Annotated in this window: 46 protein-coding genes (1 of these 46 running past the window's edge); 17 read left to right on the top strand and 29 right to left on the bottom strand. The window is 66.5% G+C overall.

Annotated elements, in window-relative coordinates; all coding sequences use genetic code 11:
* From UU7_RS17400 to UU7_RS09140, 4 genes are all read right to left on the bottom strand, one after another.
* Window positions 1–1,623, bottom strand: the 5' portion of a protein-coding gene (locus UU7_RS17400) for a DUF4915 domain-containing protein (RefSeq protein WP_007807590.1). Its footprint begins 1,611 nt before the window's first position; the window shows 1,623 of its 3,234 coding nt (coding positions 1–1,623); the start codon lies at window positions 1,621–1,623; its stop codon lies beyond the left edge, outside the window.
* The gene (locus tag UU7_RS09150; protein ID WP_007807588.1) at window positions 1,616–2,983 is read right to left on the bottom strand and encodes an ABC transporter ATP-binding protein; all 1,368 of its coding nucleotides are present in this window, start codon (window positions 2,981–2,983) and stop codon (window positions 1,616–1,618) included. The genes UU7_RS17400 and UU7_RS09150 overlap by 8 nt, the downstream gene beginning before the upstream one ends.
* Window positions 2,973–3,803 (bottom strand): ABC transporter permease, encoded by an 831-nt coding sequence (locus tag UU7_RS09145; RefSeq protein WP_007807586.1) that lies wholly within the window; start codon window positions 3,801–3,803, stop codon window positions 2,973–2,975. The genes UU7_RS09150 and UU7_RS09145 overlap by 11 nt, the downstream gene beginning before the upstream one ends.
* A gap of 61 nt (window positions 3,804–3,864) precedes the next feature.
* Entirely contained in the window at window positions 3,865–5,031 is a 1,167-nt protein-coding gene (locus UU7_RS09140; RefSeq protein ID WP_007807584.1) for a trans-sulfuration enzyme family protein, read from the bottom strand.
* A 248-nt stretch (window positions 5,032–5,279) separates the two neighbouring features.
* Between UU7_RS09140 and UU7_RS17395 the strand changes: the two genes are divergently transcribed.
* Together UU7_RS17395 and UU7_RS09130 are read left to right on the top strand one after the other, a co-directional pair.
* Window positions 5,280–7,679, top strand: a complete 2,400-nt coding sequence (locus UU7_RS17395; RefSeq protein WP_007807582.1) for a CmcI family methyltransferase — start codon at window positions 5,280–5,282, stop codon at window positions 7,677–7,679.
* Window positions 7,676–8,560 carry a class I SAM-dependent methyltransferase gene (locus UU7_RS09130; protein WP_007807580.1) on the top strand — a complete coding sequence of 295 codons (885 nt, stop codon included), beginning with the start codon at window positions 7,676–7,678 and terminating at the stop codon, window positions 8,558–8,560. The genes UU7_RS17395 and UU7_RS09130 overlap by 4 nt, the downstream gene beginning before the upstream one ends.
* A gap of 28 nt (window positions 8,561–8,588) precedes the next feature.
* On the opposite strand, the gene UU7_RS17665 is transcribed toward UU7_RS09130, so the two are convergent.
* The 6 genes from UU7_RS17665 to UU7_RS09100 are packed head-to-tail and all read right to left on the bottom strand — an operon-like array spanning window position 8,589 to window position 17,638.
* On the bottom strand, window positions 8,589–10,679 hold the full coding sequence (locus tag UU7_RS17665; protein WP_157582078.1) for a GSCFA domain-containing protein: 2,091 nt from the start codon (window positions 10,677–10,679) through the stop codon (window positions 8,589–8,591).
* The gene (locus UU7_RS17390) at window positions 10,676–11,374 is read right to left on the bottom strand and encodes a hypothetical protein (protein WP_007807576.1); all 699 of its coding nucleotides are present in this window, start codon (window positions 11,372–11,374) and stop codon (window positions 10,676–10,678) included. Before UU7_RS17390 ends, UU7_RS17665 begins: the two co-directional genes overlap by 4 nt.
* A gap of 35 nt (window positions 11,375–11,409) precedes the next feature.
* Window positions 11,410–13,806, bottom strand: a complete 2,397-nt coding sequence (locus UU7_RS09115) for a glycosyltransferase family 2 protein (RefSeq protein WP_007807574.1) — start codon at window positions 13,804–13,806, stop codon at window positions 11,410–11,412.
* Complete coding sequence (locus UU7_RS18330) at window positions 13,803–15,434, bottom strand: class I SAM-dependent methyltransferase (protein ID WP_007807573.1); 1,632 nt, start codon at window positions 15,432–15,434, stop codon at window positions 13,803–13,805. The genes UU7_RS09115 and UU7_RS18330 overlap by 4 nt, the downstream gene beginning before the upstream one ends.
* The gene (locus tag UU7_RS09105) at window positions 15,424–16,752 is read right to left on the bottom strand and encodes an ABC transporter ATP-binding protein (RefSeq protein ID WP_238530916.1); all 1,329 of its coding nucleotides are present in this window, start codon (window positions 16,750–16,752) and stop codon (window positions 15,424–15,426) included. The genes UU7_RS18330 and UU7_RS09105 overlap by 11 nt, the downstream gene beginning before the upstream one ends.
* 31 nt (window positions 16,753–16,783) lie before the next feature.
* Window positions 16,784–17,638, bottom strand: a complete 855-nt coding sequence (locus UU7_RS09100; RefSeq protein ID WP_202946800.1) for an ABC transporter permease — start codon at window positions 17,636–17,638, stop codon at window positions 16,784–16,786.
* A gap of 173 nt (window positions 17,639–17,811) precedes the next feature.
* On the opposite strand from UU7_RS09100, the gene rfbB reads away from it, so the two are divergent.
* Genes rfbB through UU7_RS09075 form a run of 5 tightly spaced genes read left to right on the top strand, consistent with a single transcriptional unit; the run spans window position 17,812 to window position 22,684 of the window.
* The gene (gene rfbB / locus UU7_RS09095) at window positions 17,812–18,882 is read left to right on the top strand and encodes a dTDP-glucose 4,6-dehydratase (RefSeq protein WP_007807568.1); all 1,071 of its coding nucleotides are present in this window, start codon (window positions 17,812–17,814) and stop codon (window positions 18,880–18,882) included.
* Window positions 18,879–19,769: a glucose-1-phosphate thymidylyltransferase RfbA gene (gene rfbA, locus UU7_RS09090; RefSeq protein ID WP_007807565.1), complete on the top strand. Its 891-nt coding sequence runs from the start codon at window positions 18,879–18,881 to the stop codon at window positions 19,767–19,769. The genes rfbB and rfbA overlap by 4 nt, the downstream gene beginning before the upstream one ends.
* Window positions 19,766–20,323 carry a dTDP-4-dehydrorhamnose 3,5-epimerase gene (rfbC, locus tag UU7_RS09085; protein WP_007807564.1) on the top strand — a complete coding sequence of 186 codons (558 nt, stop codon included), beginning with the start codon at window positions 19,766–19,768 and terminating at the stop codon, window positions 20,321–20,323. The genes rfbA and rfbC overlap by 4 nt, the downstream gene beginning before the upstream one ends.
* Complete coding sequence (rfbD, locus tag UU7_RS09080) at window positions 20,320–21,255, top strand: dTDP-4-dehydrorhamnose reductase (protein WP_007807562.1); 936 nt, start codon at window positions 20,320–20,322, stop codon at window positions 21,253–21,255. Before rfbC ends, rfbD begins: the two co-directional genes overlap by 4 nt.
* Window positions 21,256–21,271: 16 nt before the next feature.
* Complete coding sequence (locus UU7_RS09075; protein WP_007807560.1) at window positions 21,272–22,684, top strand: mannose-1-phosphate guanylyltransferase/mannose-6-phosphate isomerase; 1,413 nt, start codon at window positions 21,272–21,274, stop codon at window positions 22,682–22,684.
* 238 nt (window positions 22,685–22,922) lie between these two features.
* Here the strand turns inward: UU7_RS09075 and UU7_RS09070 are convergent, their stop codons facing one another.
* From UU7_RS09070 to UU7_RS09055, 4 genes are all read right to left on the bottom strand, one after another.
* Entirely contained in the window at window positions 22,923–24,488 is a 1,566-nt protein-coding gene (locus tag UU7_RS09070) for a flavin monoamine oxidase family protein (RefSeq protein ID WP_238530915.1), read from the bottom strand.
* Between the two features lie 191 nt (window positions 24,489–24,679).
* Complete coding sequence (locus UU7_RS09065) at window positions 24,680–26,734, bottom strand: oxidoreductase (RefSeq protein ID WP_040673176.1); 2,055 nt, start codon at window positions 26,732–26,734, stop codon at window positions 24,680–24,682.
* Window positions 26,735–26,739: 5 nt separating this feature from the next.
* Window positions 26,740–28,053 (bottom strand): amino acid permease, encoded by a 1,314-nt coding sequence (locus UU7_RS09060; protein WP_007807555.1) that lies wholly within the window; start codon window positions 28,051–28,053, stop codon window positions 26,740–26,742.
* Window positions 28,054–28,101: 48 nt separating this feature from the next.
* Window positions 28,102–29,172: an aromatic ring-hydroxylating oxygenase subunit alpha gene (locus UU7_RS09055; protein WP_007807553.1), complete on the bottom strand. Its 1,071-nt coding sequence runs from the start codon at window positions 29,170–29,172 to the stop codon at window positions 28,102–28,104.
* A gap of 278 nt (window positions 29,173–29,450) precedes the next feature.
* On the opposite strand from UU7_RS09055, the gene UU7_RS09050 reads away from it, so the two are divergent.
* Window positions 29,451–31,469, top strand: coding sequence for a tetratricopeptide repeat-containing sulfotransferase family protein (locus UU7_RS09050; RefSeq protein WP_007807551.1), 2,019 nt, complete (start codon window positions 29,451–29,453; stop codon window positions 31,467–31,469).
* A 77-nt stretch (window positions 31,470–31,546) separates the two neighbouring features.
* Window positions 31,547–34,069 (top strand): TonB-dependent receptor, encoded by a 2,523-nt coding sequence (locus UU7_RS09045; RefSeq protein WP_007807550.1) that lies wholly within the window; start codon window positions 31,547–31,549, stop codon window positions 34,067–34,069.
* Between the two features lie 80 nt (window positions 34,070–34,149).
* Here the strand turns inward: UU7_RS09045 and glmS are convergent, their stop codons facing one another.
* The 5 genes from glmS to UU7_RS09020 form a co-directional block, all read right to left on the bottom strand.
* Window positions 34,150–35,979 carry a glutamine--fructose-6-phosphate transaminase (isomerizing) gene (gene glmS / locus UU7_RS09040; RefSeq protein WP_007807548.1) on the bottom strand — a complete coding sequence of 610 codons (1,830 nt, stop codon included), beginning with the start codon at window positions 35,977–35,979 and terminating at the stop codon, window positions 34,150–34,152.
* Between the two features lie 110 nt (window positions 35,980–36,089).
* The gene (locus tag UU7_RS09035) at window positions 36,090–37,460 is read right to left on the bottom strand and encodes a pyridoxal-phosphate dependent enzyme (protein WP_007807546.1); all 1,371 of its coding nucleotides are present in this window, start codon (window positions 37,458–37,460) and stop codon (window positions 36,090–36,092) included.
* 155 nt (window positions 37,461–37,615) lie between these two features.
* On the bottom strand, window positions 37,616–37,843 hold the full coding sequence (locus UU7_RS09030; RefSeq protein WP_007807544.1) for an HP1242/YdcH family protein: 228 nt from the start codon (window positions 37,841–37,843) through the stop codon (window positions 37,616–37,618).
* A gap of 325 nt (window positions 37,844–38,168) precedes the next feature.
* Window positions 38,169–38,810 carry a hypothetical protein gene (locus UU7_RS09025; RefSeq protein WP_007807543.1) on the bottom strand — a complete coding sequence of 214 codons (642 nt, stop codon included), beginning with the start codon at window positions 38,808–38,810 and terminating at the stop codon, window positions 38,169–38,171.
* On the bottom strand, window positions 38,807–39,367 hold the full coding sequence (locus UU7_RS09020) for a DUF4398 domain-containing protein (RefSeq protein WP_007807541.1): 561 nt from the start codon (window positions 39,365–39,367) through the stop codon (window positions 38,807–38,809). Before UU7_RS09020 ends, UU7_RS09025 begins: the two co-directional genes overlap by 4 nt.
* 85 nt (window positions 39,368–39,452) lie before the next feature.
* On the opposite strand from UU7_RS09020, the gene UU7_RS09015 reads away from it, so the two are divergent.
* Window positions 39,453–40,565, top strand: coding sequence for a PilT/PilU family type 4a pilus ATPase (locus tag UU7_RS09015; protein ID WP_007807540.1), 1,113 nt, complete (start codon window positions 39,453–39,455; stop codon window positions 40,563–40,565).
* Between the two features lie 213 nt (window positions 40,566–40,778).
* Here the strand turns inward: UU7_RS09015 and maiA are convergent, their stop codons facing one another.
* Window positions 40,779–41,441: a maleylacetoacetate isomerase gene (gene maiA, locus UU7_RS09010; protein ID WP_007807538.1), complete on the bottom strand. Its 663-nt coding sequence runs from the start codon at window positions 41,439–41,441 to the stop codon at window positions 40,779–40,781.
* A gap of 171 nt (window positions 41,442–41,612) precedes the next feature.
* Between maiA and UU7_RS09005 the strand changes: the two genes are divergently transcribed.
* The gene (locus tag UU7_RS09005; protein WP_007807536.1) at window positions 41,613–42,797 is read left to right on the top strand and encodes a phosphoglycerate kinase; all 1,185 of its coding nucleotides are present in this window, start codon (window positions 41,613–41,615) and stop codon (window positions 42,795–42,797) included.
* Entirely contained in the window at window positions 42,797–43,435 is a 639-nt protein-coding gene (locus UU7_RS09000) for an HAD hydrolase-like protein (RefSeq protein WP_007807535.1), read from the top strand. Before UU7_RS09005 ends, UU7_RS09000 begins: the two co-directional genes overlap by 1 nt.
* Before the next feature lie 62 nt (window positions 43,436–43,497).
* On the opposite strand, the gene tkt is transcribed toward UU7_RS09000, so the two are convergent.
* The gene (gene tkt, locus UU7_RS08995; protein ID WP_007807532.1) at window positions 43,498–45,507 is read right to left on the bottom strand and encodes a transketolase; all 2,010 of its coding nucleotides are present in this window, start codon (window positions 45,505–45,507) and stop codon (window positions 43,498–43,500) included.
* A gap of 222 nt (window positions 45,508–45,729) precedes the next feature.
* On the opposite strand from tkt, the gene UU7_RS08990 reads away from it, so the two are divergent.
* Complete coding sequence (locus UU7_RS08990; protein WP_007807530.1) at window positions 45,730–46,377, top strand: outer membrane beta-barrel protein; 648 nt, start codon at window positions 45,730–45,732, stop codon at window positions 46,375–46,377.
* A 176-nt stretch (window positions 46,378–46,553) separates the two neighbouring features.
* A complete protein-coding gene (locus UU7_RS08985) occupies window positions 46,554–47,153 on the top strand; it encodes a porin family protein (RefSeq protein WP_007807528.1) in 600 nt (199 codons plus the stop codon).
* Window positions 47,154–47,254: 101 nt separating this feature from the next.
* On the opposite strand, the gene UU7_RS08980 is transcribed toward UU7_RS08985, so the two are convergent.
* The 4 genes from UU7_RS08980 to UU7_RS08965 form a co-directional block, all read right to left on the bottom strand.
* Window positions 47,255–48,259, bottom strand: a complete 1,005-nt coding sequence (locus tag UU7_RS08980; protein ID WP_007807526.1) for a class I fructose-bisphosphate aldolase — start codon at window positions 48,257–48,259, stop codon at window positions 47,255–47,257.
* 143 nt (window positions 48,260–48,402) lie between these two features.
* Window positions 48,403–48,849 (bottom strand): energy transducer TonB, encoded by a 447-nt coding sequence (locus tag UU7_RS08975; protein ID WP_007807524.1) that lies wholly within the window; start codon window positions 48,847–48,849, stop codon window positions 48,403–48,405.
* A gap of 94 nt (window positions 48,850–48,943) precedes the next feature.
* A complete protein-coding gene (pyk, locus tag UU7_RS08970) occupies window positions 48,944–50,413 on the bottom strand; it encodes a pyruvate kinase (RefSeq protein ID WP_007807522.1) in 1,470 nt (489 codons plus the stop codon).
* Between the two features lie 79 nt (window positions 50,414–50,492).
* A complete protein-coding gene (locus tag UU7_RS08965; RefSeq protein ID WP_007807519.1) occupies window positions 50,493–51,305 on the bottom strand; it encodes a S1/P1 nuclease in 813 nt (270 codons plus the stop codon).
* Window positions 51,306–51,526: 221 nt separating this feature from the next.
* Between UU7_RS08965 and gap the strand changes: the two genes are divergently transcribed.
* Complete coding sequence (gene gap, locus UU7_RS08960; RefSeq protein WP_007807517.1) at window positions 51,527–52,528, top strand: type I glyceraldehyde-3-phosphate dehydrogenase; 1,002 nt, start codon at window positions 51,527–51,529, stop codon at window positions 52,526–52,528.
* A 72-nt stretch (window positions 52,529–52,600) separates the two neighbouring features.
* Here the strand turns inward: gap and UU7_RS08955 are convergent, their stop codons facing one another.
* Together UU7_RS08955 and fdxA are read right to left on the bottom strand one after the other, a co-directional pair.
* Window positions 52,601–54,910: a nitric-oxide reductase large subunit gene (locus UU7_RS08955; RefSeq protein ID WP_007807515.1), complete on the bottom strand. Its 2,310-nt coding sequence runs from the start codon at window positions 54,908–54,910 to the stop codon at window positions 52,601–52,603.
* A 195-nt stretch (window positions 54,911–55,105) separates the two neighbouring features.
* Window positions 55,106–55,429: a ferredoxin FdxA gene (gene fdxA, locus UU7_RS08950; protein WP_007807513.1), complete on the bottom strand. Its 324-nt coding sequence runs from the start codon at window positions 55,427–55,429 to the stop codon at window positions 55,106–55,108.
* A gap of 143 nt (window positions 55,430–55,572) precedes the next feature.
* Here fdxA and azu point away from each other — a divergent pair, with 143 nt between their 5' ends.
* Together azu and UU7_RS08940 are read left to right on the top strand one after the other, a co-directional pair.
* Window positions 55,573–56,019 carry an azurin gene (gene azu, locus UU7_RS08945; RefSeq protein WP_040673172.1) on the top strand — a complete coding sequence of 149 codons (447 nt, stop codon included), beginning with the start codon at window positions 55,573–55,575 and terminating at the stop codon, window positions 56,017–56,019.
* 101 nt (window positions 56,020–56,120) lie between these two features.
* Window positions 56,121–56,528 (top strand): group III truncated hemoglobin, encoded by a 408-nt coding sequence (locus tag UU7_RS08940; protein WP_007807510.1) that lies wholly within the window; start codon window positions 56,121–56,123, stop codon window positions 56,526–56,528.
* Between the two features lie 63 nt (window positions 56,529–56,591).
* Here the strand turns inward: UU7_RS08940 and tpx are convergent, their stop codons facing one another.
* Both tpx and UU7_RS08930 read right to left on the bottom strand, forming a co-directional pair.
* Window positions 56,592–57,092 (bottom strand): thiol peroxidase, encoded by a 501-nt coding sequence (tpx, locus tag UU7_RS08935; RefSeq protein ID WP_007807508.1) that lies wholly within the window; start codon window positions 57,090–57,092, stop codon window positions 56,592–56,594.
* A gap of 26 nt (window positions 57,093–57,118) precedes the next feature.
* The gene (locus tag UU7_RS08930; protein WP_007807505.1) at window positions 57,119–57,556 is read right to left on the bottom strand and encodes a CopD family copper resistance protein; all 438 of its coding nucleotides are present in this window, start codon (window positions 57,554–57,556) and stop codon (window positions 57,119–57,121) included.
* Window positions 57,557–57,671 lie beyond the last annotated feature (115 nt).

Here is a 57,671-nt window from a genome sequence, read left to right as displayed (position 1 = left end):
CGCCGCATCCGAATGCGCACCCGGATCCATGGCTTCGGGCACCCTTTTCAGCTTCCATCGACGTCCCGAAACCTCAGCATCCTTTCGAGCGACCGATGTTCGTTCGCCCTTGGCCGATTTGCGCGCGCTGCGCGCGTCGAACGCGAGCTTGATGGCCCGCGCCGGCCAGGTCAGCTTCCACGAACGGGAAGATTCCATGTCCGCCACGCGCGCCTGACTCCACTGCAGCTCGTTCTTCAACGTCAGCATCCTGGAATAGGCGGCATCCGCCTCTCGACCCATCTCGCTGATCCGCTGCGCCTGGGCGTCCACCTCTTCACGAAGCCGTTGAACGACTTCTGCCTGCAGACGCGCCTCCTCCATCAGGGTGGCGATTCGACTTTCATTGCGCTGGATCGTGTTCGACGAATCGAGCCTGAGCTCGACCAGCAGGCTCTCCAGCCGCCGGATTGCCTCGTCACGCGCCCGCACTTCCGCATCCCTGTTGCGAACTTCCTCGTCACGACGCTGGATCTCGATATCCCTGGCCTGAATCACATCTTCCCTGCTCTGGAGATGGAGATCCTTGCCATGCACGGTTTCGAGCAGACCGTAGATCTTTCGCTCGTTCTCGCGGATCGCCTCATCGCGACTGTCGAGCTGCCTGTCCTTGTCGCATATCAGCGCGTCCCGTGCAGCCAATTCCAGACGCAGCTCCTCGGCCCGTCGCTCGCCGACCTCAACCGATCTCCTGAGGTGCGCGCCTCCAGCTTCGAGCGCCGCCACCTGCTCGCCAAGGAAGCGGCTCGCGTGGGATGCAAGGCGGGCAAGGATCGCGGGCAAATCGACCGGGTCCACATGCTGGATGCTGAAAATTTCGTTGGCCGGCAGCGCATGGCGGGCCAGCTCCTCCCAGGTTCCGGCGTCAAGAGCGACAACGACGGCGTGGGCTATCGGACCCAGTTCCACATTCCTGGACCTGCTCAGCCCCACATAAAGGACGTTCCCGTGGAGAAGCATTCCACGCGTGTATCCATCGAATTTCTTCGAGCGCAGCAGATGGCCGCTGTCGTCGTATTCGCGGATTTCGAAATTCTCGGAGTTCGCCAACAGCAGCTTGTCTCCAGCGGCCAGCAGGCTGTGCGGTTGACTCAAGCCCGTGATCAGCTTTTCCCCGGTATCGAGATCCTGCACGAAACCACTTTCCCGGGACCGCTGCTTGTATTCCTTGTGCAATCGCAGGTCGCCGAAAGCGCTGAAGACAAGGCGGCTACCCCAGCGCGTCAAGCAGTTGACATGCCACGAGTCCCGCTCCCCAGGAAGCGTCCACCGCTGCCGTTCCTGCCCCCGTTCATCCAGTTTGACGATCTCGTTGTCGTCGGTTTTCACCACGTAATGAAACTGCTCTTCCAGCAGCACATCATGAATGTCACCGAAGTCTTCTCCGGACGTCACGCCGCATTCCTCACCGTCCGCGTATCGCACCAGTCGCGCGGGCTGGAGTCCCCGCAACATCTGCCTCCCACGAATCACGAAGCCGGTCGTGTCCAGGCCATCGAGCTTGTATGTCGTCCCTTGATGGAGGAGAAACAGGCCTCCGTCATTCGGGCAGGCGATCAGGAGATTGGTGAATGCGTCATGCATGGAACGTCACTCGCGGCTCGACATTGAAGTCAACCATCTCCGTCGACTTGTTGTCCTCTACGGGAAGAACCCGAAACGCGATGGCGTCCGCGATGCGGTGCAGCAGCGTCTCTGCCTCTTCTTCCACACCAAACACGCCCGCATTCATGAAATAGACACCGGGATTGAGCATGCAATCAAACAGGAATTCGACGACGGCATGCTCTCCCACGCGTTCAACCATCACCCCATCCTGGATGGTGGCCTCGGACAGGGTGCCGCATATGTGAAGGCCGGTGACGCTCTTGATCAGGCAGCCAAAACGGACCTTGAACAGCGCCTTGCTGAAGCTGACCTTGTAACAGAACCGATAGCGCCTGCCGCGCACCAGTCCGTTGACCTGGCGCCCCGCCTCCGTCAGCAGCATGGCATCGCTTATGTGAGCGCCGCGCGGCGCGAATTCCACCGTGCTCGAAGGTTTCAGGTCAGCGTCGAAGGTTTCCTGCGCACGCTCCGAAACGACAACTTCCGATGACCCGCCGCCAATCGCGCCACGTGACTCCGGCGCATGGCTGTTGCGACGGATTTCCTCGCGTATCGCTGCTGCCTGATCCGTCGGCGAATACAGGAGCTTGTGATAGCGATTGATGATCTCCTTGGGTCGGCCCTGCGCCAGCATTTCGCCGGCATCCATCAATACGGCGCGATCGCACAACTCGATGACCGCTCCCGCCGAATGGGAAACGAAGAGGATCGTGGCCCCCTTGTCGCGTATCGCTTCAATGCGGGAAAAGCACTTCCGCTGGAACAGCTCGTCACCGACCGAAAGAGCCTCGTCCACGACCAGTATCTCGGGCTCGACACTGACCGCTACCGCGAATGCCAGGCGGATGTACATGCCGCTGGAATAGGTCTTGACCGGCTGCTCAATGAACTCGCCGATGTCGGCAAACGCGGCGATATCGTCGAACCTGGCGTCAATCTCTTCTCGGCTCAGACCGAGCACCGTGGCATTTAGATAGGCGTTTTCGCGCCCCGTGAACTCCGGGTTGAAGCCCGAGCCGAGCTCGAGCAGCGCGGCAATCCGGCCACGCACGTCCACACTACCGGCTGTCGGCGTAACGGTCCCGCAGATGATCTGCAACAGCGTTGATTTGCCCGAACCATTGCGCCCGACGATGCCGACCGTCTCGCCACGACGCACGTCGAAATCGACGCCACGCAGTGCCCAGAACTCCTTGAAATAGGCGCGCTCGGGCCGGCGAAATTGCCGCTGCAATGTTGGCAGCGTCATCTGCTTCAGGCGATCGACCGGTTGGGCGTAGATCTCGTAGCGCTTTGTCAACCCTTCGACATGGATGCTCAATTCATCAGAGGACATCGGCGAACCCCTTGCGAGTACGCTGGAACCACACGAAGGAAGCCCAGGCGAACAGGCCTGATGCCAAGGCATACAGTGCGAGATAGCTCCACATCGGCGGCTTGCCCCAGATCAGGACATCCTGGGATGCCTCCACGATCACCGTCAGCGGGTTCAGATACAGCAGATCACGATATTGCGGCGGCACCAGTTCCTTCGGGTAGAGGATCGGGGCCAGGAACATCAGCGCCGTGGTGATGATCCCGATCGCCTGTTTCAGATCGCGCAGGAATACGCCGAACGACGCCAACAACCAGACGGTACCGGCAACAAACGGCAGGAAGACCGCGACGATGAGCGGCAGGAACACCACGGTCCAGGGAATGAATCCGTTCACGAAGATCGCGATGACCAACAGGGCGATCGTCGAAATGAGCAGGTGGAAAAGCGCCGCCCCGACAACGCTCCATGAAAGGATCTCCAGCGGAAAGACCACCTTCTTGACGAAGTTGGTGTTGCTGATGATCAGGGTCGGGGCACGGTTGGCGCATTCGGCGAACAGGGAGTTGATGTTCAGCCCGGAAAACAGCACCAACGCAAAGGCAAAGTGTCCGCCGAGCTGGGCGCTCCAGCGAGCCTTGAAAATCACCCCGAAAACAAAGGTGTAGATGAGCAGCATGACCAGCGGATTGACAAATGACCAGAACAATCCCATCAGCGACCCGCGATAGCGATCGGAAACATCGCGGCGCGCGAGTTGCATGATCAGGTTGAAATGGCGCACGAGCGCGCGGTACGGCGACAGCGGGTCTGCCAGCCGGTATCTGTTGATCATGATCATGCGGGGCGGGACTCTCCGGCCCGGTTACCAGGATTGCTGACGAAACCCCGCGCAGAAACCGTCAGGCAAGGCATCGCTGCAGTTCCTCGCGCAGATCCACCAGGTCCTCCACGCCCACCGACAGCCGGATCAGCCCGTCGCTGATGCCCAGCCGCTTGCGGTTGGCTGCCGGCACCGAGGCGTGGGTCATGATCGCCGGATGTTCGATCAGGCTTTCGACGCCGCCCAGCGACTCGGCCAGCGCGAACAGTTCGCAGCGCTCCAGCATGCGACGGGCCTTCTTCAGGCCACCCTTCACCTCGATCGTGATGATGCCGCCGAAACCGTGCATCTGGCGCTTCGCCAGCGCGTGCTGCGGATGGCTTTTCAGGCCCGGATAGATCACCCGCTCCACGGCGGGATGCTTTTCCAGCCACTTGGCCAGCTCCAGCGCGCTGTCGCAATGCGCCTTCATGCGCAGGTGCAGGGTCTTCAGCCCGCGCATGGCGAGGAACGCATCGAACGGGCCGGCCACCGCACCGACCGAGTTCTGCAGGAAGCCCATCTGCGTGGCCAGTTCCCTGTTGCCGGCGACCACGATGCCGCCGACCATGTCCGAATGGCCGTTGAGGTACTTGGTGGCCGAATGCAGCACCAGGTCGGCGCCGTATTCCAGCGGCCGCTGCACCATCGGCGAGCAGAACGTGTTGTCGACCACCAGGATCAGGCCGTGCTTCTTGGCGAATGCGGCAACCTTGCCCAGGTCGACCAGCTTCAGCATCGGGTTGGTCGGCGTTTCCGCCCAGATCATCCTGGTGTTCGGCTTCAGCGCCGCCTTCATCGCCGCGGTGTCATTCAGGTCGACGAAGCTGAAGTCCAGCCCCGCCGAGCGCCGGCGCACCTTCTCGAACAGGCGGTAGGTGCCGCCGTACAGGTCGTCCATCGCGATCACGTGGCTGCCCGAATCGAGCAGGTCCAGCACGGTCGCCGCGGCGGCCAGTCCCGACGCGAAGGCGAAGCCGGCGACGCCGCCTTCCAGATCCGCCACGCAGCGCTCATACGCCATCCGGGTCGGGTTCTGCGTGCGCGAATACTCGTAGCCCTGGTGCACGCCGGGACTCTTCTGCACGTAGGTCGAGGTCGCGTAGATCGGCGTCATGATCGCGCCGGTGCTGGGATCAGGATGCTGGCCGGCGTGGATGGCGCGGGTGCCGAGGCCGTGCGGGGCTTGCTTGCTGCGTTTGTTCATGATGATCCGTGATATCCCCGGGGCGGGATCTGCTGGCAAAGCCGCTATCTTACTCGTCGCGGCGCACCCTGCCGAACCTCGACGGGTGCATCCATTCATCGAAGCTTACGGATGGGAATGCGTGAATTTTGCGTCGAGCATGCGCTCGCGTATTGCACATCGCACCGGGACACGCGATCTTTGGCTTTCGCAGCCTTCCTCGTCGACCTGACTCGTCGAGGGGCTTTCGTTCCAGTCGAGACCCGTTGATGATGAACAGCCCAATCACTTTCCCGTCCGCATTGCTGCTGGAGGGGGTCGTGGACGGCGTCACCAATCACACCGTGCACGGCTGGGCCTGGTTCCCGGATGATCCGGTGCGAGCGGCCAGCATCGAAGTGCGCGCCCACGGCGCCGTGCTGTGCCGCGGCGAGGCCGACACCATGCGTGCCGATCTCGTCGCCGCCGGGAAGCGCAACGGCTATTGCGCCTTTGCGCTTCGTCTGGAGGCGACGCTGCCCGAACCCGGCACTGCGCTGGAAGTCGTTGCGGTGGAGGCATCCGGTGCCCAGCCACTGGTCGGCAGCCCGGTGGTGGTGCCTGCAGCCGCGCCTGCCGAAAACAGCGACATCCTGCCCATCCCGTTGCACCGACCGGGCCTGCACGGGTCGCTGGATCAGTGCGGGCCCGCGCGTATCCGCGGATGGCTGCGCTGGACAGACGGCACCCAGGCGTCGCCGAACCTGGTGCTTCGTGAAGGCAGCCGCGAATGGATGCGTTTTGCGGCCAATCAGTGGCGGCCGGACATTGCCGAACTGCATCAGGGCGACGGTTGCTGCGGCTTCGATCAAGCGCTTCCCGACGAACTTCGCGACGACCGCCTGCACGAGCTGCGGTTGTGCCTCGCCGACGAAGAGGCGTCGCCGTTGGCCATGCCGTTCCGGGCGATGACCTCGCCAGCTTCGCCGGAGAAACTCGCCACCCGCGCGAAATTGCCGCCTCCGCTGTCGCGCCAGGTGGTCGCGGAGCCGCTCACGCTGTCCGTCGTCGTCAACTTCTACAACATGCAGCGTGAAGCGGCGCGCACGCTCACCTCGCTGACCCGCGCCTATCAGGCCGATTCCGCGGATCTCGATTATGAAGTTCTGTGCATCGACAACGGTTCGCAACCGCCGCTCGACCCCGACTGGGTGGCCAGCTTTGGCCCGGAATTCCGGCTGGTGCGGCCAAGCCGCCAGCACGCCTCGCCTTGCGGTGCGCTCAACGAGGCCGCGTTGGCGGCGCGTGGCAAGTATCTGGCGGTGATGATCGATGGCGCCCACGTACTCAGCCCCGGCATATTTCGCGAGGCGCGCCAGGCCTGGCGCGAGCATGCCGGCGCGGTGGTCGCGGTGCGTCACTGGTTCATCGGCGGCGACCAGCGCTGGCTGACCCTGGTCGGCTACAGCCGTGAGCAGGAAGACAAGCTGTTCGAACGCATCCGCTGGCCTCTGAACGGCTATGACCTGTTCCGCATCGGCACGCCGATGAGCGAGAACCCCGAGCCCTGGTTCGACGGCCTCAGCGAGAGCAACTGCCTGATGCTGCCCACGGAGCTGTATGACCGCATCGGCGGCTTCGACGAGGCTTTCGATCAGCCTGGTGGCGGGTTCGCCAACCTCGACCTGTGGCGTCGGACCTGCACGGCTGCCTCCGCACCACTGGTCGCACCCATCGGCGAGGCCACCTTCCACCAGTTCCACGGCGGCACCACCACCAATGTGGATGACGTCGAAAAGGACTTGCGCGTGCGCGCCTATGCCACGGCCTACCGCACGCTGCGCGGCGAAGACTTCGCCATGATCGAGCGGGGCCAGCTCACCTTCCGTGGCCAGCTGCGTTCCGAGTTCGCCACCGGCATGCGCCAGCGCACGCTGATGCCGATGCGACTGGGCGTCACCGACGAAGTGCGCCCGGGCAAGCTGGCCGCCCACTTCGATGACGGCGCCCAATCGCACCTGCTGTCCGTGTATGCCGAATGCGGTCTGCAGCGCGATGTGCGCTGGCTGGGCCAGCCCACCGGCATGGCGCCGGCCGACCTGAACAGCTTGCAGGACATCATCCATCAGATCCGGCCCGACGCCGTGATCGGCGTGAGCGTGGAGCGAGGCCTGATCGCCTATCTCGACAGCGTGCTGCAGGCCGCCGGGATCGAGGGCGCGCGCATCCTGCACGTGGCGGACGACGCGGTGGCGACGTCCGCCCGGATCACCGGCATGGTCGGCACGCCTGCGGATGCCGCCGCCCCGACCGCGGCCCGGCTCTGGGCCGGCACGGCCGAGACCGTGCTGGTGCTGCACGCCGCCGGCGATGCGGGCCGCTTCAACGGCGACACCTTGGCAACGTGGGGGAAACTGGTTTCCCATCGCTCGTACATGATCTGCGTGGGCACGGTTTTCGGCCAGCCCTGGCTGGGCTACTCGACGCGGCAGCACTACAAGACCCTGCGCGAGTTCACCGAAGGCAACCCGATGTTCGTCATCGACCGCAGCTGGACGCGACAGCTGATCACCACCTGCCCCTATGGCTACCTGCGCAAGATCGGCGGCGGCGTCAACGCAGCCAGCTACGATGCCGCGCTGGACGAGCTCGGCACCGACACGCCCCTGGATCTGGAGAACATGCAATGAATCGTTTCTGGCAGCGCTACATCCGTCCGATCTTCGAGACGGTGCAGCCCCGGCAGATCATGGAGATCGGCGCCGAATACGGCTGGAACACCCGCCAGATCCTGGCGTTCTGCCGTGACAACGGCGCGCATGCCGACATCATCGATCCGGCGCCGCTGCCGAGCCTGCGCGAGGAACTGGCCAGGTTCGGTCCAGCGGAATACCGCTTTCTCGCGCTGAAGAGCCTGGCCGCCATTCCGCAACTGGAAGCACCCGACATCGCGCTGGTCGACGGGGATCACAACTGGGCTACGGTGTTCAGCGAACTCAACCTGCTGCAGGCGCGCGCCGAGCAATGCGGCAAGCTCCCGCCCATCGTGCTGTGCCACGACGCGGCCTGGCCGTATGCGCGACGCGACATGTATTACAGCCCGGACGACCTCGACGGCTGGCAGCGGCATCCCTACAGCTACAAGGGCATGCTCCCGGACCAGTCCGAACTGACCGAGCAGGGTGTCAATGGCTGGCTGGCGAATGCCACGCATGAGGGCGGGCCACGCAACGGCGTACTCACGGCCATCGAGGACTTCATCGCCAGTTCGCCCACCGAATGGAGCCTGCGCAAGCTGCCGTTCTTCAACGGCCTGGCCATCGTGGTGCCGGCGCCGCGCATGACGCCTGCGCTGCAATCACTGATCGACGGCTTCTTCGGCGGCGACGCCATGCTGGAAGCCAGCAAGGCGCTGGAATCGGACTGCATCCAGTTGCGCGCGATGCTGTGCCGGGCAGAGGCCTGCCTGACCCGCCGCACCGAGGCGCTGGAACGCGCCCGCGCGCTGATCGATGCGCAGCAACAGCGCATCGCCCAACTGGAGAACCGGGCGGTCGCCGGCATCGACTGAAGCGGCGACCGGTCAGGCCATGCCGCGCCTACAGCCGGAGCGGCACCTGGTTGGCGGGGTACGCCGTGGGCGCGAAGAACCATGACTCGATCGCGTAGCGATCCCGGCTGATCGCGGCCGGGATGCCGGTACGGTGCACGAAGAAGTGGTCGAACAACAGGGCGTCGCCGGGTTCGAATTGCGGACTCCTGGTGCCACCGGCCCCGGCAACCTGGCGGACCATTTCCGGCCCCACCGACCAGTCGAAGCTGGCGCCATGGCTGCCGGTCGGCAGGATGCGATCCACGCGCTGCGGGAGCACCTCCAGGCCGGAAGCCTCGACCCCACAGGGCGACAACGCCATCCAGATGTTGAGGCTCCTGATCTCGGTGCCCATGAACGCGCCGTCCTGGTGCCAGTCCGATGCCCGGATGGTGCTGGGCACGCAACGCAAGGTGGATTTGCCCACCGACATCATCGCGGGCTCGCCGAAATAGTCGGACACCACGCGGGTGATGCCCCGGCGCTCGAGCAGCTCGGTGAGTTCATAGAGCATGCGCGGGGAGTCTGCCAGCCAGACGCCGCCGTTGCCCTCGACCCAGGGACGGGCCACGCCGAGTTCGCAATCGGCGGGCAGCGCCAGGCGGGAGTACCAGGTGTCGGGAAACTCGCCCTGGCCTCCATCGTGCCAGGCCTGGCAGGCATCCAGTGACCGCTTGACGCCTTCAGCCAGCATCGCGGCTGTCGCCGTATCGAACAGGCCACGCACCAGCAATGCGCCGTGCTTGCGGACGCCGGCCGCCACCGTGCGGGCGTCGAGCTCGCCGGCCTGCACTTCGGGAATGCCCTCGACGTGCTCGAAGCGGTCCGCGGCATCTCCGGCCCAGCGATCGGGCACGGTGGAAACAGGCACCCCGGCCTGGTAGGCCTCGAAGCGGCAGGTCGCGAGGAGACGCTCCAGGCGTGCATCCTGATGCCGGCGACGGGCAGCGGTCAGACAGGCGATGGCCTCGTCGTGATGTCCCTGCGCCCGGCATGCATCGGCGAAGTTCAACGCCGCATCGGGCGAGTCAGGCGCGTTCATCGGGAGTTCTCCAGTGGACGGATCCAGTCGTTGTTCGTCGCAGAGGACATCGACTAACCGCCGGCTCTGCGACAGGAAGTCATCCTCTTCGGGCGGCACGGCGGGCGAACCGGTGCCGTCCAGCACATGTTGCGAGAAGAGTTCCATGACCCGCCGCACGCCCGGCTCAAGAATGGTGCGGCGGTCCGGCGCGAGGTATTCGCCGCCACCTGCAGTGATGATTTCGTAGGCAGGAAAGTAGTAGGCCCCGTCCTGCCGCGCCAGGGTCTCCGCCGCCACCCGCAGCACGGATTTGGAATACGTCGTCGCTGCCAGTACATGCTGCGACTCGGCGGTGGCCGCCAGCGGAACCGGCGAGACGGTCAGGATCAGGCGCAGGCGCGGATTGATCGCGCGCACCTCGCTGATGAAGGCGCGGAGATCCTCCACTACCTCCTGCACACCCAGATTGACCAGCACGTGCCGTTCGGCGTCAAAGCGCCCCGCGGCGACACCGGGGCACACCGGATAGGCCGCGCCATCGAGGCGGGAAACCCAGCACTCGGTGAGCCCCAGCGTGAACACGAAGACGTCCATTTCCGAGAAGGCGCGGCGAACCGCGGCAAAATGCTGCCGGCGATCCTCGGTGTACTCGCGCATCGAGCTGAACCCGCCCGGCTGGATCGTGGGCCGGAACGGATCGAACCAGCCACCGTCCTGCTGCCAGCAATCTTCGACCGGTTGCATCCGTCCGGTCGCCCGTCGCCACAACTGCAGCAACTGGCGCGAGGTGTAGATGTTTCCGTAACGCGCGGCGTAGACGCCATAGCCATACGCCTCGGCCAGCCTTGCCGGCATCAGCGGATGCGCCGGCTCCGTCTCGAACAGGGGGTAACCCTGGTCGCGCAGGTGACGCGCCACGTGCTGGGCGAAGCAACTGCCGGCCGTGACGATCTTCGCATCGCTGCCGATCCGCCAGGGCGGCGGCAAAACAGGATCGATGACGGCAAGCTCGCGGCCGGCCATCGCCCGACTCCATCGTTGCCGATCCGGTGCGGAAGCATAGGGATGGGTCACGCCCGTTGCCTCATCTGCGCCAGCACCAGTTCACCGTAAGCATCATTCGCATGTGCACCGTCGCCATAATAGCCGTCGAGCATGAAGCCGTCGGCGTCACTCGTCCCGGCCGGTGCCTCGACAAAAGTGACGCCGTTGCCGCTGCACCATGCGCGGAGAATCTGCGAGTGCAGCCGCCACAGCTTGTAGCGCAACGCCGCGGGTGAAATTTCCCTGCAGCGGTCCGGAAACATCACCCACGGCACGTCGGCATGCATGCGCAGGGCGTCGGCCGAGGGCGGTGGCGGCTCGATGTGGAACATCGCCCCGCTGGCCAGCCGGCGAACCTCGCCCATCAGGGTCAGATATTCGTCGGTCATGGATTGCAGAATCCGCCTGACCGCGGTGGCCGGCAACACTTCGGCCGCCGGGTCGAGGGCCAGGTCCGGCTCGTCGGGCAGCACGAAATCGAAACGCCGCGGATGCACCAGCATGCCAAGCACCACGTGCGCCCCGCCGCCCACGAAGGAGAACACGGGACCGGCGTGTCCGATCAGCGCCTCGCGGATGTCTTCGGCGAATCGCGGCTGGCCGCCATCGTTGACGATCGCTCCGGGCAAGTCCCAGAAGTTGAACGCGCGCAGCGGGACCCCCGCAGTGACGGCGGCGCGCGTCACGCACGCAAGATGGCTGTGGCCTATGCACAGCAGTGGCATGGACTCCTCCAATCGACAGGCTCCCGACCCGGCCATCAGTGCACCGGAGTACCGGCGTGCGCCCTGGGCTGGTGCGCGGCCTCGCCAGGAAGCTGCACCCCGGGCTTCGCCTGGCGCCAGTCCCGTGGCGGGAAGGCCAGCGTGAACGGTTCGCCGCGCAGGGTCAGGTTGGGGTTGTACGCCGGGTCCCGTTCAAGCTCGACACCCCAGCGCTGGCGCATGAAACCCACCTCGCGCTCGAAGCGTGCCTGCTTCTGCGGCGTGTCTTCGTGTCCCCGCGAGGCGGACTCGTGATGGTACAGCTCGGCATGAGGCGTCCACACGTTGCTGAAACCGGCCCGGCGCAGGCGCAGACAGAAATCCACGTCGTTGAAGGCCACTTGCAACGTGGCGTCCAGACCACCCACCTGCTGGTAGACCTCGCGTCGCACCATCAGGCAGGCGGCGGTCACGGCGCTCATCGTCTGGGTCAGTCGTGCACGCGCCATCTGCCCCGAATGCCCGCGCGGCATGCCGCAGTAAGGATGCGCCGCAACTCCATGCACCCCCGTCACGACCCCTGCGTGCTGGATCGTGTCGTCCGGGTAATACAGCATCGCGCCGACCGCGCCCACGTGGGGGCGCATGGCGTGGCTGGCCAGTTCCTCCAGCCAGTCCGGGGTGATCACCTCGATGTCATTGTTGAGCAGGCACACCAGCGTGGAAGCGCACTCGCGCACCGCCTCGTTGTTGATGACCGAATAGTTGAATGGCCGGTCATGCGCGCGCACGCTTACATTCGGCAGCGCCGCGAGCCGGGCAAAGTAGGCGATCGAGGCCGGCTCGACGGACTGGTTGTCTACCACCACGATTTCATAGTCCGGATAGGTCGTGCGCTGGAGAATCGATTCCACGCAGCGGCGCAGCAGGTCGATCCGGTCCCGCGTCGGCACGATGATGCTGATCCGCGGTGCCGGCTCGGGCAACGGATGGCGAACCCGGAAGGCGCCATGAATGCCTTCGATCTCGTGCACCTCGGCGGCCAGCCCCTGCCGCGCAAAGTGCTCCTGCACTGCGCGCAGCCCCGCCGTGTGCGCGTAGCCCTTCTGATCCACGCCCTGCGCCGTGGAGCCGTCGATGGCGCGCCAGTGATACAGCACCATCGGGATGTGCCCGATCTGGTCGGGCCGCAGTTGCTCGCTGCAACGCAGCGCAAGATCCCAGTCCTGACTGCCCTCCAGGCCCTCGCGGAACCCGCCCAGGTTGGTCAGCAGCTCGCGTGAATAGACGCCCAGATGGCTGACGCAGTTGTGCCCGCACAGCAGGTCGGGATTCCAGTCCGGCTTGAAATACGGATCGTAGCGCCGGCCCTCGGCGTCGATCTTGTCTTCGTCGGAGTAGGCCATCTGCCACTGCGGATGCTCGCGCAGCGCCTCGCTGACCGTGGCGATCGCCTGCGGGTGCAGTTCGTCGTCGTGATCGAGCAGGATGACATGGTCGCCGGTCGCCAGCGCCAGCGCGCTGTTCGAGGCCGCCGAGATATGCCCGTTGCATTCGCGCCAGTGGATCTGGATGCGCGGGTCGCGCGCGGCGTACTCCTCCAGCACGTTGCGAACCTGGGGCTCAGCGGAGGCATCGTCGGCCACGCACAGCTCCCAGTCGGGACTGGTCTGCGCCAGCACGCTGTCGAGGCAGCGGCGCAACCAGACTTCCGCCGTGTTGTAGGTCGGCAGCAGGATGGAGATCAGCGGATTGCCGGCTCGCGAAGCAGGCGCTGGCTGCCGGTCGTAGAGCCGAAGCCAGCGCTCGTAAGTCGGTGCCTTGCCGCCGCGCCGGGTATAGCGTCCATGCAGCCAGCTCGCGAAGGCGCGACGGCCACCGCGCTGGCGCAACTCGGCCCAGGCTTCGCGCCGGAGGGCACCAACCTGCCCGCCCTGCGCTTCGTGTGCTTCGGCCACCGAACGCCACATGTGCCAGCTGGCTGCAATTCGGCCCAGTCGCACCAGGCTCATGTTCCGCGCGCGCAGCCTGCATGGTTCACTGGCCGGATCGAGCCGCAGGCGATGGATGTCGTGCGTCAGCAACACCACGCCGCTGTGCCGCCTCCGGCCGGGGTCGAAGAAGCCCAGGCGCAGCGACCAGTCCTCATGCATGCCCCATCCATAGTCGAAGTACAGGGTCGGCTCCAGCCGGTCGCCATCCAGATCTTCCAGCTCGATGGACAGCAGGTACCAGCCCGCCCGGACCGGGAAGCGCTGACTCACGCACTCGAACTGGGGGTCGTTGCCGTCGGACTGCCAGCCGCCCTGCACCTCCTCGATCGGCTGCAGCTGATGCAGCGGGCGCAGCGCAACGGCTGGCCCGTGCAGATGCCGCGCCGCGCGGCGCAGGCGCCGCAAAAGCCTGCGCAGCAAGCCGCCGCGCTCGATCCGGGGTTCGCCGCCCGAAGTCATCGCGCGCGTCCCAGCAGCCTGCGCATCCGCGCAACGAAGCCCCGCGCGGCAAGCGCATCCACCCCCTGTTGCAGGCGTTCGAGCGCCGCTTGCGTGTCGAGCTGTTGCCGGGCCGACTGCTTCACCAGCACTTCGAGTTCGCTCCTGACCGCTGCTGCCTCGTCCATCCGGACCTGCTGCTGGGCCTGCTGCTGGGCCAGGCTGGAGGCAAGCCCCTGCAGCTGCTCGCGCTGGTGCGAGAACCCCAGCAGGAGGTGCTGCAACTGCTGCCGCCGTTCGGCCAGTTCGGCGGACTGCTCCCGCAGGGCCTGGCCTTGTTGTCCGAATTCGCCGCTCATGGCCAGCAACTGCTCCCGCTGGCCGGCAAACTCGCGCAACAGGTTCTGCACATCGATCCGCTCACGCGACAGATGCACCATTTCGACGATCGATTCCGACTGCCGCTCGAGCAGGCGATGAAGCGCCGGACGATCGATCACCACTTCGTACTCGACCCGGATCGCGACCTCCAGCCATTCGCCGGGAAGTCGCTGCGGCAGCGCGCTGCCGATCTCGAATTCAAGATGGGGATCGCTGTCAAAGCTGGCCAGACGCACGCCATGTGTCGCCTGCGATGGCAGCAACTCGCCGTGCACATGCCCCAGCCGGCCGGGCAAGCCGCTCAATTCATGCCACGCTTCGTCAGCTTGCGCGCGCCACGCGACACGACCCAATCCGTAGATGCCGGGATGGTCCGCCGGATCGATCCGCAGGTAGTCCGGCGTGGTGTCCGCGGGCAGCCGGAATTGCAGGTCCAGCACGCCCTCGAGCGCATCCGGTGCCATTGAGACCATGCGGCTTTCGTCGTAGCTCTCGTCACGCCGGCGGTAGTACAGATGCGTGCCGGGTGGCGGCGCCTCGACCGGCGTTCCCTCGACCGGATGGCCATCCGCGTCGACCAGTTTGCCGCCCAGCGCGGCAAAGAATCCCCGCACGGCCTGCGGTGCTTCCGCTGCCCTGCGCATGAACGCGGCGAATGACGGCGGGATCCGTGCACCCACCGCCACCACGCCGAGGCCATGGCTGTGTTCGAACGCGAAAGACGGGTAGCGCGCGGCCAGTTCGTCAAAGAAGCGCCACACGCCGAAGTCGCGCCCACGTTCCCCGGTATCGTGCAACAGCACCACCGCGCGTTCGCTCAGCCGGGGCAGCCAGGTCTCGAAATCGTGACGCACGGCATCGTAGGTATGGAGCCCATCGATGTGCAGCAGGTCGATGCTCCCCTCGGCAAACTGCCCGACCGCATCGTCGAAGCGTGCACGCAGCAACCGCGAAAAGTCGCCGTAGAGCGGATCATGCCGCGCGCGCAACGCCTGATAGACCTGTTCTCCATAGTGCAACGCATGGGCGTCGCCCTGCCAGGTATCGACGGCGCTGCAACGGCAGTCCAGCTCAAGCGCCCGCACGGCCTGGCAGAACGCCATGTAGGAGTTGCCCGAATGCGTGCCGAGTTCGACCAGGGTACGCGGGCGCAGCAGGTCGACCGCCAGGAAGGCGAACGGAATGTGGCCAGCCCATCCATACGGTGGCACCAGACGCGGGTTCAGCAGAAGCAGTGGATGCTCTTCGAGGAGAAAGTCAGGCGTCATCAGTCAACCGTTCAACACGAATGTCCAGCATCGGTATGCCGATCAGTCCGGCTACCATGGAACCACCCTCGGCGGTAAAACGCAGCGCTTCATGCAGCCAGTGCTGCACGACGTGCTGCTCCTGCGTTCCCTCGGAAACACCTGCGGCCACAAAATATTCCCCGGGTATCAGCCGCGGCATCACGAACTGGAAGTTGGCGCAAAACCGCTGCCCCGCGCTGACCGCGAAGTCGCCCCCGTGGCTGATGGCCGTATTGTCGCCGAACATCAGCTGCCCCAGACGGTTCTTCACGTAGAACCCGGTGATCGCATTGTCCAGGGCTTCATCGGCGATCAACTCGATCCGGAGCGTCACGCATTCACCGGCCAGTACCAGGGCGACATCGCGTCCCTGCTCGTTGCAGATCGAGACATGCACGATGCGGACCTTGCACTCGCCGAAGCCGTCCTCCTCCGGCTGGAAGGGGAATATTTTCATGTCGTTGCGCAACGCGGAGCGGTCGATCAGCTCCTGACGCGGATCGACCTGGCGTCGGGTCGAAGGCTGGGGGCGTTCCTGCAGCTTATGCCCCTGCGCCCCGATCCCGTGCTGCCGTTCGACCAGCGAGGCCTCGATGTAGGCTTCCATCACCTTGCGTGCCGTGCCGATCTGCTGCACCCGGCCGTGTTCGAGCCAGATCGCGCGGTCGCACAGGCTGGTCACCGCGCTGCCATCGTGGCTGACGAACAGCATGGTGCCCCGTTTGCGGAACTCACGCAGGTAACGCATGCACTTCTGCATGAAGAACGCATCGCCCACGGCCAGCGCTTCGTCGATGATGAGGATGTCCGCGTCCACGTGCGTCACCACCGAGAACGCCAGCCGCATCACCATGCCGGTGGAGTAGCTGCGCACCGGCTGGTCGACGAAGTCGCCGATCTCCGCATAGGCGAGGATGTGCTCGATGCGGGCATCGATCTCGTCGCGGCTCAGGCCCAGGATGGCGGCGTTCAGATAGACATTCTGGCGACCGGTGAAGTCGGGATTGAATCCGCTGCCCAGTTCCAACAGCGCCGCCACCCGGCCATGGATGCCGGCGCGCCCCTCGGTCGGCTTGAGCGTCCCGGCGATCAGCTGCAGCAAGGTGGATTTGCCGGCGCCGTTGCGACCGACGATGCCAAGGGTCTCCCCGCGATGAACCTCGAAGTCCACCTCGCGCAGGGCCCAGAACTCACGGTAGAAGCGTCGATTGCCACCCAGCAGGCTCTGCCACATCCGGTGCACCGGCTTGTCGTAGAGCTGGTAACACTTGCCCAGCCCACGCACCTCGATCGCCACGTCGACGGCGGTACCCGGCATGGGGACGGTTTCAGAGGACATCGGCGAATCCATCGCGCGTGCGCTGAAACCAGGCAAAGCCGAACAGCGCCACGGCGATCGCCACCAGGGTGTAGGTGCCCAGTGCTGCCCAGTCCGGCGGCTGACCGAACAGGACGATCTGGCGCGTCTGTTCGATCATCAGGGTCAACGGATTGAACGCGAGCCAGTCACGATACGGCTCATGCAGGGTCGAGGCAGGATAGAAGACCGGGCTGAGAAACATCAGCATCGCCGAAAGCACGCCGGCCACCTGGGCGATATCGCGGATGAACACGCCGAGCGAAGCCATCAACCAGCTCACGCCGCAAAGCAGGAGGACGTACGGCGCGTACACCAGTGGCAGATACAGCACCACGACAGGAATCGCATGCTGCGAGAGCAGCACGAACAACAGCAGGACCAGCAGGCTCAGCGCCGCGTTGAAAAGGGACGATGCGACCATCACGCACGGCAGGATGGACAGCGGGAAAACCACCCGCTTCACCAGGTTGCTCTGCGAAACGATCACCGACGGCGCTCGCATCAGGCACTCGGCCAGCAGCGAGTGGATGATCATGCCGCAGAAGATCATCAGCGAAAAGTCGACTCCGGACTTCATGCCGGGCCAGCGCATGCCGAGGAAAACACGGAAGGCCAGGGTATAGACGGCCAGCATCAGCAACGGATTGATGAAGGACCAGAGCAGCCCCAGGAAGGATCCGCTGTAACGCCCTTCCACGTCGCGTCGGGCCAGTTCCCAGAACACGTCTCGCCGCGCCCAGAGGCGGCGCGGCAGGGACAGATTTGCCAATTCCATCGTCTCTCCAGATGCTGCTTCGGACACCACGCCATGCACGCGCGACATCAACCCTCAATGAACCCGTCCCGCCGGCAGCGTCCTTACTTGCCTCCATCAATGGCAAACTATCGGGGCAAACGCCTCATGCTGGCGGAGCCAGCCACGGGTTCGCGCATGACGTTTCGCCGATCCACCATTCGCTCGCGGATGTATGCCCATATGACACCAAAGAAGGCCCGATGAACAGCCCATCCAGTCACGTCCCCCTGCTCATGGTCACCGGCGGAGCCGGTTTCATCGGTGCCAACTTCGTGCTGCAGGCCATCGCCGATGGTCTGCGCGTGGTGAACCTGGACAAGCTCACCTACGCCGGCAACCCCGACACGCTTGCCTCGCTGGACGGGAACGAGCGGCACGTGTTCGTGCAGGGCGACATCGGCGATCGTGAACTGGTGGCGAAACTGCTGGCCGAGCACCGGCCCGACGCCATCGTCAATTTCGCCGCCGAGTCGCACGTGGACCGCTCGATCGACGGCCCGGCCGAGTTCGTGCAGACCAATGTGGTGGGCACGCTGGGCCTGCTCGAATGCGCCCGCGACTACTGGCGCGGCCTCGAGGGCGCTGCCCGCGACGGCTTCCGCTTCCTGCACGTGTCGACCGACGAGGTCTACGGCTCGCTGGGCGCCGAAGGCAAGTTCACCGAGACCACGCCGTACGCGCCGAACTCCCCGTACTCCGCGTCCAAGGCCGCCTCCGACCACCTGGTGCGGGCGTTCCACCACACCTACGGGCTGCCGGTGCTGACCACCAACTGCTCGAACAATTACGGGCCGTACCAGTTCCCCGAGAAGCTGATCCCGCTGGTGATCCAGAAGGCGCTGGCCGGCGAGCCGCTGCCGGTCTACGGCGACGGGAAGAACATCCGCGACTGGCTGTTCGTGGGCGATCACTGCAGCGCGATCCGCCGCGTGCTGGACGCCGGCCGCCTGGGCGAGACCTACAACGTGGGTGGCAATGCCGAGCGCGAGAACATCACCGTGGTGAAGACCATCTGCGCCCTGCTCGATGCTCGCCAGCCCCTGGCGGACGGGCGCCCGCGCGAATCGCTGATCACCTACGTCAGGGATCGCCCCGGCCACGATCGCCGCTATGCGATCGATTCGAGCAAGCTGCAGGACGAACTGGGCTGGCGACCGACCCACACCTTCGAGACCGGCATCGCGCAGACGGTGGACTGGTATCTCGCCAACCAGTCGTGGAGCCAGCGCGTGCTCGACGGCAGCTATCGCATGGAGCGCCTCGGCTCATGAGCAGCACCCGGAAGGGCATCATCCTCGCCGGAGGTTCCGGCACCCGGCTGCACCCGATCACCCGCGCGATCAGCAAGCAGCTGCTGCCGGTGTACGACAAGCCGATGATCTACTACCCGCTGGCCACGCTGATGCTGGCCGGCATCCGCGAGATCCTGATCATCAACACGCCGCACGAGCAGGCGATGTTCCAGCGCCTGCTGGGCGACGGCTCGCAGTGGGGCCTGGACATCCGCTACGCGGTGCAGCCGTCGCCGGACGGGCTGGCCCAGGCGTTCACCATCGGCCGTGATTTCGTCGACGGCAAGCCGAGCTGCCTGGTGCTGGGCGACAACATCTTCTACGGCCACGGTTTCACCGAGCGCCTCAAGCGTGCCGCGGCGCGCGAACACGGCGCCACCGTGTTCGGCTACTGGGTGAAGGACCCGCAGCGTTACGGCGTGGCGGAATTCGACGCCGACGGAAAAGTGGTCGGGCTGGAGGAAAAGCCCGCCGCACCGAAATCGCACTACGCCGTCACCGGACTGTATTTCTACGACGCCCGCGTCTGCGACTACGCCGCGGCGTTGCAGCCGTCGCCGCGCGGCGAACTGGAAATCACCGACCTCAACCGCTGCTACCTCGACGACGGTTCGCTGCACCTGGAGCAGCTCGGCCGCGGCTTCGCCTGGCTCGACACCGGCACCCACGAATCGCTGATGGAAGCGGGCAACTACATCGAGACGATCGAGAACCGGCAAGGCCTGAAGGTCTGCTGCCCGGAGGAGATCGCCCACCTCAACGGCTGGATCGACGACGAGCAGCTGCTGGGCCTGGCCGCGCCGCTGGCCAAGACCGGCTACGGCCAGTACCTGCAGGGCCTGGTGCGCGAGGGACACGCCCGATGAAGGTGATCCAGACCAGCCTGCCCGGCGCACTGATCCTCGAACCGCAGGTGTTCGGCGATGCCCGCGGGTTCTTCTACGAAAGCTACAACGAGGCGAAGTACCAGGAGGCCGGCGTCGATCACCGCTTCGTGCAGTCCAACGTGTCGCGCTCGGCGCGCGGCGTGTTGCGCGGCCTGCATTACCAGTGGCCGAATCCGCAGGGCAAGCTGGTCAGCGTGCTCGAAGGCGAGGTCTATGACGTGGCGGTGGACATCCGCCGCGGCTCGCCCACTTTCGGTCAGTCGATCGGCGTGATGCTGACGGCCGACAACCATCGCCATTTCTGGGTGCCTGAAGGCTTCGCGCACGGCTTCTGCGTGTTGTCCGAGTTCGCCACCTTCAGCTACCAGTGCACCGCGCTGTATGACCCCAGGGCCGACGCGGGCATCCGCTGGAACGACGCCGCGCTCGGCATCGACTGGCCGATCAGCTCGCCGCTGCTGTCGGACAAGGACGGCAAGACGCCCCTGCTCGCCGACGTGCCAGCGGAGCGCCTGCCGGTCTACGTGGCATGAAGTTCCTGCTGCTCGGGGCCAACGGCCAGCTCGGCCGCAGCCTGCTCGATCACGGCGGCCTCGCCGCGCGTGGCGAGCTGGTCGCCGCCAGTCGTGATGGCGTGCTGGCCGGCGGCGGGCACGGCGAGTTCGCCGACCTGTCGAGCCCCGCATCCCTGCCCGCCCTGCTCGACCGCGTGCAGCCCGACGTGATCGTCAACGCCGCCGCCTACACCGCGGTCGATCGCGCCGAGCAGGAGGAGGCCCTGGCCACCCGCGTCAACGGCGAGGCGGTGGGCGTGCTCGGCCAGTGGGCCGCGGCCCGTGGCGCGCTGGTGATCCACTACTCCACCGACTACGTGTTCGACGGTCGGCAGTCGCAGCCGTACGCGGTCGATGCAGCCACCGGCCCGCTCGGCGCCTATGGCCGCAGCAAGCTGGCCGGCGAGCTCGCGCTGCGCGACAGCGGCGCCGACCACTTCATCTTCCGCACCGCCTGGGTCTACGCGGCGCACGGCCACAACTTCCTGCGCACCATGCTGCGCCTGGGCGCCGAACGCGACGAGCTGCGCGTGGTGGCCGACCAGCACGGCGCACCCACCGACACCGGCTTGATCGTGGACGGAACACTCGCCGCACTCGATCGCTGGTTGTCGTCGGATCGTGTGCAACGCGATGCACTGGCCGGCACCCATCATCTTGTCGCCAGCGGCGCGACGACCTGGCACGGTTTTGCCAGCGCGATTTTCGCCGAGGCCACCACCCACGGCCTGCTGGCACGCGCGCCTCGCGTGCTCGCGATCGACAGCAGCGAATTCCCCACGCCGGCCGTGCGTCCGGCCTGGTCGCTGCTGGACAATGGCGGTTTCCAGCGGCATTTTGGCCTTGCCCTGCCGGGCTGGACGCAGGGCTTGCGCGATGTCGTGCGCCAGCTTGCCTCATCCATGCACTGAACGAGATCCTGCCACCATGTTGATTCCCCTCATCCTCAGCGGTGGCAGCGGCACCCGGCTCTGGCCCGTCTCGCGCAAGAACCTGCCCAAGCAATTCCTCGCGCTCGCCGGCAAGGGCACGCTGTTCCAGCAGACCATCGCGCGCACCCGCCAGCTGCCCGACGTCGCCGCGCCGATCGTGGTGGCCAGCGAGGATCACCGCTTCCTCGCCGCCGACCAGTTGCTGGAGGCCGGCATCAGGGATGCCAGCATCGTGCTGGAACCGCTGGCCCGCAACACCGCGCCGGCGATCGCGCTGGGTGCCTTGCAGGCCTTGCAACGCGACCCCGAGGCCATGCTGCTGGTGCTGCCGGCCGATCACCTGATCGGCGACACCGACGCCTTCGTCGAGGCCGTAAGACAGGCGCAGCCACTGGCGGCGCAGGACTGGCTGGTGACGTTCGGCATTCGCCCGGACCGGCCGGAAACCGGCTTTGGCTACATCCGCCGCGCCGACGCGATCGACCGCCACGGCTATCGCGTCGGGCAGTTCGTCGAGAAGCCCGACCTGGCCACCGCCCAGTCCTACCTGGCCGATGGCGGCTACGACTGGAACTCCGGCATGTTCCTGTTCAAGGCCGCGCGCTACCTGGAAGAGCTGGCCACGCACGCGCCGGCGATGCTGGAAGCGGTGCGCATGGCGCACGCGAAAGCCACGGTCGATCTGGACTTCGTGCGCATCGACCGCGATGCGTTCGCCCGGGTGCCCGACGACTCGATCGACTACGCCGTGATGGAGAAGACCCGCCGCGCTGCGGTGATCCCGGTCAGCTGCGCTTGGAGCGACATTGGTTCGTGGTCGGCGCTGTGGCTGACCGGCGACAAGGATGCCGATGGCAACCTGCGCGAAGGCGACACCCTGGCGGTGGACACGCATCGTTCGCTGCTGCGCTCGCACGAGCGCCACCTGCTGGCCACCGTGGGCGTCGACGACCTGATCGTGGTGACCACGCCGGACGCGACCCTGGTGGCCCACCGCGACGCCGCGCAGGACGTGAAGAAGATCGTCGAACAACTGAAGGCCGCCGGCCGCAGCGAACACTCGCTGCATCGCGTGGTGCACCGCCCCTGGGGCAATTACGATTCGCTGGAGGAAGGCGAGCGCTTCCAGGTCAAGCGGATCCAGGTCAAGCCGGGCGCTTCGCTCAGCCTGCAGAAGCATCATCATCGCGCCGAGCACTGGATCGTGGTCTCCGGCACCGCCGAGGTCACCTGCGACGACAAGGTGTTCCTGCTCGGCGAGAACCAGAGCACGTATATCCCGCTGGGCAGCAAGCACCGCCTGCGCAACCCCGGCAAGGTCGTGCTGGAACTGATCGAGGTGCAGTCCGGCAGCTATCTGGGTGAGGACGACATCGTGCGTTTCGACGACGTCTACGGGCGGGTCTGAAAGGTTGTGATTTTTTCAACCTCGAAGCCCGGCCATGGATGGCCGGACGCGGATCGGTCGCGCAAGTGACTGACTCGCGTGAGCACGTCCGGGCACGTACCGGACGTGCGATGGAAGAAAACCACAGGAAGTGGTTTTCTTCCCAGGCTCTGAGCGCGACGGCCGCCGCGGCAGCGGGCCACGGATTCGCTGAAACGGCAAGCTCGAATTGCCCCATGGCTGCCGACCGCCACCTCGTTCAGGCCGTCTGCGCGCACGTCGCCGACGCGGGCCAGGAGCCCGTCCCGGCGGTGCGCAGCACGGCTTGGGCCGCCCATTCGCCGGTCTCGCAGCCACCTTCCATGAAGCCCTGGTTGTCGAACGCGCAATGCTCGCCGGCGAAGTGCAGGTTGCCCACGCGCTCGCCGATGGCGCCACGGATGCCGGTCCACTGGCCTGGCAGGAAGCACGCGTAGCTGCCCAGGGTCCAAGGGAACGTGGGCCAGTGCATGCGCGCCTCGCGCGCCCCGTCCCTCGCCGCGGACAGCCCCGGGAACACCGCTTCCAGTTGTTGCACGGCGGCGGCAGCCTGCTGCTTCGCGCTGCCGCTTCCCAGCTCGACGCCATGCCGCCCGCCGGTGAAGTTGGTCAGGATGCCGGCCGTACCAGGCTGCATGCGGCTGGTTTCCCAGGTGGTCTGCAGCGGCAGGTCGGCATAGATGGCGCCACCGCTCTGGTGGCGCGTGTGCCAGACCCGCTCGTTGAAGCCGATCATCAGCTTGGCGTTGGTGCCATAACCGAGTTCGGCGATCGCACGGCGTTTCACCGCCGGCAACGCCGCGTCGATGCGTACGCGGCGCAACGTGGTGAAGGGCAAGGCCAACACCACCCGTTGCGCGCGCACCTCGAATGCGCCGGCATCGCGCTTGAAGCCCAGCACGTAGCGGCCATCGGCGCCCTGGCCGAGCGATTCCAGCACGCTGCCAGTGTGGATGGCGTCGGCCAGTCCGGCGCCCAAGCGCTGCACGATCAGGTCGTTGCCGCCGCGCGCGTGGAAGCGCTCGTCGCTTTCGCCGAAAATGCGGAAGTGGTCCCGACCCGGATCAATGAAGGTGAGGAAATTCAGCGCGGACTGTTCGTCGCAGTCCAGTCCCATCTCCGTCGTGTAGGCCACCTCGATCAGGGTGCGCAGCCAGCCGCTGGCGCCCTGGCGATCCAGCCATTGCGCGATCGTTTCGCGATCCAGTCGCTGCGCGCCGCCGGGCGTGGCCGCGGTGATTTCTTGCTCCGGCAAGGTCGCCGCGTCGCGGGCGATCGCCGCGGCCAGCGGTGCGAATTCGCGCAGGATGTCGTCCTCGCCGTAACGCCGACCATGGCAGAACCAGATGTCGCCGAACGCAGCCGTGGGATCGCGCGACAGGTCGTCCAGTTCGATGCCCAGCTCACAGGCCAGCGCGCGGACATGTACGTGGCCGGTGTCGATCAGCTCGCCGCCCAGTTCGCACACCTGGTTGTCGGCGAAGTGGCCGCGCAGGCTGAGCATGCGCCCGCCGATGCGCTCCTGTGCCTCGTACACGCGCACCGGCACGCCGGCCTGGCGCAGCCGGTGCGCGCAGGTCAACCCGGCCACGCCGGCGCCGACCACCACCACTTCATCCGTGCCGGTGGCGCGAAGGGGCATCGGCACGCGTGCGCAGGCGCCCAGCATCAGCGCCGCGGAAGCCACCGCCGATTGCCGCAGGAATCGGCGCCGCGCATGATCCACCCGCAAGCTGCGTTCGCGCGCAATTGCCTCGTCCAGCGGCTCGCCCGTACTCCGGGACACGGCCGCAATCGCCGCGGCCCGCCGCAACACATCGACCAGCGCCGTCCGAGCCATCGTCTTACCCCCAGTCGGTACACCCCCGCGCACGGGCGCAGCCTACGCCGAATCTGCCACCGCATCGATTGCAACGACAGGTATCCCGGGGCCACTCCCGCCGGCAACCGCGATGCGCCCGTGCGCCTGCGCGATCGTCACTCGATGTGGAAATGGCGTTTGAACGGGACGCCGACCGCGGCCGGCTCTTCCAGCTCACGGGCGTAGCGATGTCCGGCATAGACCGCGTGGGCGATCAGGCCCGGCGCCTCGGCGTCGCCGATGCAGCGCAGCGATTGCAGGGCGGCGGCAGGCCAATCGGACTCGCGCCGCAACAGCTCCTGGTACAGCGCATCGTCGGGCAGGCGGGCGGTGACCGTGACGACGGCGTCGCAGGCCAGCGCGCGGCGCTGGTGGTCCCACACGTTTTCGAGGACGAGCGTGCTGCCGGCATAGCCGACGATGTCGTGCGACACGATCGCCTCGATGCCGAGCTTGGCCATCCGCTTGCGGATGTGCCGGTAGTCCAGCGTGTGCTGGCTCCATGGCGCGACGCTGTCCTCCGGCGTCAGATACGCCACTTCGCAACCTCGCAGGCGCAAGGCTTCGGCCGCGATGCCCGCGTGGTAGAAACCGTCATCGTCGAACACCACCACGCGGCCCTCGGGCAGATGGCCGTCCATCAGGTCGTCGGGGGTGTAGATGCGCGCACCGTCGACGAAGCCGTCGATGGCTGCGCCGTGGCTGCGGCCGTAGCCGTCGCGGCGCCAGTGGCAGCCGGTGGCGATCACCACGTGCTCGGCGCCGAAATCGAGCACGTCCTGCGCCGTGAGCACGGAATCGAGATAGACGGCTATATTCGCCAGCTTGCGGATCTGGCCGACGCGCCAGTCGCGCACGCGCGCCCATTCGGCCAGCCCCGGCAGGCGCGCTTCGCGGGTGACGCGACCGCCGAGTTCCTTGCGCGCCTCGGCCAGGCTCACTTCGTAGCCGCGCTGGCCAAGCGCGCGCGCCGCTTCCAGTCCGGCGGGCCCGCCACCGACCACCAGCACGCGCGCCGCCGAGCGTTTCGGTGCGATACGTTCGGGATGCCAGCCCTTGCGCCACTCCTCGCCCATGGTCGGGTTCTGCGTGCAGCGGATCGGCGAGATGGTCATGTCGCCGGAAACGCAGATATTGCAGCCGATGCATTCGCGGATGTCGTCGACGCGGCCTTGCTCGACCTTGCGCGGCAGGAACGGGTCGGCGATCGACGGGCGCGCGCAGCCGATCATGTCGAGCACGCCGCGCTTCAGTTGCGAGACCATGGTGTCGGGCGAGGTGAAGCGGCCCACGCCCACCACCGGCTTGCTGGTGGTCTGCTTGACGAAGTCGATGAACGGCTCCTGCGCACCTTCCGCGGCAAACCGCGAGGGCACCGAATCGTTGTACCAGGCGGCCACGTTCACGTCCCACAGGTCGGGCAGCTCGGCCAGCATGGCCACGATCTCCCTGGCCTCGGCCCGTTCGACGCCGCCCGGGCCCAGCAGCTCCTCGGTGGCAAAGCGCAGCGCGACGGCGCAGGTGTCGCCCACCGCGTCCTTGGTGTCCTCGAGCACCTCGCGCAGCAGCCGCACGCGATTCTCCAGCGAGCCGCCGTATTCGTCGCTGCGCTGGTTGCGCCGGCGCTGCAGGAAGTGCATCGCCAGCGACAGGTCGTGCGCCGCATAGACGTAGATGATGTCCATGCCCGCGCGCCTGCCGCGGATCGCCGCCTCGCGATGCCAACGGCGGTACTCGCGGATGTCGTGCTTCGTCATCGCCCGCGCCTGGTGCGGGTAGCCGTACTTGGTCGGCTGGTGCGACGGCGCGATCAGCACTTCGCGCGAATACAGGTTCGACGCCGTCGGCCCGTTGTGGGTGAGTTCCAGCGCAGCCAGCGCGCCGTGCGCATGCACCTTGTCGCACATCAGTGCCAGCGCGGGGATGTCGCGGTCATCCCACAGCCGCGCTTCCACGTACGGCGTGAGATCGCCGCTGGGGTGGATCTCGCACTCCTCGGTGGAGACCACCGCCCAGCCGCCCTCGGCCTTCATCTCGCGCATCGCCGCATGGGCCAGCGGCATCGCGTGGCCCATGCCGTTGCAGTGCGGCACCTGGAAGAAGCGGTTCTTCGCGGTGACCGGGCCGATCTTCACCGGTTCGAACAGGATGTCGTAGCGGGGGTCGCGCATGGTGCTCAGGCCTCGGTGGCGGCGACCGGCTTGCGCCGCCACCGCATGAAGACATACAGCGGCAGGCCCGCGGCGATCAGGCCCAGCGCATACACGAACGGTCCGCCGCCGATGCCGACGAAGGCGAATACCACATACGCCAAGCCGATGCCCGCCACCAGCAGCACGCGGCGCCCGCTGCAGCCCGGCACGCCCCGCCGCCACAGTACCGCCAGCGCCAGCGCACAGGCCAGGTACAAGGGCAGGTTCGCCGCCGTCACCATCAGGGTGATGAAGGTGAATGCCGCCACCAGCGAACTGCTGTAGCTCATCCACACCATCACCGAGGCCAGCGTCGCGGTGATCAGCAAGGCGGCAACCGGCGCGCCATGGCGATTGCTGCGCGCAAGCAACGGTGGCAGCACGCCGTTGTCCGCCATGGTGCGGGTCAGTTGTCCGGCCAGCAGGGTCCAGCCGTTGAGGGCGCCGAGTCCGCTGATCACCACGAACAGCGCCAGCCAGCGACCCGACCCGGCGTGGCCGAACGTGTCCATCAGCAGCGCGAATGGCGCGCTGGCGTTGGCCAGCACGTCCTGCCGCAGCAACAGCAGCGGCACCGTCGACACCACGACGTAGATCAGCGCGACCACCACCGCGCCCGTCATCGTGGCGCGCGGAATGGTACGGCCGGGGTTGTCCACGCGGCTGGCCGGAATGCTGGCCGATTCGATGCCCAGCATCGCGAACAACGCGATGGTGGAAGCCGCCATCACGCCACCAAGCGTCACCGGGGTAGTCGGCGGATGGGCCGCATAGCTGCCCGGCGAGTTCAGCAACACCCAGCCGCCAAGCACGGCGATTGCCAGCATCGGCAGCAGCTTCAGCGTGGTGGTGACGATCTGCACGATGCCGCCGGTGCGCACGCCGAGCAGGTTGACCAGGGTGAACAGCCACACCAGCACCAGCGCGAACCATACCGGCGGAATGACGCCGAGTGCCGGCATCACCACGGTGACGTAGCCCACCACGCCGGTGGCCAGCGCCGCGTTGGTCAGCCACAGCGACACCCAGTACGCCCACATCGACATGTAGGCCGGCAGCTCGCCCAGCGTGTCGCGGACATAGCCGTAGGGGCCATCGGCAGCAGGCAGCGCCGCGGACAGATGCGCGAATACCCGCGCCAGGGTGAGGCAGCCGAACAGGGTGATGCCCCAGCCGATCAGCGCGTTGAAACCGAACGGCGCCAGCGACGAGGGCAGCAGGAAGATGCCCATGCCGATCACGTTGCCGACCACCAGCGCGGAGCAGGTCCAGAAGCCGATCCGGCTGCGGTCACGCATCCCGACGTGCGCCTGTCCGCTTCGGTGGCAGCGCATGCGGCGACGGACTCATGCAGATTCGCCGGCCGGCCCCGCATAGGCCGCGCGCAACAGGTTCTGGAAATGCCACACGCCGCTTTCGCGCTTCGGGTTGAGCCGGCCCGGCGTGTACGCGCCGGAGGCCAGTCCCCGCTGCACCGCCTCGCAGATGCCGATGTCCTCGTTCTGCACCTCGTCGCTGAAGCTGCGGTCGGCCTCCATGCGCGCCTGCGCCGCGGCGTCCTGCGCGTAGTAGTAGTCGAACACGATGCGGCAGCGCCCCGGGCCCAGCGGCAGGATGCGGTTGGTCTGCAGGCGGCCGGGCATGATGTTGAGCATCATGTTGGGGTAGACGAAGTAATAGAACGCCTCGCCGTCCCCGTAGATGTCGGTGCTGTTGCGCAATGGCGAAGACTGCAGCGAATACCAGGCGAACAGCTCGGTGTCGTAGGCGCGGTAGTCGAGCACCTTCGACAGGCCCGGATGCACGTGCGGCAGGTGGTAGCCCTCGAGGTAATTGTCGACGTAGACCTTCCAGTTGCAGTCGATGTCGTAGGTGTCGCGGCGCAGGTAGCGCATCGCCGCCAGGTCGATCGGCGCGATGCGTTCGGCGATGCCGCCATGGACTTCCTCGAACGGCGGCACGGCGGCGTCCAGCGCCACGAACACCAGCCCCTGCCACTCGTGCACGCGCAACGGCGGCAGGCGGATGTCCTCCACGCGGAAGTCGGCGGCGTCCTGCATTTCCGGCGCGCTGCGCAGCTGGCCTTCCAGCGTGTAGGTCCAGCCGTGGTACTTGCAGTGCAGCGCCCGCGCGCCCTTGCCGTCGCACAGCGCCAGCGGACCGGCGCGGTGGCGACAGACATTGGGAAAGGCCCGCAGCACGCCGTCCTGGCCGCGCACCAGCAGCAGCGGCACGCCACCGACCTGGTCGACCACGTGGTCGCCCGGCTCGGCCAGCTGTTCCTGCCGGGCCACCAGTTGCCAGCTGCGGCCGAACACCGCGCGCTGCTCCATCGCCAGCATCGCCTCCCCCGCGTAGTAGCGCGCCGGCAAGGCGTGCGCCCGTTCGAGCGGTTCGACGACGGTGTCGGTGTGCATGGATTGCTTTCCCCCGGTTGGATGGCCGCGAACAACCGGCCGATGCGACCCGCCCGGCCCGGCGGAAGCGTCCGGCTGAGCCTAGCGCTTGTGTCGAACCGGCGGCAACCGCAGCTGCGCCGTGCCCGCCGGTGCCACTATCTACCAGCCGGATTCGGTTGTAGATTGCGGCGAACCCCGCGAGAGGCCGCTACCTCCATGCCAGGCGCCGTACCGCTGTCGTCACTCCGGACCGTCGCCCCGCGTGGGCCGTTTCCGTCGCCGCCACGAGGCGACGCATGACCGCGGCGTCGGCCAGCGGCACGCTGGAGCAGGCGCTGGCACACGCGGAGCGGCTGCTGCAACGCGACCCCGCACTGGCGGTGGAACAACTCGAAGAAATCCTGCACGCAGTCGGCGCCCATCCGCTGGCGCTGCAACTGCTGGCCGCCGCGCGCCTGCGCCAGGGCGATGCCCGGGCCGCGCTCGACATCCTGCTTCCGCTGGTGCCTGCGCAACCGACATGGGCGGCGCTGCAGCTCGACCTGGGCGTGGTGCTGGGTCGGCTCGGCCGCGGCGAGGAGGCGATCGCCGCGCTGCGCCGCGCGGTCGCGTTGCAACCCGATTTGCCGCAAGCCTGGCGCGAACTCGGCGACCACCTGATGGCCGCCGGCGAGCAGGATGCGGCGGACGCCGCCTATGCCAGGCACGTGCTGCATTCCACCCACGACCCGCGCCTGATGGGTGCCGCCGTGGCGCTCGCCGGAGGCCGCGTCCCGCAGGCCGAGGCGCTGCTGCGCGAGCATCTGAAGCAGGCGCCCACCGACGTGGCGGCGATCCGCATGTTCGCCGAGGTCGCCGCCCGCGTGGGCCGCAACGAGGATGCGCTGAACCTGCTCGCGCGCTGCCTCGAGCTGGCCCCCGGCTTCGACGCCGCACGCCAGCACTACGCCATGGTCCTGCATCGCAGCAACCAGCCCGAACAGGCGCTCGCGCAGATCGAACACCTGCTGGCCAACGAGCCGCAACACCCGGCCTACCGCAACCTCAAGGCGGTGGTGTTGTGCCGCATCGGCGACTACGAGCCGGCCATCGCGATCTACGCCGACCTGGTGCAGAACTACCCGGACAACCCGCGGGTGTGGATGAGCTACGGCCACGCGCTGAAGACTGCCGGCTTCGGCGAACGCGCGATCGCCGCCTACCGGCACAGCCTGCAGCACCTGCCTTCGTTCGGCGAAGTCTGGTGGAGCCTGGCCAACCTGAAGACCTTCCGCTTTAGCGCGGCCGACCTCGCCACCATGAGCGACCAGCTGGCGCGCAGCGACCTGTCGGACGAAGACCGCCTGCACCTGGAGTTCGCCATGGGCAAGGCGCGCGAGGATGCCGACGCCTGCGCGGATTCGTTCGCCCACTACGCGCGCGGCAACGCGATCCGTCGCGCGCAGCTGCACTACAGCGCGGACGAGACCAGCGCGCGGGTGGCCCGCACCTGCGCCCACTACACCGGCGAGTTCTTTGCCGCGCGCGCGGGCATGGGCTGCCCGGCGCGCGATCCGATCTTCGTCGTCGGGCTGCCGCGCGCCGGCTCCACCCTGATCGAGCAGATCCTGTCCAGCCACAGCCAGGTCGAGGGCACGATGGAGCTGCCCGAAGTCGCCTCGATCACCCGCGGCCTGCGCCGGCAGGGCCAGGGCGACGGCGTGATGCCCTACCACGATGCGCTGGCCGCGCTCGACGCCGACGCGCTGCGCGCGCTCGGCGAGCGCTACCTCGCGCGCACCCGCATCCAGCGCAAGACCTCGGCGCCGCTGTTCATCGACAAGATGCCGAACAACTTCATGCACCTCGGCCTGATCCAGCTGATGCTGCCGAACGCCCGAATCATCGACGCGCGCCGGCATCCGCTGGCGTGCTGCTTCTCGGCGTTCAAGCAGCACTTCGCGCGCGGGCAGAGTTTCAGCTACGACCTCGAGGACGTCGGTCGCTATTACCACGACTACGTCCGCCTGATGGCGCACTTCGACACGGTGCTGCCCGGGCGCATCCACCGCGTGTTCTACGAGCGCATGGTGGCGGACACCGAGGGCGAGGTGCGTCGCCTGCTGGATTATTGCGGCCTGCCGTTCGAGGACGCCTGCCTGCGCTTCTTCGAGAATCCGCGGCCGGTGCACACCGCGAGTTCCGAGCAGGTGCGCCGCCCGATCTATCGCGAGGGCGTGGACCACTGGCGCCGCTTTGCGCCGTGGCTGGGGCCGCTGGAACAGGCGCTCGGGCCGGTGCTGGACAGCTATCCAGAGGTGCCGGGCTTCACCTGAGAAGTTGGGGGTTGGGTTGGTTTGCCGTTCACCGGATGAGGGGAAATCGCATGCATGCAAGCAGTTCCAGACAGGCCATGAACGCCCGACGGGCGACGTTGATCCGGTTGCCGCTGGCGGCCGCCATCTGCCTCGCCATGGCGGCGCCCGCCATGGCGCAGGACACCGGGCAGCCCACGCCGCCCGACACCACGTCATCGACAAAGCAGAAAGCCACCACGCTCAGCGTGGTCACGGTGACCGCGCAGAAGCGCACGGAGAACCTGCAGAAGGTGCCGATCAGCATGGACGTGCTGGCCACCGACCAGCTCGAAGCGCTGCACGTGAAGAGTTTCGACGACTACGTGAAGTACCTGCCCAGCGTGACCTTCCAGCAAGGCGGTGGCGGCATCGCCACCGGGCCCGGCTTCGTCTCGATCTACATGCGCGGCGTGACCAGCGGCGGCAACACCAACCACTCCGGCTCGCAGCCGAGCGTGGGCGTCTACCTCGACGACCAGCCGGTGACGACGATCCAGGGCCCGCTCGACATCCACATGTACGACATCGCCCGCATCGAGGTCCTGGCCGGCCCGCAGGGCACGCTGTACGGCGCCAGCGCCGAGGCCGGCGCCCTGCGCATCATCACCAACAAGCCCGACCCCAGCGGTTACGCGGCCAGCTACAGCCTCGGCGTGGACACGCTCGCGCACGGCGGCATCGGCTACACGGGCGAGGGCATGCTCAACCTGCCGATCAATTCGACGGCCGCGATCCGCCTGGTCGGCTGGCGCGAGCACGATGCCGGCTACATCGACAACAAGGCCGGCTCGCGTACCTTCCCCACCTCGGGCATCACCATCAGCAACGCGCCGGGCTGCACGGCGAGCGGAAGCTCGCCGTCATCGGCATCCCAGTGCGTCGGCCATGCAAAAGACAACTACAACGACGCCAACATCACCGGCGCGCGCGCCGCGCTGAAGGTCGACCTCGACGACAACTGGTCGATCACGCCGATGCTGATGGGGCAGCAGACCATCTCGCACGGCAACTTCGCCAGCGACCCGGCGGTGGGCGACCTGGCTGTCACGCACTTCTATCCCGAGCGCGTCAACGATCGCTGGTGGCAGGGCGCGCTGACCGTGCAGGGCAAGATCGGCAACTTCGACCTGACCTATGCCTACGCGCACCTCAAGCGCAACCAGGAAGAGCAGACCGACTACAGCGACTACGGCTTCTGGTACGACGCGCTGTACGGCTCCGGTGCATCGTTCTATGACAACAACGGCGCGCTGGTGAATCCGTCGCAGCACATCAGCGATCGCGACGGCTACACCAACAGCAGCCACGAGCTGCGCCTGGTGTCACCGGCGGACGATCGCCTGCGCCTGGTCGCCGGTGCGTTCTGGCAGAAGCAGAAGCACGACATCATGCAGAACTACCAGGTCGACGGCCTGGCCGACGCGCTCTCCGTCAGCGGCTGGAACGACACCATCTGGCTGACCCGGCAGATGCGCTACGACCGCGACGAGGCGCTGTTCGGCGAACTGTCTTGGGACTTCATCCCCGACGTGCTCACCGGCACCATCGGCGAGCGCTATTACCGCACCAGCAACCAGCTGTACGGCTATTTCGGCTACGGCGCGGGCTTCTCCTCCAGCCAGGGCGAGGCCGCCTGCGTGTCGCCCGATCCGTTCATGGGCGCACCGTGCCTGGACTTCAACAAGAAGGTGAAGGAAAGCGGCAACCTCACCAAGTTCAACCTGACCTGGAACATCAGCGACACCAAGATGATCTACGCCACCCGCTCCGAGGGCTTCCGCCCCGGCGGCGTCAACCGGCGCGGCACCTTGCTGCCATACCACGCCGACTTCCTGATCAACCAGGAGCTGGGCTGGAAGACTTCGTGGCTGGACAACCGGGTGTCCTTCAACGGCGCGGTGTTCCGCGAAACCTGGAACGACTTCCAGTTCCCGATCCTCGGCGCAAACGGCCTCACCGAAATCAAGAACGCCAACTCCGCCCGCATCGAAGGTCTCGAATCGCAACTGAACTGGCAGGCCTCCTACAACCTGCAACTGACCGCCGGCTGGGCGATGTACCGGGCGCGGCTGACCGCCAACTACTGCGGCTTCACCGACGCCAGCGGGCGCCCGATCACCGACTGCCCGCCCGGCTCGCTCAACCCGCAGGACGGCAGCGTAGTGTCGGGACCGCTGGCGCCCAAGGGCACCCAGCTGCCGATCACGCCGAAGTTCAAGGGCAACCTGATCGCGCATTACAGCTTCAACATCGGTGACAGCGACGCGTTCGTGCAGGCGGCACTGGTCCACGTCGGCAAGCGCACCACCGACCTGCGCCTGAGCGAGCGGGCGCTGCTCGGCGACCTGCCCGCCTACACCACGCTGGATCTGTCGGCCGGCGTGCAGAAAGGCAGCTGGTCGGCCGACGTCTACATCAACAACGCGTTCGACAAGCGCTCGGCGCAATACAAGTACACCGAGTGCGGCGTCGACGTCTGCGGCGCGCACGGGGTGGTGACGTCATACCCGAACGGTCAGGTCTACACCGGCTACAGCCTGCCGCGCACGATCGGCATCCGCTTCAAGCAGGAGTTCTAGCTGCCAGACGGCGAAGGCCCCGGCGTGGACCGGGGCCTTCACATGCGACGGCACATCCCGTGCCGGGGTGAAGCGCGGAATTACTCGACGGTGACCGACTTGGCCAGGTTGCGTGGCTGGTCGACGTCGGTGCCGCGCAGCACGGCCACGTGGTAGGCCAGCAGCTGCAGCGGCACGGTGAACACCGCCGGGGCAATGAAGCTGCCGCCGGATTCCACGCGCAGCATCGTGCCGTGGGCGGCCATGTCGTCCATGCCGGCGGCACCGTCGGCGAACACGATCAGGCGACCGCCGCGGGCACGCACCTCCTGCAGGTTGGACTTCAGCTTGTCCAGCAGCGGGCCGTTCGGCGCCACCGCCACGATCGGCATGTTCTCGTCGACCAGGGCCAGCGGACCGTGCTTGAGCTCGCCCGCGGGATAGGCTTCGGCGTGGATGTAGGAGATTTCCTTGAGCTTCAGCGCGCCTTCCAGCGCGACCGGATATTGCGCGCCGCGACCCAGGAACAGGGCGTGCTGGCGGTGGATGAATTCGGCCGACAGCTCGATGATCGCCGGCTCCAGCTGCAGCGCGTCCTCGATCGCCCGGGGCAGATGCTGCAGCTCGGCGCACAGCGCGGCGTAGCGCGCATCATCGAGCCCGTTGCGGCGAGCCAGCTCCAGCGCCAGCAGGGCGAGGCCGGCCAGCTGGGTGGTGAAGGCCTTGGTCGAGGCCACGCCGATCTCGGGGCCGGCACGGGTCATCAGCTTCAGGTCGGCCTCGCGCACCAGCGAGGATTCGGGCGAATTGCAGATGACCAGGGTGCCCAGATAACCGCGGCGACCCGACTCGCGCATCGCGGCCAGCGTGTCGGCGGTTTCGCCGGATTGGGAGATGGCGACGAACAGCGTGCCGCTCGGCACCACCGCCTCGCGATAACGAAATTCGCTGGCCACTTCCACGCTGACCGGCAGGCGCGCGAATTCCTCGATCCAGTACTTGGCGACGAGGCCGGCGTGGTAGCTGGTGCCGCAGGCGATGATGTGCAGGCCGCGGGTGGCTTGCAGCAGCGCGTCGCTGTCGATGCCGAAGATGTTCGGCAGCACGCCATGCGGGCCAATGCGCGCCTCCAGCGTGTCGGCCACCGCACGCGGCTGCTCGAAGATCTCCTTCTGCATGTAGTGGCGGTATTCACCCCGCTCGACCGCATCCTTCGACAGCTCGCTCTCGTGCACCTCACGCTCCACCGGCGTGCCGTCCAGGCCGAATACCTGCACGTGGTCGCGGGTGATCTCGACCACGTCGTCCTCGTCGAGATAGAGCATCTTGTTGGTGACCTGGATCAGCGCCTGCGCATCGGAGCCCAGGAAGTTCTCGCCGATGCCGAGGCCGACCAGCAGCGGCGCGCCGCGACGTGCACCGACCACACGGTCGGGTTCTTCACTGCTGAGCACGGCAATCGCGTAGGCACCTTCCAGTTCGCGCACGGTGGCCAGCACTGCCTCGCGCAGACTCACGCCCGCCGCGTAGCGCCGGTCGATCAGCGCCGCCATCACTTCGGTGTCGGTGTCCGAGGTAAACACGTGGCCACCCGCCTGCAGTTCGGCGCGCAGGCTGGCGTAGTTCTCGATGATGCCGTTGTGCACGATGGAGATGCGTCCGGCCATGTGCGGATGCGCGTTCGCCTCGCTGGGCACGCCGTGGGTGGCCCAGCGCGTATGCGCGATGCCGGTGCCGCCGGGCAGCGGATCGGCCAGGTACAGCGCCTCCATTTCGCGCACCTTGCCCTTGGCGCGCGCCCGCCGGATCTCGCCGCGATCGATCACGGCCACGCCGGACGAGTCGTAACCCCGGTATTCGAGCGCCTTCAGGCCTGCGATCAGCAGCGGCGCGACATCACGCTGGGCAACGGCAGCAACAATTCCACACATCGAGCAGGTTTCCTTGGGTGAAAGACGGGACCTCCGGCCCCGTCGGGGGATGAGTGATTATGCGTGTGCGACCTGACTGCAGCCTTTCGGGCATGTGGCGGGCCGGGTCATCAGTTCACCTTGCGACGCAACCAGTTCAGCAGGTCGATGCGGGTGATCAGGCCGAGGAAGTCGTCGCCGTCGACCACGATGGCCACATGGCCGCGCTCGAACACCGGCAGCAGCGACTCGACCGGCGAGCGCACGTCGAGTTTCTGCAGGCTGGTGATCATGGCGCTCGACACCGAATCGCGGAAACGCGACTCGTCGGCGTGCACGTGCATCAGCACGTCCGACTCGTCGACGATGCCCACCAGCTTGCGGCCGTCCATCACCGGCAGCTGCGACACGTCGTACAGCTTCATGCGGTTGTAGGCGGTGATCAGCAATTCATTGGGGCCGACCACCACGGTGTCGCGCTGGGCGAACGGGCGCAGCAGCAGGTCGCGCAAGTCGCCGTGCTGCTCGCGCTCGATGAAGCCGTTGTCGAGCATCCAGTAGTCGTTGTACAGCTTGGACAGATACTTGTTGCCGGTGTCGCAGACCAGGGTCACCACGCGCTTCGACGTGGTCTGCTCGCGGCAGTAGCGCAGCGCCGCGGCCAGCAGGGTGCCGGTGGACGAGCCGCCCAGCACGCCTTCCTTCGCCAGCAGCTCGCGGGCGGTGAGGAAGCTTTCCTTGTCGGGGATCGCGTAGGCCTTCTTCACCCGGGTGAAGTCGCTGATGCCCGGCAGGAAGTCCTCGCCGATGCCTTCGACCATCCAGCTGGCCGACTTGGTCGAGAGCGTGCCCTCGTTGATGTATTCGGCAAGGATGGAACCGACCGGGTCGGCCAGCACCAGTTCGGTCTGCGGCGAGTGCTCGGCGAAGAATTTCGACAGGCCGCTCAGCGTGCCGGACGAACCGCAGCCGAGCACGATCGCGTCGACTTGGCCGTCCATCTGCTCGAGGATTTCGGGCCCGGTGGTGGCGATGTGCGCGGCCGGGTTGTCGGGGTTGCCGAACTGGTTGATGAAGTACGCGCCGGGCGTCTCGCGGGCGATCCGCTCGGCCATGTCCTGGTAATACTCGGGGTGACCCTTGGCCACGTCGGAACGGGTCAGCACCACCTCGGCGCCCATCGCCTTCAGGTTGAAGATCTTCTCGCGGCTCATCTTGTCCGGCACCACCAGGATCAGGCGGTAGCCCTTGGCCTGCGCCACCAGGGCCAGGCCAAGGCCGGTGTTGCCGGCGGTGCCTTCGACCAGGATGTCGCCCGGGCGGATGCGGCCGTCCTTCTCGGCACCCTCGATCATCGACAGGCCGATGCGATCCTTGATCGAGCCGCCGGGGTTGGCGCTCTCCAGCTTGAGGAACAGCTGGCACAGGCCGGTGTCCAGGCGCTGGGTGCGGACCATCGGGGTGCGGCCGATCAATTCAAGAACGCTCTGGTGAACCGTCATGGGGGCTCCGTGATGTGGTTGCGACGGGATGAAGACCGTCGCGACAAGAGGGCCATGATACCCGAGCGCCCGCAGCGGACAGTGCAAACGCGGCGGCCCCGGCACCCTTTCCGTCTGGCGGAAGGGCCCGGGGCCGCGTTCGCGAACAACCGAGTTCAGTGGACGAGATGCGCCCGGTCTGCCCACATGCGTTCGAGTCGGGCCTTGGCCAGCAGTTTTTCCTTCTTCATGCTGGCCAGGGTCATGTCGTCGATGGGCAGCACGCCGATGTCGGCGTCGTGCACCTTGCTGTCGAGTTCCCTGTGATGCTGGTAAAGCCGCCGGAATTCCGCATCGGCCTTCATCAATGCCTCGACATCATCACGCTGCTGGTTTTCAAACATGGTCCGACCTCCTCGCGAGTTGACGTGCGGACGCTACCGGCCGTCCGCAGACGGTGAACCGGGGCGCGCACCCTCGATCCGCGCCGGAATCCCGGATGCGGAGGAAGCTTTCGAAGCGAGGAATGCGTGCATGGTTCGGTCAATGACCCACGGGGTCGGGATGCCCCGTGGGACTTTGACCCTACTCCCCCGCCAGAGGGGGTGCAAGCGTTTCGAGGGCACTTTCGAGAAGCGTGGAAAGTTCCGTAAAAAACTGCCAAAACAGTCTTTTACATCCACTCAACGACTTTCTTCCGCGACCCTAACGGGGTTCGGAAACGACCGCTCAGCGATGCTGGCCGGACGGCTTGGCATCGGTCGCGGAAGGCTTGTCCGCGCTTTCCATCTGCGAGCGCAACGCCTTGGCGGCCTGGGCCGCCAGCTCGGCCTGCCGCTTGGCGGCGCGTGCCACCTTGCTCTGCGCCGCAGCCAGCTTCTTCGCCCGATCCGCTTCGGCCCGGGCCTGGTCGGCCGCCTGCGAATACTCCAGCCCTTGCGCCTGCAGCCGGGCCGCCTCCTCCTGCGCCAGCTGGTATTGCAGGCGCTGCCGCTCCAGCTCGCGCCGGGCCAGCTCCGCATCACGGCGACTGTTGTCCAGCAGGATCTGGTCGTGTTCGCGGTCGAGCTGGGTCAGCTTGACCTGGGCGTCCTGCACCTGGGCGGCAGTCTTGGCCAGGTCGACGCGACGCTCGGCCAGATAGAGCGCATGCGGCCGTTCGCGCGAGCCGGCCTGGGCCAGCCGGTTGATGGCGTCGCGGGCACGGGCCTGTTCGGCCTGGGCGTAGGCGCCAAGGCTGGGATCGCTGGCGAGCTGGTTGAGGCTGCCGGTCAGGCGGTTGATGTCGATGTCGTCCTGGCGGGCATGGGCCGAACCCAGCGTAGCCAACGCCAGCGCGAGGGTGGCGAGGATGATGGCGGAATGCCTCATGGCTGACCTCCCGCGGGGTCCACCGCAGGCTGTTGTGCGTTGTCCGGCACGGTCTGGAAACCGTCACCGGCCGGCGCGGACAGCGCCGAGGACGGCGGTGCCGGCATGTCTTCGGTGGGCTGGGCGTTGCTGGCCGGTGGCGCCGGCGCAGGCGCCTGCGCCGCGGCGGCCGCAGCCTCGCCCTGGGCCCGCAGGCGGCTGTTTTCCTGCATCTTGCTCTGGATCTGGGCGCGCGCTGCGCCCAGGCGGGCCTTGGCCTGGGCCAGTTCCGCGTCGGCGCGGGATTCCTCTGCCAGGTTCGCCGCGTCGGCGTACTTGCGTTCGGCCATGGCCGACTGCGCCAGCTGGAACTTGTCCTGGGCAAACCCGAGGTCCACCGGCGCATAATCGGCCGCGCCGGCGTCGCGAGCCATCTGCAGCTGGGTCTGGGCCATGTTCATCGAGTCATTGGGCGGCGGCACCGAGGCGCAGCCAGCCACGAACAGGGCCAGGACCAGGGCGATCAGGACGGTGCGGCCGGGCCGGAAATGTCCGGCCGGCAGGGAAAAGATGTGCATCACATTCCTCATGGTGTGTCGCAGCGTATTGTGGGCGGGCATAATCCATCATTGCAACGCGCATTTCGCAAACTAGGGGTTTTTCGTGGACATCGGTTACTTCCTCAAGCTTATGGTAGACAAGGGCGCGTCGGACATGTTCCTGTCCACGGGGGCCCCGGTGAATATCAAGGTCGAGGGCAAACTGTATCCGCTGGGCAATACCGGCCTTCCCAGCGGCATGGTCAAGAAGATCGCCTACTCGCTGATGGACGAAGGCCAGGTGCCCCAGTTCGAGCGCGACCTTGAATTGAACATGGCGCTGGCGGTGAAGGAAGCCGGGCGCTTCCGCATCAACGTGTTCAAGCAGCGCGGCGAAGTGGGCATGGTGATCCGCGCGATCAAGAGCGAGATTCCCAGCATCGAGCAGCTGCAGCTGCCGAAGATCTTCCGCGACCTGATCATGGAGCCGCGCGGCCTGATCCTGGTGGTCGGCGCCACCGGCTCGGGCAAGTCGACCACGCTGGCGGCGATGCTCGACCACCGCAACACGAATTCCTCCGGCCACATCCTCACCATCGAGGATCCGATCGAGTACCTGCACCGGCACAAGAAGTCGATCGTCAACCAGCGCGAGGTGGGCCTGGACACCCACACCTATCACGAGGCCCTGAAGAACGCGATGCGCGAGGCGCCGGACGTGATCATGATCGGCGAGATCCGCGACACCGACACCATGGAAGCGGCGATCGCCTTCTCCGAGACCGGCCACCTGTGCCTGGCCACGCTGCACTCGAACAACGCCGACCAGACGCTGGAACGCATCCTCAACTTCTTCCCCGAATCGGCGCACAAGAACGTGCTGATGAACCTGGCGCTGAACCTGCGCGCGGTGATCAGCCAGCGCCTGGTGATCGGCAAGGACGGCCGGCGCATTCCCGCCGCCGAGGTGCTGCTGAACACCCCGCTGATCCGCGACATGATCCGCCGCGGCCAGACCCACGAGATCAAGGAGGCGATGGACCGCAGCCTGCAGGAAGGCATGCAGACCTTCGACCAGTCGCTCTACCGCCTGTACAAGGAAGGCCGCGTGGACCTGGACGAAGCGCTCAACAAGTCCGACTCGCGCGACGGCCTGGCCCTGAAGATCCGCCTGGCCGAAGGCGGCACCAGCGACGAGGAACTGGCCGGCAACGACCCGTACGGGATGGGCTTCTAGAAAAGCGCCCCATGGCCGCCGCAAAACCCCTTCTCCCCGCCGGGGAGACAAATCGGCAGGATTGCCGATTTGCACGGCGACAGCCGCCCGAAGGGTGAGGGCCAAGGATGGCCCGAATGCAGGTGGCCCGAAGGGTCGGATGAGGGGTCACGGTTGCGGCAGATCCCCACCCCCGACAAAGCGATCGCGCACAAGGTGCGCTCCTGCACGTTCTCAAGGCGCGTCCGGCTGAGCCTCCGGCGCAGCCCGCTGGAAGGCTTCCAGCTCGTTGCAGGCGCGGTGGATGCGCGCGATGGTGGGGTAGTCGTCCATCGGCAGTTTCCAGCGCAGCGCGTTGTATACCTGCGGAATCAGGCAGGCGTCGGCCATGCTCGGCGTCTCGCCGTGGCAATAGCGGCCCGTCGCGGCGCTGTCGGACAGCTGCTCCTCGATCGCCTTGAAACCCACGGCCATCCAGTGCCGCGACCAGGTCGCGCGCTGTTCCTCGCTGGCCCCGAATTCGGCTTCCAGCTGTTGCAGGACACGCAGGTTGCCCAATGGATGGATGTCGCAGGTGACCGCCATCGCCAGCGCCCTGACCTGGGCGCGACCGCGGGCGTCCACCGGCAGCAGGGCCGTTTCCAGTTCCGGGTGCATCTCGTCCAGGTATTCCATGATCGCCAGTGACTGGGTGATCACCCGATCGCCATCGAGCAGGCACGGCACCATTTCCTGCGGGTTGAGTGCCTGGAAGGCCGGCGCATGCTGCTGACCGCCGTCCTGCACCAGGTGCACCGGCCGGGTTTCGTACTCCAGCCCCTTGAGGTTGAGCGCGATGCGCACGCGATAGGCGGCGCTGGAGCGCCAGTAGCTGTAGAGCACCAGACCGGTGGCCATGAGCAGTCCCCCTCTGCACGATGATGGCAAGCAGGCGACAGTGTGGCCCGGGCCGGGCCGGCCCGCAACGCCCCGTCGCCGGTGCCCCGGTTTGCATCGACACGACCGGGACCGGACAATACCCGGCTGCCGCCGTTCGCGGTGAACCCCGACCACCACTGGAGTCCTGCCGTGTCCGTCACCCGCATGAGCGACCTCGATTTGCGCGACCAGCGCGTGCTGATCCGCGAAGACCTGAACGTGCCGTTCGACGACCACGGCCAGATCACCTCGACCCAGCGCCTCGACGCCGCCCTGCCAACCATCCGGGCCGCCCGCGATGCCGGCGCCCGGGTCATGGTGATGTCGCACCTGGGCCGACCCAAGGAAGGCCAGTTCGACGCCGAGTCCTCGCTGGCTCCGGTGGCGCTGTGGCTCGGCGGCAAGCTGGATCAGCCGGTGCGGCTGGTTTCCGACTACCTGGCCGCCGGCGTCGAGGTCGGCCCCGGCGAGGTCGTGCTGCTGGAAAACTGCCGCATGAATGTCGGCGAGGGCAAGGACGACGAAGCGCTGGCGAAGCAGTATGCGGCGCTGTGCGACATCTTCGTGATGGATGCCTTCGGCACTGCACACCGCGCCCAGGCCTCGACCCACGGCGTGATCAGGTATGCCCCGGTCGCCGCCGCCGGCCCGCTGCTGTGCGCCGAGCTCGACGCGCTGGGCAAGGCGCTGGAACATCCGGCCCACCCGCTGCTGGCGATCGTGGCCGGTTCGAAGGTGTCGACCAAGCTGACCCTGCTGGACAACCTGATCGGCAAGGTCGACCAGTTGATCGTGGGCGGCGGCATCGCCAACACCTTCATCGCGGCGATGGGCCACTCGGTCGGCAACTCGCTGGTGGAGATGGACCTGATCGACGCGGCGAAGAAGGTGCTGGCCGACGCGAAGCGACGTGGCGCCGAAGTGCCGATGCCGGTCGACGTGGTGGTGGCACCGACCTTCTCCGCCCAGGCGCCGGCCACGGTGAAACCGGTCGACCAGGTCGGACCGGACGAGATGATCCTCGACATCGGCCCGCAAACCGCGGAGATCTACGCCGCGCTGATCGCCAAGGCCGGCACCGTGGTGTGGAACGGTCCGGTCGGCGTGTTCGAGTTCGACGCCTTCGGCAAGGGCACCGAGACCCTGGCCCGCGCGATCGCCGCGTCGGACGCGTTCTCGATCGCCGGCGGCGGCGACACCCTGGCCGCGGTCGACAAGTACGGCATCGCCGACCAGGTTTCCTACATCTCCACCGGCGGCGGCGCGTTCCTGGAATTCCTCGAAGGCAAGGAACTGCCCGCAGTCACCGCATTGAAGGCGCGGGCCGCCAAGTAATGCTCTGCCTGTTCGACCTCGACGGCACCCTGATCGATTCCGAGCATGGCATCACCGCCTGCGTGAGACACGCGCTGGCCCGGCTCGACGTGCCGGCGCCCGCGCACGAGGAACTGCGCCGCTGGATCGGTCCGCCGCTGCGGCACAGCTTTGCGCCCTTGCTGGATCAAGATCCCGAGCGGATCGAGGCGGCGGTGGATTACTACCACGAGCGTTTCAACACGCTGGGCTGGCGGGAACACGAGATCTATCCGGGCATCGAGGCGCTGATCGAACGGCTGCTCGGCGCCGGTCACCGACTGGCCGTGGTCACCAGCAAGCCGCACCGCCACGCCGCGCCGATCATTGCCCACCTGCCCTTCGGCGACGCCTTCCTGCGCCTGTACGGCCCGCATCCGGGCAGCGCACACAGCGAGAAGGCCTCGATGATCGCCGAGGCGCTGGCGGACTTCGACAGCGACCCGGCAGACGCCGTGATGATCGGCGACCGCCACTTCGACATCGACGGCGCAGTGGCCAACCGCGTGCGCGGCTTCGGCGTGCTGTGGGGCTTCGGCAACCGCGAGGAACTGGAGCAGGCCGGCGCCAGCGCGATCGCGGCGACACCGGACGACCTGGCCCGGCTGCTGCTCGCCTGAGCTTGCCGGCGCGTAAAAAAAGCCGCGGCATGCCGCGGCTTTCTTTGTGGAGAAGCCCGCGCTCAGCGCACGACGCGCTTCACTGCATCGATCACGTGCGACACGGTGAAACCGAAGTGCTCGAACAGCTGCGGCGCCGGCGCGGAGGCACCGAACGTGGTCATGCCGATGACCTCGCCGTCCAGGCCCACGTACTTGCACCAGAAGTCGGCGGTCGCCGCTTCCACCGCCACGCGGGCTCGGCACCAACCGGGCAGCACGCCTTCGCGGTATTCCAGTGGCTGCGCGTCGAACACCTCGGTGCACGGCATCGACACCACGCGCACGGCCACGCCCTGCTGGGCCAGCGCGCGCGAGGCTTCCATGGCCAGTTCCACTTCCGAGCCGGTGGCGATCAGGATGGCCTGGAACTTCGTGTCCAGCGGATCGGACAGCACGTAGCCGCCGCGCTGGATGTCGGCGACCTGCTGCTCGCTGCGCTGCTGATGCTTGAGGTTCTGCCGCGAGAAGATCAGGCACGACGGCGCGCCCTTGCGCTCGATCGCCGCCTTCCACGACGCGGCCGATTCCACCGCGTCGCACGGACGCCACAACTGGTTGTTCGGGATGTAGCGCAGGCTGGCCATGTGCTCGACCGGCTGGTGGGTCGGACCGTCCTCGCCCAGGCCGATCGAGTCGTGGGTATAGACGTGGATCGCGTGCGCCGGGATAAGCGCGCTCATGCGCACCGCGTTGCGCGCGTAGTCGGAGAACACCAGGAAGGTCGCGTCGTACGGGATGAAGCCGCCGTGCAGGGCAAGACCATTCGCGATCGCGGTCATGCCGAACTCGCGCACGCCGTAGTAGACGTAGTTGCCCTTGCCGCCGGCGCTGTCGCCATTGCCGGCATCGAGGCTGCCCTTCCACTTGGTGAGGTTGGAGCCGGCCAGGTCGGCCGAGCCGCCGATCAGCTCGGGCAGCAGCGGGCCGAACGCGTCCAGCGTCATCTGCGAGGCCTTGCGCGAGGCCACTTCCGGGCCCTCGGCCTGCAATTTCGCGATATACGCCTGTGACTTTTCCGCCCAGTCGGCGGGCAGCTCGCCGGCGAGGCGGCGCTTGAACTCGGCGGCCAGCTCCGGATGCGCGGCGGCGTACTTCGCGAACGCGTCGTTCCAGCCCTGCTCGGCCTCATTACCTGACTTTTTGTGATCCCAGCCGGCGTAGATCTCGGTCGGGATTTCGAACGGGGCGTACTTCCAGCCCAGCTGTTCGCGGGCGGCGGCGATCTCGTCCTTGCCCAGCGGGGCGCCGTGGCTTTCTTCCTTGCCCTGCTTGTGCGGCGCGCCGAAACCGATGATGGTCTTCGCGCAGATCAGGGTGGGCTTGTCGTGCTGCGCCGTGGCGGCAGCAATCGCCTTGCTGATCGCCTCGGCGTCGTGCCCGTCGACGCCGCGGATCACGTTCCAGCCGTAGGCCTCGAAGCGCGCCGGAGTGTCGTCGGTGAACCAGCCGTGCACTTCGCCGTCGATCGAGATGCCATTGTCGTCATAGATCGCCACCAGCTTGCCCAGCTGCCAGGTGCCGGCCAGCGAGGCGACTTCGTGCGAGATGCCCTCCATCAGGCAGCCGTCGCCGAGGAAGACGTAGGTGTGGTGATCGACCACTTCGTGGCCGTCACGGTTGAAGTGCGCCGCCAGCACCTTCTCCGCCAGCGCGAAGCCGACGGCGTTGGCCAGGCCCTGGCCCAGCGGGCCGGTGGTGGTTTCCACTCCCGGCGTTTCGCTGGCTTCCGGATGGCCGGCAGTCTTCGAATGCAGCTGGCGGAAGCGCTTCAGCTGCTCCATCGGCAGGTCGAAGCCGGTCAGGTGCAGCAGCGCGTACTGCAGCATCGAGCCGTGACCGTTGGACAGCACGAAGCGATCGCGGTTGAACCACTTGGGGTTGGCCGGATTGAACTTCAGGAAATCGTTCCACAGCACCTCGGCGATGTCGGCCATGCCCATGGGCATGCCCGGATGACCGGACTTGGCCGCCTCCACGGCGTCCATGGCAAGGGCGCGCACGGCGTTGGCGAGTTCGCGGCGGGTGGTCATCGGCAGTCTCCGGCGGGTGCAAAACATCTATTGTCGCCGATCGACCGTGCGCTGTCGTCTGCGGCTTTCCGATTAATCACCGCTTAACCCCGACACCCCACGGTTCGGCAAGCTTCAGTCTCGACCCACTATCAATGTGCCCGCAGCGCCATCCCCGAGCGCTGCCCGACCCGTGCGTTTCGCTGAACGCGCCGTGGTCCGGATCAAAGAAGAGGAATCCCCATGAACAAGCATCTATTCGCACTCGCCATCACCACCACTGCACTTTGCACAGTCCCGGTCTTTGCCCAGGACATCCAGTCCACGACCGGCACGACCGACGCCGCCACCAGCGGCAACTTCCAGCCCGGCCAGCCAATCGGCGGCGGCAACTGGTTCCTCAACGGCAGTGTCGGCCAGGCCCATATGCGCGTCGGCCCCTACAACGACCACCCGACGACCTACGCCATCAACGGCGGCTACCGCTGGAAGGTCGGCCCGGATGTCGGCCTCGGCGTGGAGGTCGGCTACAACGACCTGGGCAACTTCAAGCTGAAGAACGCCTTCAACAGCAACGACGTCAACCTGACCGACCGCCGCAACGCGCTGCGCGGCTGGACCGCCGGGGTCAACGGCAAGATCAACGTGTGGCAGGGGCTGTATGTCAGCGGCCGGGCCGGCGTGTATGGCTGGAAGGGCCACGGCTACGCCAACCAGGACATCAACCGGCATGACCTCGACCAGGTCGACTGGTATGCCGGCGTGGGCACGGGCTACGACTTCAACCCGCATTTCAGCCTGGGCTTGTCGTACGACTACTACCGCGCCAACAAGGATCGGGTCGGCCTGACCTCGGACACGGCCTCGCTGACCGCCGAGTACCGCTTCTGATCCGTCCCGAACCGTTTTCGTTAACGCTGGCTTAATACTGAACTAATCGGTATTGAATCTTTCCCGGCCCGACCCATCTAAGTCTCCGTGTCGCCGGCCACCTTGGACAGCGCACCACCAGCAGCGGCCATTCCCCCATCGGGCCGACTGCCATGACAACAAACTGGAGAAGCTCCATGAAAATGAACAAGACCCTGATCGCCCTCGCCCTGGCCACTGCTGGCGTGTTCGCCGGCCCCGCCGTGTTCGCGCAGAGCGCGCCCACCCACAATGACGGCTGGTTCATCAACGGCAACGTCGGCCAGACCTCGATCAACCATGGTGCGTACGACGACAACGACACCGGCTATGGCATCAACGGCGGTTACCGTTGGGCGGTGAGCCCGTCGGTCGCGCTGGGCGCCGAGGTCGGTTACAACGATCTGGGCAACATCCACGCCAAGAACATCTTCAACAGCCAGCCGGTGGTCGAGGATGGCAAGTCGCAGCTGCACGGCTGGACGGCCGGCGTCAACGGCCACTTCAATGTCACCCCGAACTGGTACGTCAGCGCCCGTGGCGGCATCTACGGCTGGAAGGGCCACGGCCTCAGCAACGACGCCAACCCGGTTCGCAAGGGCCTGGACGACACCAGCTGGTACGCCGGTGCCGGCGTGGGTTACGACTTCAGCAACAACGTCAGTGTCGGCCTGAACTACGACTACTACGACGCGAAGAAGGACCGCGTGGACCTCAGCACCGACATGGTCTCGGTCAGCGCCGAATATCGCTTCTGATCGGTTGTCGGCTCAAGGTAAAAAAACGGGCGCCGCGAGGCGCCCGTTCTCTTTGTAGCGTGCTGCTTCCCGCGATCACCGACGATCGCGGGAATTCGACCTCAGCCCTTCCACTGACCCAGCGCCGCCAGCCCGTTGTCACGGGCGCGGGCGTGCACGGTTTTCTGGGCGTCGGCGTAGTTCGCCTTCATGTCCTTCGCCCACAGCTTCAGCGCGGCCTGCTGCATCGCGCGGCCGTAGGAGAACGACAGCGGCCACGGATGCGGACCGATCTGGTTCATCGCGTTGAGGTGGGCGGTGGACTGCTCGTCGGTCTGGCCGCCGGAAAGGAACACGATGCCCGGCAGCGAGGCCGGCACGGTGGACTTCAGCACGCGCACGGTGGCCTCGGCCACTTCCTCGACGTCGACCTGCTCGTCCGAGTCCTTGCCCGGGATGACCATGCTGATCTTCAGGATGGTGCCTTCCAGCATCACATTCTGCTCGTACAGCGCGTTGAACAGGCTGCGCAGCACGGCCTCGTGCACTTCGTAGCTGACCTCGATGCTGTGGTCGCCGTCCATGATCACTTCGGGCTCGACCATCGGCACCAGGCCCGCTTCCTGGCACAGCGCCGCATAGCGCGCCAGCACGTGGCAGTTCGCCTCGATCGCGGTGGAGCTGGGGTTTTCTTCGGTGATGTTGATCACCGCGCGCCACTTGGCGAACTGCGCGCCGAGCTTGGCGTATTCCTGCAGGCGTTCACGCAGGCCGTCGAGGCCTTCGGTGACGACGTCGCCGGGGAAGCCGGCCAGCGGCTGCGGGCCCTTGTCGACCTTGATGCCGGGGATGATGCCCAGCTTCTTCATGACCTGGGTGAACGGCACGCCGTCCCTGGTCGACTGGCGGATCGTCTCGTCGTACAGGATCGCGCCGGAGATGTGCTCGTTCAGGCCCGGCGTGGTCAGCAGCAGCTCGCGGTAGGCGCGACGGTTCTCCTCGGTGTTCTCGATGCCGACGGCCTCGAAACGCTTCCGGATGGTGTTGGTCGACTCGTCGATGGCGATGATGCCCTTGCCGGGCGCGACCATCGCCAGGGCGATGCTTTCGAGATCTTCAATACTCATGACGACTCCGTGGTGCGGCCGGCTTCACGCCCGCACATGGTTGAAGCCGCCTCGAAGACGAAGCGGCATGGTTCAAAACGGCAATTATAGGCCAGATTCACCGGCCGGCGCGTCAGACGGCCCCGCAGCGGCCCGCGACCGCCTCAGGGCGTGTAGCCGGGCAGCTTGCAGGCATCCATCAGCTGCTGGCGCTGGGCCGGGTCCTTGGGCGCGTTGAACGGCACGATGTAATAGGTGGCCACCGGCTCACCGATGCGGTTGTTCAGCGACGGGCCGTAGCGGAAGTTGGAAACCGCGCTGCGCGCGACCGGCCCCAGGTCGCTCTTGGGCACCACCTTGACCACCTGCACGTTCATCGGCACGCCGTCCGAACCGACCGTATACGTCACCGCCGCGCAGCCGGGCTTGTCCAGGTTCAATCCCGTATTGGGCACATCCATCTGCACCTGGGTGTTGAGCAGGATCCAGTAGCGATAGAGGTCCTGCTGGTCGATCTTGCGCGCCTGGCCCTGGGCGAACACCGGGGCGACGACGCCAAGCGCCAATGCCAGCAACAGTCCTTGGCGCAACGGGCGGAAATGGGTCTTCATGGCGTTTCTCCAGCACGGGTGGGCAGTTCAAGTTTAGTCGACCGCTTGTTCAGCGACAGTCAGCACGACCCGGCCAGACAGCAAGCCGTCAGCATCACAGGTCGCGCAGGCACTCCACCATGCCGTCGCTGCCGACCGAAAGCAGCTTCAGCGTATTGGTCCCCCCGCCCTGGCCGACGTGGTCGCCCTGGGTCAGCACCACGCGATCGCCTTCCTGCAGACGTCCCTGGGCGAACAACTGCTGCACCGCCGAGCGTGCGGTGGCGACCGAAGTCAGGCCCTCGTGGGAGAACGCCACCGGCTGCACGTCGCGCAACAGCAACATGCGCCGACGCGAGCCGGCCATCGGCGACAGGGCAAAGATCGGTACGGCGCTGCCGTAGCGTGACAGCCATTGCGCGGTGGCGCCGGATTCGGTCAGCGCCACGATCGCCCGCACGTCGAGCTGGCTGGCCAGCATCATCGCGGCCAGCGCGATCGCCTGGTCGGTGCGATCGAGCATGTGGCCGGTGGCGGTCAGGTCCTCCTTCGGCTCGAACTGGCGTTCGGCGCCCAGGCAGATCCGGCGCATCGCGGCCACCGCCTTGTCCGGATGCGCGCCGGCGGCGGTTTCCTCCGACAGCATCACCGCGTCGGTGCCGTCGATCACCGCGTTGGCCACGTCGAGCACTTCGGCCCGGGTGGGGATCGGCGAACGCACCATCGACTGCAGCATCTGCGTGGCGGTGATCACCGCGCGGTTGCGCTGCACCGACTCGCGGATGATCTTCTTCTGCAGGCCGGGCAGCTCGGCGTCGCCGATCTCCACGCCAAGGTCGCCGCGCGCCACCATCACCACGTCGGACGCGTCGATGATTTCGCCCAGCACGGGGATCGCATCGGCGCGCTCGATCTTCGCCACCAGCGCGGCGTTGCCGCCGGCCTCGTGCAGCAGGCGGCGCGCCTGGTGCATGTCCTCGGCCGAACGGACGAAGGAGATGGCCAGGAAGTCCGCACCGATCTCGGCGGCCAGCTTGATGTCGGACTTGTCCTTGTCCGACAGCGCCGTCACCGACAGTCCGCCGCCCTGGCGGTTGAGTCCCTTGCGGTTGGACAGCCTGCCGCCGATCAGCACCTGGCAGCGTACCTCGGCGCCGACCACGTCCAGCACGGTCAGCGCGACGAGTCCGTCGTCCAGCAGCAGCACGTCGCCGGCCTGCACGTCGCCGGGCAGGCCGTAATAACTCACGCCCACGCGCGAGGCGTCGCCGGGCGGCGCATCGGGCCGGCAATCCAGCACGAAGGGCGCGCCATCGGCCAGCTCCACCGGCCCGTTGGCGAACGTCTCGATGCGGATCTTCGGGCCTTGCAGGTCGGCCAGGATGCCCACCTCGCAACCGGCTTCGCTGGCTGCGGCACGCACCGCATTGGCGCGCGCCCGATGATCATCGGGCTGGCCGTGCGACAGATTCAGGCGTACCACGTTGACGCCTTCGGTGATGACTCGCGCCAGCATGCCCGGCGCGTCGGTGGCGGGACCGAGGGTGGCGACGATCTTGGTACGGCGCAGCGGATTCTCGTTCATGGGTCGAGGCTAGCAGATGAATGGCAGCGCGCCACCCCCATGCATTCGTATGCATGAAGACGGTGACGCGGACGGACGGCTATTTGCCCAGGGCGAGGTTCAGTACCGCCGCCAGCCGACGGCCGGCCTGGCGCAGGCGCAGCTCCGCCTCGGGCAGCTCGGCCCGGACGTAGGCCTTGTCGATCGCATGCCCGGACGGATAGAAGCCCGGCTCGGCGGTGATCCGGCAGGATTCCTCGGCCCACTGGGCGTAGGGGTTGTCCAGCGGGGCGATCGGCGCGGGCAGCGCGACCGGCACGGCGGAATCCAGCCGCTCCGCGTACTGCTGCCAGTCCAGGTCGCGGCTGTAGAGCATGCTCGAATCCCACACCTTGTGCAGGTTGCTGCCCTTGCCCTCGAACTGCACCTGGAAGGTGTTGCCACCCTTGTCGTCGCGATAGCCGGCATGCAGCGGCTGGTGGATGTCGCCGACAAAATGCACCACGAATTTCAGCGCGTTGCGCCGCGCCTTGTCGCTCTGGCTGCGGTCGCCCAGCACGCCGACGTAATACTGCAGGGCCGACACCACACAGTTGCCCTTGCCGCAATCGCGCGGCGGCACGTAGTCGCAGGCGCTGCCGCCGCGGAAATTGATGTAGTGCTGGCCGCGGGTCTGCTTCCACAAGGCCGCCATCGCCGGATCGTCCTGCATCTGGTCCGGCCAGTTGGCGATGTCGGCCAGCGAACTGGTGTGCTCCGGCGCCAGCAGGCGCACGACCTCGGCTTCGGCGGCGGGACTCAGGTGGCGCTGCGCCAGTTCGGCCACCACGCTGTGACCCAGCGGCCCCCATGCCTGTGCCGGCGCGATGACGAGACAGGCCAGAAAGACGGCGGCGCGGCGGGCGAAGCTCATGGTGGTTGATCCGGCGGAATGATGTCCGCAGCATGCCACAGACGGCTGCGGCTTTTTGCCGCTCGCCGTGCCCCGTGCACGGCGCCAGCCGGTGCCATGCCATCCGGCCTCGCCCGGCCTGCCGCGGCGGTCGGGCAACCCGGGCGGATTGGCTGTAAAATGGCGGTTTCCCGGCCGCCGCCGCGGCCTTGCCTGCCATCCCCAAGAGAGGACGTTCACTCATGACCATCAAGGTCGGCATCAACGGCTTCGGCCGCATCGGCCGCAACGTGCTGCGCTCTGCCGTGCAGAACTTCGGCAACGATATCGAGATCGTGGCGATCAACGACCTGCTGGAGCCGGACTACCTTGCCTACATGCTGAGCTACGACTCCGTGCACGGCCGCTTCAAGGGCGACGTGAAGATCGTGGACGGCCACCTGGTGATCAACGGCAAGACCATCCGCCTGACCCAGGAACGCGACCCGGCCAACCTGAAGTGGAATGAAGTGAACGCCGACGTGGTGATCGAGTCCACCGGCCTGTTCCTGACCAAGGAAACCGCGCAGAAGCACATCGACGCGGGCGCGAAGAAGGTGATCCTGTCCGCGCCGTCCAAGGACGACACGCCGATGTTCGTCTACGGCGTCAACGACAAGACCTACAAGGGCGAGGCGATCATCTCCAACGCCAGCTGCACCACCAACTGCCTGGCGCCGATCGCCAAGGTGCTCAACGACAAGTGGGGCATCAAGCGCGGCCTGATGACCACCGTGCACGCGGCCACGGCCACCCAGAAGACCGTCGACGGCCCCAGCAACAAGGACTGGCGCGGCGGCCGCGGCATCCTGGAAAACATCATCCCGTCCTCCACCGGCGCGGCCAAGGCGGTCGGCGTGGTGATCCCCGAGCTCAACAAGAAGCTCACCGGCATGAGCTTCCGCGTGCCGACCTCGGACGTCTCGGTGGTCGACCTCACCGTCGAGCTGGAAAAGGACGCCAGCTACGCCGAGATCTGCGCCGAGATGAAGGCGCAGTCGGAAGGCGCGTTGAAGGGCATCCTCGGCTATACCGAAGACAAGGTCGTGGCCACCGACTTCCGCGGCGAGACCTGCACCTCGGTGTTCGACGCCGACGCCGGCATCGCCCTGGACAGCACTTTCGTCAAGCTGGTCAGCTGGTACGACAACGAGTGGGGCTATTCGAACAAGTGCCTGGAAATGGTGCGCGTCATCGCGAAGTAATCCGCTGATTCGCAGACACCGAAGCCCGCGCCGATCCTGGTCGGCGCGGGCTTTTTCATGTGCGATCGAAAATCAGCGTGTCTCCGCCCGCGCGTCCGCACGGACACCAAGCCAGCCCTTGATCGAAGCGATCACCAGCGGGATGGCGCCGAAGCCGATGAAGATCAGGTCACCGGGCAGGCGCAGCCATTCGACCAGGTGCGAACGCGGCATCGCCACGTACTCGGCGCTGCGCGCATGCCAGTAGCCGTGCTTCAGCACGTCCCACAACTGCATCACGCCACTGGGAAACAGACTCATCAGGATCATCAGCATCAGTCCGATGTTGGTGCCCCAGAACGCCACCCTGACGTACTTCTCGATACCGGGCCACCGCGCGTCGCTGCTGGCCTGACGCAGGCAGAACACCATCAGCGCGACGGCCAGCATGCCGAACACGCCCATCAGCGCCGCATGGCCATGGGTCGGCGTGATCTGCGTGCCCACTTCGTAGTAGCTGACGATCGGCAGGTTGAGGAAGAAGCCGAACATGCCCGCGCCGACGAAGTTCCAGAAGCCCACCGCCATCAGGAAATAGAACGTCCACTTGTGCGGCACCGCCACGGCCTTGCCGCACACGTCGCAATCGCCGCGGGTGGTGCGCACGAAGTCCCAGGCGTCCAGCGTCAGCAAGGTCAGCGGCACCACTTCGAGTACCGAGAACAGCGCCGAAAGCGACATGTTGAAGTTCGTGTGGCCAGTGAAATACCAGTGGTGCCCGGTGCCGATCAGGCCGCCCAGGAAATACAGGATGGCGTCCAGGTAGATCACGCGCAAAGCCACGTTGCGCCGGGTCAGGCCCAGTTGATAGAAGGTCAGCGCCACGATGGTCGTGGCGAAGAACTCGAAGAAGCCCTCGACCCACAGATGGATGATCCAGAAGCGCCAGGTATCGACCACCGTGTAATTGGTCTTGGCGCCAAAAAACAACGCCGGCACGTAGAACACCGGAATGGCGACCGCGGCGAACATGAACATTTTCGCCAGCGGTCGGGCGGCCACGTTGGCCACTGCGCGCGGTCGCGCCAGCACCCACAGGATGGCGAACCAGACCAGCAGACCAACCACCAGCAGGTATTGCCATACGCGTCCGAGCTCGAGGTACTCCCAGCCCTGGTCGCCAAGCCAGAACCACAGATTGCCCAGCTTCTGCTCGATGCCGGCCCAGACCCCGAGCAGGCTGCCGCCGATGACCACCACGAAGGCCGCAAACAGCACGTGCACCCAGCCGGCCAGCCAGCGCGGCTCGTCATCCGGCGCGCGCAACGAGCGGCCAAGGAACAGGGCGGCAGCCACATATGCCGTGGCGATCCAGAAGATCGCGGTTTGCAGATGCCAGGTGCGCAGCAGGTTGCTGGGGAAGATGTTCTCCAGCTGGAAACCGTAGAAGCTGCCCGGATCGGCACGGAAATGCGCCACGCCGCCGCCGACCAGGGTCTGCATCAGGAACAGCAGCGCCACCACCACGAAGAACTTCACCAGCGCACGCTGCCCCCGGCTGGACTGACCCGGCAGCAGCTGCGGGTGCACGTGATGGCCGCGACTGATCCAGCCGAGGTAGTCGAACTTGCCGAATGCCAGCAGCACGGTCGCGATGCCCGCCAGCAGCACCAGCAGGCTCAGCGCGCTCCACAGCAGTGCGCTGCCGGTGGCCACGTTGCCCACGCTCGGGTCGTAGGGAAAGTTGTTGGTATACGACGCATCCGTGCCGGGCCGCGTCGCCACCGAAGCCCACGCCGCCCAGGTCACGAAGGCGGTGAACTGGTGCAGCTCCGCGGGGTCGGTGATCAGGTTCGGCTTGAGCCCGCCATTCTTCGTCGAGTCCCTGAAATAATCCGTCCAGTAGGCAACCTGCCGCCGGTAGGCGACGGCCTCGGGTTCTATCAGCCGCAGCACGCCGCTCTGCGCGTCGTAGCGGTTGGCTTTCAGGGTCACCGCCGTTTCGGCATGCACCGCGGCCTGCTGCCGGGCATCCAGCGCAGCCACCGGTTTCCCGTACTGCGTGCCGGCAATCGCCGCGGCGGTGTCTTCGCCCAGCCGATGCAACGCCTCGGCAGAGTAGTCGGGCCCCAGGTAGGCGCCGTGTCCCCAGATGCTGCCGTTGTCCATCAGCCCGTACTTGAGGAACACCGCCTGGCCATCGCCGATGTCGTCGCCGCTGAACAGCACCCCGCCCTGGGCGTCGACCACCTGTGTGGGAATCGGTGGCGCATTGCGGTAGGCGAGCAAGGTGACGGCAAGCAATCCGGCGAAACCGATCACCATCACCAGCGCCACCGTTCGCAGCCACCACGGCGACAACTCGGTATCGTCTTCGGTCAAGGGTTGTGCGGCTTCATTCATCGCTACTTTCTCCGGCAAGGCGAGAGAATGCGGGCCGATGCGACGAAAGATCGCATGATCATGAGCATGACCATGCCGGTTGGGCCCGCGCGCAAGCATCGATGCGACGACCCCACTCCCCTGCCGTCGCGCCGAGCCGTCCCACCATAAACCTTTTCTTTTCGCGTCGCCCGTATCGGCGCGGAGCCAACGAGGTCAGCGTTGCAGCAGCGGCAGCTTGTCCGGCACTCCGTCCCACTTCGCGGCGTCCTCCATCGCCGGGATCTTGCTGGTCAGCACCGGCCATTCGCGCGCCAGCTCGGCGTTGATCGACATGAAGATCTCCTGCCCCGCCGGCACGTCGAGCCCGGGGAAGATCGCGCCGACCGGGCACTCCTCCACGCACAACGTGCAGTCGATGCATTCGTCCGGGTCGATCACCAGGAAATTGGGACCGGCGTGAAAGCAGTCCACCGGACACACCTCGACGCAATCGGTGTGCTTGCAGTTGATGCAGTTTTCGGTGACGACGTGCGTCATCTTGCCTCCTTCCGACGCCTGCCGGTGTGTCGCTAGAGTGTCCGGGACGGATAGTGCGAAAGCCATGATCCAGGTCAGTGCCGATGACGCACCGCCATCGCAGAATTCACCCGATTCCCAACTTCCCCAAGGAGCAACCCATGATGCGCAAACTGATTGCCATTGCCCTGCTCGGCCTGCTGTCCACTCCGCTGATGGCCGCCGAATGCGCGACCACGGTCGAGGCGAACGACGCCATGCAGTACAACACCAAGACGATCACCGTACCCAAGACCTGCAAGTCGTTCAAGGTCACCCTGAAGCACACCGGCAAGCTGCCGGCCACCGCGATGGGGCACAACTGGGTGCTGTCGCACGCCAGCGACGAAGCGGGCGTGATTTCCGACGGCATGAAGGCCGGCGCGGGCAGCAGCTACGAAAAGCCGGGTGACGCGCGCATCATCGCGCACACCAAGCTGATCGGCGGCGGCGAATCCGATGTCGCCACCATCGACGTGGCCAAGCTGAAGGCCGGCGAGCAGTACGCGTTCTTCTGCACCTTCCCCGGCCATGCCGCGCTGATGAAGGGCACCTTGAGCCTGGGCCAGTAAGCTCCTTGGACCAGCGACGCATCCGGCCGCCATGGCCGGGTGCGTTTTTTGTTGGTGCCGGCATCACGCAGCGCTCCACGCACGGATCTACCATGTCCCGCATGAACCCGCAGTCGACCCTCGATGAAACCGCCCTGGCCAGGCTGGTCGACCACTTCTACGAGAAGGTGCGGCGCGATGCGCAGATCGGCCCGATCTTCAACGCGGCCGTGCATGACTGGAACGAGCACAAGCGCCTGCTCACCTCGTTCTGGGCCTCGGTGGCGCTGCGTGCCGGCAGCTATCGCGGCAACCCGATGGGCGCACACCGGCCCCACCCGATCCGCGCCGAACACTTCGACCGCTGGCTGGCGCTGTGGCGAGAAACCTGCGCGGAAGAACTGGACGAAACCGCCGCCGCCACGATGCTGGAATACGCCGAGCGCATCGGCCGCAGTCTGAAATACGGGCTGGGCCTCCCTCCGCAGGCTCAGCCGTTCGGCGTGCCGATCGTCGGCATCGAGCGTTGAAGCAAACCGGGATTGCCACAGGGTGGGCGCTGCCCGTCCTGCGACAACCCCGTGCGACCTGGCTCAGGCCAGCGCTTTCAACGCCGCGTCGTAGTCCGGTTCGTGGCCGATCTCGCTGACCAGCTCGGCGTGGATGACCTTGTCGCGTTCGTCCAGCACCACCACCGCACGCGCGGCCAATCCCGCCAGCGGTCCGCTGGCGATCGCCACGCCGTAGTCGTTGAGGAACTGGCGGCCGCGCATCAGCGACAGGTTGATCACCTTGTCCAGTCCTTCGGCGCCGCAGAAGCGCGCCTGCGCAAACGGCAGGTCGGCCGAGATGCACAGCACCACGGTGTTGTCGAGCTGGCCGGCCAGCTCGTTGAAGCGGCGCACCGAGGTGGCGCACACGCCGGTGTCGATGCTGGGGAAGATGTTCAGCACCTTGCGCTTGCCGGCATGGCTCGACAGCGTCACGTCGGACAGGTCGCCGCCGACCAGGCTGAAGGCCGGCGCGGTCGAACCTGGCGCTGGAAACTGGCCGTCGACGCTGATCGGCTGGCCCTTGAATGTGACTGCGGACATCGTGCACCTCGTTGCTGGATGGATGGCTACAAGTAGAACATGGTCTTGGCCAGGAACACGATGCCGACCATCAAGCCCAGCACGATGCGATGGGTATGCCTGAAGCGACAGACGTCCATCTTGCCGCTGCGCATCGCCCACATCGCGTTGACGAACACTCCCAGCACGCCGAACGCCAGCAGCACCTTGAGCAGCAGCCAGTTGCCGAAGCGGCTGCCGACGCACTCCAGCCCGCCGCAGCGGATATCGAACAGGACGCCGCCGCTGACGAACAGCAGGATCACCACCACCGGCATGAAACGGCGCACCCGCGCCATCACCGCCTTCTCGATGCGCTGCATGGTGGCGATGTCGAAATGCCGATGCAGCGCTTCGAGCACCACCACCTCGAAGGTCACCGCGCCGACGAAGACGATCGCGCAGGACAGATGCAACAGCACGACCCACGGATACCAGGCACTCATGCGCACTCTCCGGAAACATGCGCCCGAGTCTGCGCGTGAGCGCCGCAAGTCGCGCTGACATGGATCAACCCGCGTTGCCGCCCCGCGCTCAGAGCCTGTGGTTTTCTTCTATCGC

The sequence above is a fragment of the Rhodanobacter spathiphylli B39 genome, from assembly GCF_000264295.1.
Lineage (GTDB): Bacteria > Pseudomonadota > Gammaproteobacteria > Xanthomonadales > Rhodanobacteraceae > Rhodanobacter > Rhodanobacter spathiphylli.
Note: the sequence above shows the minus strand (reverse complement) of the source record. Positions and strands in the feature narration are given on the sequence as shown.

What these genes read in the sequence shown, in the direction of transcription:
- UU7_RS09150 (WP_007807588.1), bottom strand. Translation starts at nt 2,983, where the DNA reads ATGTCCTCTGATGAATTGAGCATCCATGTCGAAGGGTTGACAAAGCGC.
- UU7_RS09145 (WP_007807586.1), bottom strand. Translation starts at nt 3,803, where the DNA reads ATGATCATGATCAACAGATACCGGCTGGCAGACCCGCTGTCGCCGTAC.
- UU7_RS09140 (WP_007807584.1), bottom strand. Translation starts at nt 5,031, where the DNA reads ATGAACAAACGCAGCAAGCAAGCCCCGCACGGCCTCGGCACCCGCGCC.
- UU7_RS17395 (WP_007807582.1), top strand. Translation starts at nt 5,280, where the DNA reads ATGATGAACAGCCCAATCACTTTCCCGTCCGCATTGCTGCTGGAGGGG.
- UU7_RS09130 (WP_007807580.1), top strand. Translation starts at nt 7,676, where the DNA reads ATGAATCGTTTCTGGCAGCGCTACATCCGTCCGATCTTCGAGACGGTG.
- UU7_RS17390 (WP_007807576.1), bottom strand. Translation starts at nt 11,374, where the DNA reads ATGCCACTGCTGTGCATAGGCCACAGCCATCTTGCGTGCGTGACGCGC.
- UU7_RS09115 (WP_007807574.1), bottom strand. Translation starts at nt 13,806, where the DNA reads ATGACTTCGGGCGGCGAACCCCGGATCGAGCGCGGCGGCTTGCTGCGC.
- UU7_RS18330 (WP_007807573.1), bottom strand. Translation starts at nt 15,434, where the DNA reads ATGACGCCTGACTTTCTCCTCGAAGAGCATCCACTGCTTCTGCTGAAC.
- UU7_RS09100 (WP_202946800.1), bottom strand. Translation starts at nt 17,638, where the DNA reads ATGTCGCGCGTGCATGGCGTGGTGTCCGAAGCAGCATCTGGAGAGACG.
- rfbB (WP_007807568.1), top strand. Translation starts at nt 17,812, where the DNA reads ATGAACAGCCCATCCAGTCACGTCCCCCTGCTCATGGTCACCGGCGGA.
- rfbA (WP_007807565.1), top strand. Translation starts at nt 18,879, where the DNA reads ATGAGCAGCACCCGGAAGGGCATCATCCTCGCCGGAGGTTCCGGCACC.
- rfbC (WP_007807564.1), top strand. Translation starts at nt 19,766, where the DNA reads ATGAAGGTGATCCAGACCAGCCTGCCCGGCGCACTGATCCTCGAACCG.
- rfbD (WP_007807562.1), top strand. Translation starts at nt 20,320, where the DNA reads ATGAAGTTCCTGCTGCTCGGGGCCAACGGCCAGCTCGGCCGCAGCCTG.
- UU7_RS09075 (WP_007807560.1), top strand. Translation starts at nt 21,272, where the DNA reads ATGTTGATTCCCCTCATCCTCAGCGGTGGCAGCGGCACCCGGCTCTGG.
- UU7_RS09065 (WP_040673176.1), bottom strand. Translation starts at nt 26,734, where the DNA reads ATGCGCGACCCCCGCTACGACATCCTGTTCGAACCGGTGAAGATCGGC.
- UU7_RS09060 (WP_007807555.1), bottom strand. Translation starts at nt 28,053, where the DNA reads ATGCGTGACCGCAGCCGGATCGGCTTCTGGACCTGCTCCGCGCTGGTG.
- UU7_RS09055 (WP_007807553.1), bottom strand. Translation starts at nt 29,172, where the DNA reads ATGCACACCGACACCGTCGTCGAACCGCTCGAACGGGCGCACGCCTTG.
- UU7_RS09050 (WP_007807551.1), top strand. Translation starts at nt 29,451, where the DNA reads ATGACCGCGGCGTCGGCCAGCGGCACGCTGGAGCAGGCGCTGGCACAC.
- UU7_RS09045 (WP_007807550.1), top strand. Translation starts at nt 31,547, where the DNA reads ATGAACGCCCGACGGGCGACGTTGATCCGGTTGCCGCTGGCGGCCGCC.
- glmS (WP_007807548.1), bottom strand. Translation starts at nt 35,979, where the DNA reads ATGTGTGGAATTGTTGCTGCCGTTGCCCAGCGTGATGTCGCGCCGCTG.
- UU7_RS09035 (WP_007807546.1), bottom strand. Translation starts at nt 37,460, where the DNA reads ATGACGGTTCACCAGAGCGTTCTTGAATTGATCGGCCGCACCCCGATG.
- UU7_RS09030 (WP_007807544.1), bottom strand. Translation starts at nt 37,843, where the DNA reads ATGTTTGAAAACCAGCAGCGTGATGATGTCGAGGCATTGATGAAGGCC.
- UU7_RS09025 (WP_007807543.1), bottom strand. Translation starts at nt 38,810, where the DNA reads ATGAGGCATTCCGCCATCATCCTCGCCACCCTCGCGCTGGCGTTGGCT.
- UU7_RS09020 (WP_007807541.1), bottom strand. Translation starts at nt 39,367, where the DNA reads ATGCACATCTTTTCCCTGCCGGCCGGACATTTCCGGCCCGGCCGCACC.
- maiA (WP_007807538.1), bottom strand. Translation starts at nt 41,441, where the DNA reads ATGGCCACCGGTCTGGTGCTCTACAGCTACTGGCGCTCCAGCGCCGCC.
- UU7_RS09000 (WP_007807535.1), top strand. Translation starts at nt 42,797, where the DNA reads ATGCTCTGCCTGTTCGACCTCGACGGCACCCTGATCGATTCCGAGCAT.
- tkt (WP_007807532.1), bottom strand. Translation starts at nt 45,507, where the DNA reads ATGACCACCCGCCGCGAACTCGCCAACGCCGTGCGCGCCCTTGCCATG.
- UU7_RS08990 (WP_007807530.1), top strand. Translation starts at nt 45,730, where the DNA reads ATGAACAAGCATCTATTCGCACTCGCCATCACCACCACTGCACTTTGC.
- UU7_RS08985 (WP_007807528.1), top strand. Translation starts at nt 46,554, where the DNA reads ATGAAAATGAACAAGACCCTGATCGCCCTCGCCCTGGCCACTGCTGGC.
- UU7_RS08980 (WP_007807526.1), bottom strand. Translation starts at nt 48,259, where the DNA reads ATGAGTATTGAAGATCTCGAAAGCATCGCCCTGGCGATGGTCGCGCCC.
- UU7_RS08975 (WP_007807524.1), bottom strand. Translation starts at nt 48,849, where the DNA reads ATGAAGACCCATTTCCGCCCGTTGCGCCAAGGACTGTTGCTGGCATTG.
- pyk (WP_007807522.1), bottom strand. Translation starts at nt 50,413, where the DNA reads ATGAACGAGAATCCGCTGCGCCGTACCAAGATCGTCGCCACCCTCGGT.
- UU7_RS08965 (WP_007807519.1), bottom strand. Translation starts at nt 51,305, where the DNA reads ATGAGCTTCGCCCGCCGCGCCGCCGTCTTTCTGGCCTGTCTCGTCATC.
- gap (WP_007807517.1), top strand. Translation starts at nt 51,527, where the DNA reads ATGACCATCAAGGTCGGCATCAACGGCTTCGGCCGCATCGGCCGCAAC.
- UU7_RS08955 (WP_007807515.1), bottom strand. Translation starts at nt 54,910, where the DNA reads ATGAATGAAGCCGCACAACCCTTGACCGAAGACGATACCGAGTTGTCG.
- fdxA (WP_007807513.1), bottom strand. Translation starts at nt 55,429, where the DNA reads ATGACGCACGTCGTCACCGAAAACTGCATCAACTGCAAGCACACCGAT.
- azu (WP_040673172.1), top strand. Translation starts at nt 55,573, where the DNA reads ATGCGCAAACTGATTGCCATTGCCCTGCTCGGCCTGCTGTCCACTCCG.
- UU7_RS08940 (WP_007807510.1), top strand. Translation starts at nt 56,121, where the DNA reads ATGAACCCGCAGTCGACCCTCGATGAAACCGCCCTGGCCAGGCTGGTC.
- tpx (WP_007807508.1), bottom strand. Translation starts at nt 57,092, where the DNA reads ATGTCCGCAGTCACATTCAAGGGCCAGCCGATCAGCGTCGACGGCCAG.
- UU7_RS08930 (WP_007807505.1), bottom strand. Translation starts at nt 57,556, where the DNA reads ATGAGTGCCTGGTATCCGTGGGTCGTGCTGTTGCATCTGTCCTGCGCG.